The sequence below is a fragment of the Mycobacterium sp. ML4 genome (genome assembly GCF_054515735.1).
Map to the genome: position 1 here is coordinate 114125 of NZ_JBTNSY010000009.1, position 57671 is coordinate 171795.

The 57671-nt window shown below is 66.6% G+C and carries 51 protein-coding genes and 4 pseudogenes (2 of these 55 running past the window's edge); 33 read left to right on the top strand and 22 right to left on the bottom strand.

Features of this window, described 5'->3' with window-relative positions:
* The 4 genes in view from fmt to ribD are tightly spaced (at most 4 nt apart) and all read left to right on the top strand, a layout consistent with a single transcriptional unit that may run on beyond the window.
* Positions 1–116, top strand: partial view of a methionyl-tRNA formyltransferase gene (gene fmt, locus ACX9NE_RS12305; RefSeq protein ID WP_459363458.1) — the 3' end only. Its footprint begins 817 nt before the window's first position; only the last 116 of its 933 coding nucleotides appear in the window; the start codon falls outside the window, past its left edge; its stop codon occupies positions 114–116.
* Positions 113–1528, top strand: coding sequence for an RsmB/NOP family class I SAM-dependent RNA methyltransferase (locus ACX9NE_RS12310; RefSeq protein WP_459363459.1), 1416 nt, complete (start codon positions 113–115; stop codon positions 1526–1528). The genes fmt and ACX9NE_RS12310 overlap by 4 nt, the downstream gene beginning before the upstream one ends.
* Positions 1529–1532: 4 nt before the next feature.
* Positions 1533–2234 carry a ribulose-phosphate 3-epimerase gene (gene rpe, locus ACX9NE_RS12315; RefSeq protein WP_459363515.1) on the top strand — a complete coding sequence of 234 codons (702 nt, stop codon included), beginning with the start codon at positions 1533–1535 and terminating at the stop codon, positions 2232–2234.
* The gene (gene ribD, locus ACX9NE_RS12320; RefSeq protein ID WP_459363460.1) at positions 2231–3262 is read left to right on the top strand and encodes a bifunctional diaminohydroxyphosphoribosylaminopyrimidine deaminase/5-amino-6-(5-phosphoribosylamino)uracil reductase RibD; all 1032 of its coding nucleotides are present in this window, start codon (positions 2231–2233) and stop codon (positions 3260–3262) included. The genes rpe and ribD overlap by 4 nt, the downstream gene beginning before the upstream one ends.
* Here ribD and ACX9NE_RS12325 read toward each other — a convergent pair.
* Together ACX9NE_RS12325 and ACX9NE_RS12330 are read right to left on the bottom strand one after the other, a co-directional pair.
* A complete protein-coding gene (locus ACX9NE_RS12325) occupies positions 3243–4874 on the bottom strand; it encodes an MFS transporter (RefSeq protein ID WP_459363516.1) in 1632 nt (543 codons plus the stop codon). The genes ribD and ACX9NE_RS12325 overlap by 20 nt on opposite strands.
* 5 nt (positions 4875–4879) lie before the next feature.
* The gene (locus ACX9NE_RS12330) at positions 4880–5599 is read right to left on the bottom strand and encodes an LppX_LprAFG lipoprotein (RefSeq protein WP_459363461.1); all 720 of its coding nucleotides are present in this window, start codon (positions 5597–5599) and stop codon (positions 4880–4882) included.
* 75 nt (positions 5600–5674) lie between these two features.
* On the opposite strand from ACX9NE_RS12330, the gene ACX9NE_RS12335 reads away from it, so the two are divergent.
* The 5 genes from ACX9NE_RS12335 to ACX9NE_RS12355 all read left to right on the top strand — a co-directional run bounded on the left by ACX9NE_RS12335 (position 5675) and on the right by ACX9NE_RS12355 (position 9548).
* Positions 5675–6277 carry a riboflavin synthase gene (locus ACX9NE_RS12335; protein ID WP_459363462.1) on the top strand — a complete coding sequence of 201 codons (603 nt, stop codon included), beginning with the start codon at positions 5675–5677 and terminating at the stop codon, positions 6275–6277.
* 223 nt (positions 6278–6500) lie between these two features.
* Complete coding sequence (locus ACX9NE_RS12340) at positions 6501–7778, top strand: bifunctional 3,4-dihydroxy-2-butanone-4-phosphate synthase/GTP cyclohydrolase II (protein ID WP_459363463.1); 1278 nt, start codon at positions 6501–6503, stop codon at positions 7776–7778.
* A 164-nt stretch (positions 7779–7942) separates the two neighbouring features.
* Positions 7943–8425, top strand: coding sequence for a 6,7-dimethyl-8-ribityllumazine synthase (ribH, locus tag ACX9NE_RS12345; protein ID WP_459363464.1), 483 nt, complete (start codon positions 7943–7945; stop codon positions 8423–8425).
* Complete coding sequence (locus tag ACX9NE_RS12350; RefSeq protein ID WP_459363465.1) at positions 8422–8892, top strand: PH domain-containing protein; 471 nt, start codon at positions 8422–8424, stop codon at positions 8890–8892. Before ribH ends, ACX9NE_RS12350 begins: the two co-directional genes overlap by 4 nt.
* A 191-nt stretch (positions 8893–9083) precedes the next feature.
* Positions 9084–9548, top strand: coding sequence for a hypothetical protein (locus ACX9NE_RS12355; RefSeq protein ID WP_459363466.1), 465 nt, complete (start codon positions 9084–9086; stop codon positions 9546–9548).
* A 238-nt stretch (positions 9549–9786) separates the two neighbouring features.
* Here ACX9NE_RS12355 and ACX9NE_RS12360 read toward each other — a convergent pair whose 3' ends face one another.
* Positions 9787–10104 carry a hypothetical protein gene (locus ACX9NE_RS12360; protein ID WP_459363467.1) on the bottom strand — a complete coding sequence of 106 codons (318 nt, stop codon included), beginning with the start codon at positions 10102–10104 and terminating at the stop codon, positions 9787–9789.
* 79 nt (positions 10105–10183) lie between these two features.
* Between ACX9NE_RS12360 and uvrC the strand changes: the two genes are divergently transcribed.
* From uvrC to ACX9NE_RS12390, 6 genes are all read left to right on the top strand, one after another.
* Positions 10184–12127 carry an excinuclease ABC subunit UvrC gene (gene uvrC / locus ACX9NE_RS12365; protein WP_459363468.1) on the top strand — a complete coding sequence of 648 codons (1944 nt, stop codon included), beginning with the start codon at positions 10184–10186 and terminating at the stop codon, positions 12125–12127.
* Positions 12124–13008, top strand: coding sequence for an RNase adapter RapZ (gene rapZ, locus ACX9NE_RS12370; protein ID WP_459363469.1), 885 nt, complete (start codon positions 12124–12126; stop codon positions 13006–13008). The genes uvrC and rapZ overlap by 4 nt, the downstream gene beginning before the upstream one ends.
* The gene (locus ACX9NE_RS12375; RefSeq protein WP_459363470.1) at positions 13005–14033 is read left to right on the top strand and encodes a YvcK family protein; all 1029 of its coding nucleotides are present in this window, start codon (positions 13005–13007) and stop codon (positions 14031–14033) included. The genes rapZ and ACX9NE_RS12375 overlap by 4 nt, the downstream gene beginning before the upstream one ends.
* Positions 14030–15007 carry a DNA-binding protein WhiA gene (whiA, locus tag ACX9NE_RS12380; protein WP_459363471.1) on the top strand — a complete coding sequence of 326 codons (978 nt, stop codon included), beginning with the start codon at positions 14030–14032 and terminating at the stop codon, positions 15005–15007. Before ACX9NE_RS12375 ends, whiA begins: the two co-directional genes overlap by 4 nt.
* Before the next feature lie 120 nt (positions 15008–15127).
* The gene (locus ACX9NE_RS12385) at positions 15128–16510 is read left to right on the top strand and encodes a WS/DGAT/MGAT family O-acyltransferase (protein ID WP_459363472.1); all 1383 of its coding nucleotides are present in this window, start codon (positions 15128–15130) and stop codon (positions 16508–16510) included.
* Between the two features lie 44 nt (positions 16511–16554).
* Positions 16555–16992: a VOC family protein gene (locus ACX9NE_RS12390; RefSeq protein ID WP_459363473.1), complete on the top strand. Its 438-nt coding sequence runs from the start codon at positions 16555–16557 to the stop codon at positions 16990–16992.
* Positions 16993–17033: 41 nt separating this feature from the next.
* On the opposite strand, the gene ACX9NE_RS12395 is transcribed toward ACX9NE_RS12390, so the two are convergent.
* The 3 genes from ACX9NE_RS12395 to ACX9NE_RS12405 are packed head-to-tail and all read right to left on the bottom strand — an operon-like array spanning position 17034 to position 20683.
* Entirely contained in the window at positions 17034–18305 is a 1272-nt protein-coding gene (locus tag ACX9NE_RS12395) for an alpha/beta hydrolase (RefSeq protein WP_459363474.1), read from the bottom strand.
* A complete protein-coding gene (gene fadD12, locus ACX9NE_RS12400) occupies positions 18302–19924 on the bottom strand; it encodes an acyl-CoA ligase FadD12 (RefSeq protein ID WP_459363475.1) in 1623 nt (540 codons plus the stop codon). The genes ACX9NE_RS12395 and fadD12 overlap by 4 nt, the downstream gene beginning before the upstream one ends.
* 3 nt (positions 19925–19927) lie before the next feature.
* Complete coding sequence (locus tag ACX9NE_RS12405; RefSeq protein ID WP_459363517.1) at positions 19928–20683, bottom strand: lysophospholipid acyltransferase family protein; 756 nt, start codon at positions 20681–20683, stop codon at positions 19928–19930.
* Between the two features lie 223 nt (positions 20684–20906).
* Here ACX9NE_RS12405 and ACX9NE_RS12410 point away from each other — a divergent pair, with 223 nt between their 5' ends.
* The 5 genes and pseudogenes from ACX9NE_RS12410 (at position 20907) to ACX9NE_RS12430 (ending at position 24517) form a co-directional block, all read left to right on the top strand.
* The gene (locus tag ACX9NE_RS12410) at positions 20907–22169 is read left to right on the top strand and encodes a PucR family transcriptional regulator (protein WP_459363476.1); all 1263 of its coding nucleotides are present in this window, start codon (positions 20907–20909) and stop codon (positions 22167–22169) included.
* Between the two features lie 90 nt (positions 22170–22259).
* Positions 22260–22520: a hypothetical protein gene (locus ACX9NE_RS12415; RefSeq protein ID WP_459363477.1), complete on the top strand. Its 261-nt coding sequence runs from the start codon at positions 22260–22262 to the stop codon at positions 22518–22520.
* A 270-nt stretch (positions 22521–22790) separates the two neighbouring features.
* Positions 22791–22973: pseudogene (locus tag ACX9NE_RS12420) on the top strand (DUF3556 domain-containing protein); the annotation flags it as partial.
* 9 nt (positions 22974–22982) lie between these two features.
* Positions 22983–23102: pseudogene (locus tag ACX9NE_RS12425) on the top strand (hypothetical protein); the annotation flags it as partial.
* The gene (locus tag ACX9NE_RS12430) at positions 23099–24517 is read left to right on the top strand and encodes a phytoene desaturase family protein (RefSeq protein ID WP_459363478.1); all 1419 of its coding nucleotides are present in this window, start codon (positions 23099–23101) and stop codon (positions 24515–24517) included. The pseudogene ACX9NE_RS12425 and the gene ACX9NE_RS12430, both read left to right, overlap by 4 nt.
* Before the next feature lie 6 nt (positions 24518–24523).
* Here the strand turns inward: ACX9NE_RS12430 and ACX9NE_RS12435 are convergent.
* Positions 24524–24904, bottom strand: a pseudogene (locus ACX9NE_RS12435) (beta-xylosidase); the annotation flags it as partial.
* A 765-nt stretch (positions 24905–25669) separates the two neighbouring features.
* Here ACX9NE_RS12435 and gap point away from each other — a divergent pair.
* The 3 genes from gap to tpiA are packed head-to-tail and all read left to right on the top strand — an operon-like array spanning position 25670 to position 28712.
* Entirely contained in the window at positions 25670–26689 is a 1020-nt protein-coding gene (gene gap / locus ACX9NE_RS12440) for a type I glyceraldehyde-3-phosphate dehydrogenase (protein WP_459363479.1), read from the top strand.
* Positions 26690–26691: 2 nt separating this feature from the next.
* Positions 26692–27930 (top strand): phosphoglycerate kinase, encoded by a 1239-nt coding sequence (locus ACX9NE_RS12445; RefSeq protein WP_459363480.1) that lies wholly within the window; start codon positions 26692–26694, stop codon positions 27928–27930.
* Positions 27927–28712 carry a triose-phosphate isomerase gene (gene tpiA, locus ACX9NE_RS12450; RefSeq protein ID WP_459363481.1) on the top strand — a complete coding sequence of 262 codons (786 nt, stop codon included), beginning with the start codon at positions 27927–27929 and terminating at the stop codon, positions 28710–28712. Before ACX9NE_RS12445 ends, tpiA begins: the two co-directional genes overlap by 4 nt.
* Positions 28713–28913: 201 nt before the next feature.
* On the opposite strand, the gene ACX9NE_RS12455 is transcribed toward tpiA, so the two are convergent.
* On the bottom strand, positions 28914–30845 hold the full coding sequence (locus ACX9NE_RS12455; RefSeq protein ID WP_459363519.1) for a PPE domain-containing protein: 1932 nt from the start codon (positions 30843–30845) through the stop codon (positions 28914–28916).
* Positions 30846–31248: 403 nt separating this feature from the next.
* Between ACX9NE_RS12455 and ACX9NE_RS12460 the strand changes: the two genes are divergently transcribed.
* The 5 genes from ACX9NE_RS12460 to ACX9NE_RS12480 all read left to right on the top strand — a co-directional run bounded on the left by ACX9NE_RS12460 (position 31249) and on the right by ACX9NE_RS12480 (position 35519).
* Positions 31249–31908 carry a helix-turn-helix domain-containing protein gene (locus ACX9NE_RS12460; protein WP_459363482.1) on the top strand — a complete coding sequence of 220 codons (660 nt, stop codon included), beginning with the start codon at positions 31249–31251 and terminating at the stop codon, positions 31906–31908.
* Between the two features lie 45 nt (positions 31909–31953).
* Complete coding sequence (locus ACX9NE_RS12465) at positions 31954–32418, top strand: transposase (protein ID WP_459363483.1); 465 nt, start codon at positions 31954–31956, stop codon at positions 32416–32418.
* Entirely contained in the window at positions 32402–32659 is a 258-nt protein-coding gene (locus ACX9NE_RS12470) for a hypothetical protein (protein WP_459363520.1), read from the top strand. The genes ACX9NE_RS12465 and ACX9NE_RS12470 overlap by 17 nt, the downstream gene beginning before the upstream one ends.
* 98 nt (positions 32660–32757) lie before the next feature.
* Positions 32758–33165 (top strand): PE family protein, encoded by a 408-nt coding sequence (locus ACX9NE_RS12475; protein ID WP_459363521.1) that lies wholly within the window; start codon positions 32758–32760, stop codon positions 33163–33165.
* A complete protein-coding gene (locus ACX9NE_RS12480) occupies positions 33150–35519 on the top strand; it encodes a PE family protein (protein WP_459363484.1) in 2370 nt (789 codons plus the stop codon). The genes ACX9NE_RS12475 and ACX9NE_RS12480 overlap by 16 nt, the downstream gene beginning before the upstream one ends.
* Positions 35520–35678: 159 nt before the next feature.
* Here ACX9NE_RS12480 and secG read toward each other — a convergent pair whose 3' ends face one another.
* Positions 35679–35912, bottom strand: a complete 234-nt coding sequence (secG, locus tag ACX9NE_RS12485) for a preprotein translocase subunit SecG (RefSeq protein WP_459363485.1) — start codon at positions 35910–35912, stop codon at positions 35679–35681.
* Between the two features lie 65 nt (positions 35913–35977).
* Here secG and ppc point away from each other — a divergent pair, with 65 nt between their 5' ends.
* Both ppc and ACX9NE_RS12495 read left to right on the top strand, forming a co-directional pair.
* On the top strand, positions 35978–38785 hold the full coding sequence (gene ppc / locus ACX9NE_RS12490; protein ID WP_459363486.1) for a phosphoenolpyruvate carboxylase: 2808 nt from the start codon (positions 35978–35980) through the stop codon (positions 38783–38785).
* A 30-nt stretch (positions 38786–38815) separates the two neighbouring features.
* The gene (locus ACX9NE_RS12495; RefSeq protein ID WP_459363487.1) at positions 38816–39622 is read left to right on the top strand and encodes a DUF1206 domain-containing protein; all 807 of its coding nucleotides are present in this window, start codon (positions 38816–38818) and stop codon (positions 39620–39622) included.
* A 228-nt stretch (positions 39623–39850) separates the two neighbouring features.
* Here ACX9NE_RS12495 and ACX9NE_RS12500 read toward each other — a convergent pair whose 3' ends face one another.
* From ACX9NE_RS12500 to tkt, 6 genes are all read right to left on the bottom strand, one after another.
* Positions 39851–40252: an ATPase gene (locus ACX9NE_RS12500; protein ID WP_459363488.1), complete on the bottom strand. Its 402-nt coding sequence runs from the start codon at positions 40250–40252 to the stop codon at positions 39851–39853.
* Positions 40253–40303: 51 nt separating this feature from the next.
* Positions 40304–41041: a 6-phosphogluconolactonase gene (gene pgl, locus ACX9NE_RS12505; RefSeq protein WP_459363489.1), complete on the bottom strand. Its 738-nt coding sequence runs from the start codon at positions 41039–41041 to the stop codon at positions 40304–40306.
* Positions 41038–41949 carry a glucose-6-phosphate dehydrogenase assembly protein OpcA gene (opcA, locus tag ACX9NE_RS12510; RefSeq protein WP_459363490.1) on the bottom strand — a complete coding sequence of 304 codons (912 nt, stop codon included), beginning with the start codon at positions 41947–41949 and terminating at the stop codon, positions 41038–41040. Before opcA ends, pgl begins: the two co-directional genes overlap by 4 nt.
* Before the next feature lie 155 nt (positions 41950–42104).
* Positions 42105–43652 (bottom strand): glucose-6-phosphate dehydrogenase, encoded by a 1548-nt coding sequence (gene zwf, locus ACX9NE_RS12515; protein ID WP_459363491.1) that lies wholly within the window; start codon positions 43650–43652, stop codon positions 42105–42107.
* Positions 43649–44767, bottom strand: a complete 1119-nt coding sequence (tal, locus tag ACX9NE_RS12520) for a transaldolase (RefSeq protein ID WP_459363492.1) — start codon at positions 44765–44767, stop codon at positions 43649–43651. The genes zwf and tal overlap by 4 nt, the downstream gene beginning before the upstream one ends.
* A 14-nt stretch (positions 44768–44781) precedes the next feature.
* A complete protein-coding gene (tkt, locus tag ACX9NE_RS12525; RefSeq protein ID WP_459363493.1) occupies positions 44782–46875 on the bottom strand; it encodes a transketolase in 2094 nt (697 codons plus the stop codon).
* Positions 46876–47143: 268 nt separating this feature from the next.
* Here tkt and ACX9NE_RS12530 point away from each other — a divergent pair, with 268 nt between their 5' ends.
* Positions 47144–48079, top strand: coding sequence for a heme o synthase (locus ACX9NE_RS12530; RefSeq protein WP_459363494.1), 936 nt, complete (start codon positions 47144–47146; stop codon positions 48077–48079).
* Between the two features lie 132 nt (positions 48080–48211).
* Here the strand turns inward: ACX9NE_RS12530 and ACX9NE_RS12535 are convergent, their stop codons facing one another.
* Positions 48212–49816: a PE family protein gene (locus ACX9NE_RS12535; RefSeq protein ID WP_459363495.1), complete on the bottom strand. Its 1605-nt coding sequence runs from the start codon at positions 49814–49816 to the stop codon at positions 48212–48214.
* Between the two features lie 234 nt (positions 49817–50050).
* Positions 50051–51028 carry a quinone oxidoreductase family protein gene (locus tag ACX9NE_RS12540; RefSeq protein WP_459363496.1) on the bottom strand — a complete coding sequence of 326 codons (978 nt, stop codon included), beginning with the start codon at positions 51026–51028 and terminating at the stop codon, positions 50051–50053.
* A gap of 19 nt (positions 51029–51047) precedes the next feature.
* Between ACX9NE_RS12540 and ACX9NE_RS12545 the strand changes: the two genes are divergently transcribed.
* Positions 51048–51863, top strand: coding sequence for an ATP-grasp domain-containing protein (locus ACX9NE_RS12545; RefSeq protein ID WP_459363497.1), 816 nt, complete (start codon positions 51048–51050; stop codon positions 51861–51863).
* Here the strand turns inward: ACX9NE_RS12545 and ACX9NE_RS12550 are convergent.
* From ACX9NE_RS12550 to mptB, 5 genes and pseudogenes are all read right to left on the bottom strand, one after another.
* Complete coding sequence (locus tag ACX9NE_RS12550; protein ID WP_459363522.1) at positions 51813–52748, bottom strand: COX15/CtaA family protein; 936 nt, start codon at positions 52746–52748, stop codon at positions 51813–51815. The two genes, ACX9NE_RS12545 and ACX9NE_RS12550, sit on opposite strands and share 51 nt — an antisense overlap.
* A gap of 98 nt (positions 52749–52846) precedes the next feature.
* A pseudogene (locus ACX9NE_RS12555) lies at positions 52847–53716 on the bottom strand (endonuclease domain-containing protein).
* 133 nt (positions 53717–53849) lie between these two features.
* The gene (locus ACX9NE_RS12560; protein WP_459363523.1) at positions 53850–54560 is read right to left on the bottom strand and encodes an ABC transporter permease; all 711 of its coding nucleotides are present in this window, start codon (positions 54558–54560) and stop codon (positions 53850–53852) included.
* Between the two features lie 59 nt (positions 54561–54619).
* Entirely contained in the window at positions 54620–55561 is a 942-nt protein-coding gene (locus ACX9NE_RS12565) for an ABC transporter ATP-binding protein (protein WP_459363498.1), read from the bottom strand.
* Complete coding sequence (gene mptB / locus ACX9NE_RS12570) at positions 55558–57249, bottom strand: polyprenol phosphomannose-dependent alpha 1,6 mannosyltransferase MptB (RefSeq protein WP_459363499.1); 1692 nt, start codon at positions 57247–57249, stop codon at positions 55558–55560. The genes ACX9NE_RS12565 and mptB overlap by 4 nt, the downstream gene beginning before the upstream one ends.
* Between mptB and ACX9NE_RS12575 the strand changes: the two genes are divergently transcribed.
* Positions 57243–57671 carry the 5' portion of a helix-turn-helix transcriptional regulator gene (locus ACX9NE_RS12575; protein ID WP_459363524.1) on the top strand. 423 nt of this gene lie beyond the right edge of the window, so only the first 429 of its 852 coding nucleotides appear in the window; it begins with the start codon at positions 57243–57245; its stop codon lies beyond the right edge, outside the window. The two genes, mptB and ACX9NE_RS12575, sit on opposite strands and share 7 nt — an antisense overlap.

Consider the following 57671-nt stretch of genomic DNA (forward strand, 5'->3'; position numbering starts at 1 on the left):
GCACGGCTTCACAACCAGTGCGCCTCGGCCAGATACAGCCCCCAGGCAAGAAGCCGATGAACGCCGCCGACTGGGCGCGCGGCGCCCGGCTCGATCCTGGGACGCTGGCTTCGTGACCCAGGACCGTCCCTACCGCAAACGTCCCGACCGCACATCCCGCAAGCCGCAGAACCGGCCGCGCCGCAAGCCTCTGGACCCGGCACGGCGTGCCGCTTTCGACGCGCTGCGGGCGGTCAGCCAGCGCGACGCTTACGCGAACCTGGTACTGCCGGCGCTGCTGCACGAACGCGGCATCACCGGGCGCGATGCGGCGTTCGCCACCGAGTTGACCTATGGAACATGTCGCAGCCGCGGACTGCTGGACACCGTCATCGGTGCCGCCGCGGGCCGCGCGCCGGACACGATCGACCCGGTGCTGCTTGATCTGCTTCGGCTGGGCGCCTATCAGTTGCTGCGCACCCGGGTGGATGCGCACGCCGCGGTATCCACCACGGTCGACCAGGCCGGAATCGAATTCGACTCGGCGCGAGCAGGATTCGTCAACGGTGTGTTGCGCACCATTGCTGGTCGCGACGAGCAATCCTGGGTAGAGGAGTTGGCGCCGCGCAATGATCCGGTCGGGTACGCGGCGTTCGTGCACGCCCACCCGCGCTGGATCGCCCAGGCCTTCGCCGACGCACTGGGAGCATCGGCCGGCGAGCTGGACGCGGTGCTGGCCAGCGACGACGAACGGCCCCAGGTGCATCTGGCGGCCCGGCCAGGTGTGCTGACGGCCGCCGTGCTCGCCGAGGCGGTACACGGCACGCTCGGGCGGCACTCGCCGTACGCGGTGTACCTGCCTGGCGGCGACCCCGGACGACTGGATGCGGTACGCGAGGGGCGTGCGCTGGTGCAGGACGAGGGCAGCCAGTTGGTGGCCCGGGCGCTGACGCTGGCTCCGGTCGACGGCGACACGGGGCGTTGGCTGGACCTCTGCGCCGGCCCCGGTGGCAAGACCGCGCTGCTGGGCGCCCTCGGCGCACCATCGGGTGCGCGGGTGACCGCGGTGGAAGTGTCGCAGCACCGGGCGGGCCTGGTTGAGGAGAACACCCGCGGGTTGCCCGTCGAGGTGCTGCGGGCGGACGGTCGGGCGACCGGGCTGGAACCGGGTTTCGACCGCGTTCTGGTGGATGTGCCCTGCACCGGGCTGGGCGCGCTGCGCCGCCGGCCCGAGGCGCGCTGGCGGCGGCAGCCGTCCGACGTGCCCGCGCTGGCCCGGCTGCAGCGCGAACTGCTGGCGGCAGCGATCTCGCTGACCCGGCCCGGCGGAGTGGTGCTGTACGCGACCTGTTCGCCGCACCTCGCCGAAACGATGGGGGTGGTCGCCGACGCGCTACGCCGCCATCCGGTTGAGGCGCTGGACACCCGGCCGCTGTTCCAGCCGGTGCACGAGGGCTTAGGTGACGGGCCCTACGTGCAGCTGTGGCCGCACCGGCACGGCACCGACGCGATGTTCGCGGCTGCCCTGCGCCGTCTGCCGGAGGATTAGTAGTCTGTCGCACATGCCTGGTACGGGGGGTCCGCTGATAGCGCCGTCGATCCTGGCGGCCGACTTCGCCCGTCTCGCGGACGAAGCGGCCGCCGTGCACGGCGCCGACTGGCTGCACGTCGACGTGATGGACGGGCACTTCGTGCCGAATCTGACGATCGGTCTGCCGGTGGTGGAGAGTTTGCTGGCAGCTACCAGCATCCCGATGGACTGCCATCTGATGATCGAGGATCCCGACCGCTGGGCGCCGCCGTACGCCGAGGCCGGCGCTTACAACGTCACCTTCCACGCCGAGGCCACCGATAACCCGGTCGGCGTGGCCCGCGATATCCGCGCCGCCGGGGCCCGGGCCGGAATCAGCGTCAAGCCCGGTACCCAGCTGGAGCCGTACCTGGAAATCCTGCCGCAGTTCGACACCCTGCTGATCATGTCCGTCGAACCCGGCTTCGGTGGTCAGAGCTTCATCCCGGAGGTGCTGAGTAAGGTGCGTACGGTCCGTAAGCTGATCGATGCGGGGGAGTTGACCATCCTGGTCGAGATCGACGGCGGCATCAACGAGGAGACCATCGAGCAGGCCGCCGAGGCCGGTGTCGATTGCTTCGTCGCCGGATCCTCGGTCTACGGCGCGCAGGATCCGGCCGCCGCGGTCGAAGCGCTGCGCCGGCAGGCGGCTGCGGCGTCACACCACCGGGTGCGTAACGCGTGACCGGCCCGAACGTCCCTGAACAGGTCAAGAGTATCGAGGAGGCCATGCGTCTCGCGATCGAGCATTCCTATCAGGTAAAGGGCACCACCTATCCGAACCCGCCGGTCGGCGCTGTGATCGTGGACCAGGAGGGCCGGGTGGTCGGGGTGGGCGCCACGCAGCCAGCGGGCGGCGACCATGCCGAGGTCATCGCGTTGCGCCGGGCCGGCGGCCTGGCCGCGGGCGGTATCGCGGTGATCACGATGGAGCCGTGCAATCACTACGGAAAAACACCGCCGTGCGTGAACGCACTCATCGAGGCCAGGGTGGGGACGGTGATCTTTGCGATCAACGACCCCAACGGGATCGCCGGCGGCGGCGCCGGCCGGCTCACGGCCGCGGGATTGCAGGTGCGGTCGGGCATCATGGCCGACCAGGTGGCTGCCGGTCCGTTGCGGGAGTGGCTGCACAAGCAGCGCACCGGCTTTCCGCATGTGACCTGGAAGTACGCGACCAGCATCGACGGACGCAGCGCCGCCGCCGACGGATCCAGTCAGTGGATCTCCAGCGAAGCCGCTCGCGCCGACCTGCATCGTCGTCGCGCCATCGCGGACGCGATCGTGGTCGGCACCGGCACCGTCCTCGCCGACGATCCGGTGCTGACGGCACGTCTGCCGGACGGTTCGCTCGCCGCGCAGCAGCCGCTGCGCGTGGTGGTGGGCAAACGCGATATTCCGCCGGAGGCCAAAGTGCTCAACGACGATTCGCGCACCATGGTGATTCGCACTCATGAACCCGTCGAGGTGCTGCGGGCGCTGGCCGACCGCACCGACGTGTTGTTGGAAGGCGGCCCCACCCTGGCGGGCGCTTTCCTGCGGGCCGGGGCGATCAACCGCATCCTGGCCTACGTCGCACCGATCCTGCTGGGAGGACCGGTGACAGCCGTCGACGACGTCGGGGTGTCGAGCATCGCGCACGCGTTGCGCTGGCAATTCGATGCCGTCGAGCAGGTCGGACCGGACCTTTTGCTCAGCCTGGTGGCTCGCTGACAGGTTGCGGAACGGGCAGGGGTTCGGTGGCCGGCCGCTCCGCGACTGCCTGCTCATCGGCGTGCTCGTTGCGGCCACCGATCAACAATCCGAGCAGCGCGCCCACCACGCAGATCACCACGGTGACCTTGAAGATGTCGCCGTACATCAGGGCGAATGCCTGCAAGTACTGGTGTCCCTGAATGGTGACGCGTTCCAGCGTGCTGGCATCGGGCGGGATGGACGCGGTGAGGCCCGCCAGGATCTGGTTGAACCGATAGAGCCCCCATGCGCTCAGCGCCGCCACTCCGATCAACATGCCGGTCATGCGGGCGACCACCACCGCGGCCGAGGCGATGCCGTGCTGGGCCGCGGGCACCACCCGCAGCGCCGCCGAGGACAACGGGCCGATCACCAGACCGAGCCCTATCCCCGCGATCAGCAGATCCGTGTGCACCGCGGGCAGCGTGAACAAACCGAAGATGTCATGCCTGCGCTCGAGCAGGTCGCCGCGCCAGTACGAAATCAGCCAGTACCCGCCGCCTGCGATCAGCATCCCGACGAAAGCCACTACCCGGTCGCCGGCGCGCGTGGCGATCCACCCACCTAGCACCGCACCGACGGGCAGGGCGATCAAGAACCACAACAGCAGGCCGGCTGCACGGTTCTGGTCCATCTGCAGCACACCCTGACCGAACAACTCGACATTCACCAGCGTCACCATCAGCGCGGCGCCGGCGCACACCGAGGTGCCCAGAGCCGAGAGGAACGGACGAAAATGCACACCCGCCGGTTCGATGAGCCGGGTGCGCGCGAAACGCTCCCAGGTGAAGAACGCCGCCGCCGCAACCACCGCCGCGATCACCAGGGGCAACCCATAACTCGGCAGTACCTGCTTGCCGTCGGGGTTGGGGTTATACAACCCGATGACCGCCAGACCCAACGCGAGTGCCAGCAGCAGTCCGCCGGTGATGTCGATCTTCTCCGGTGCGGCACTGCGATCGTGTGACGGCAGGCTGAAGTGGATCATCACCATGGCGATCAGGGTGAGCGGGACATTGATCCAGAACACGTGTCGCCAGTCGTGGAACAACCACACGATGAAGATGCCGTACAACGGACCCAGCACGCTGCCCAATTCTTGCGCGGCACCGATGCCGCCCAGGACGCCGGCGCGGTTGCGCTGCGACCACAGATCGGCACCCAACGCCAGCGTGACCGGCAGCAGAGCGCCGCTGGCGATGCCCTGAATGGTGCGGCCGGCTATCAGCACATGGAAGGCCCTGTTCGGATCCGGCGACAGCAGAATGTAGTCACCGGCTTCGATGGTCCAGTTACCGATCTGCACCGACAGCGCGGTCACCACCGAGCCGATGATGAACATGAGCAGACTCGCCTGTAACACAAACTTGCGACCGAAGCGGTCGGATGCCCGGCCCAGCAGCGGCATCGCGGCGATATAGCCCAGCAGGTACATGGTCACGATCCAGGTGATCCGCTGCAGCTGGTTCACCGGGATGCCGACACTGCTCATGATGTCGCGCATGATCGTGACCACGACGTAGGTGTCGAGAGCACCGAGCAGCACCGCGAGGCTGCCCGCACTGATTGCGATTCGGCGTCCTTCCTGCATGGCCATCAGCTCAGCGCGGGCTTGGTGACCTGGACCTGCTGGCCCCAGTTGGACAGGGTCATCTGCACCGAGTTGCCGGTGCCGCGCTCCAATTTGGCCTGCGCAAGCTGGTGATCACCGCTTTCCTGAATCCAAATAGTCGCGGGCACCGGGTCGGACGCGCTGAACGGTGGCGCGATTGCGTTCACCGCCTGGGCGCTGACCTTTCCGCTGATCCGGATGGTGCTCTGGCCGTTGATGTTGTCGCGTCCTTCAGCCTTGGCGTCGGTGAAGTTGGCCAGCACGTTCGCCAGGCCTTTGTCCGTGCTCAGGATCTGCGAAGGGTCGTAAACGTCCGACGCCTTGCCGAAATCGCTCCACTTGTTCGGGGTGAGCGTGGCGTACAGGATGCCGTCGACCACCACGAAGTCCGCATCGATGTCCGAGCCGGCGAACGTCAGCTTGACGTTGCCTTTGGCGGCAGTGGGTTCGGTGTTGAGGTCGCCGGTCAGGGTCTTGACGGAGAAGCCCGGGATCTTGCCGGTCACCGTCAGCACGATGTGTGCGCTCTTGACGTTCTTGGTGGCTTCGGTCGCCTGGGTCACCAACGTCTGGGTGGCTTTTGCGTCCGGAAGTGGGCCGCCGCTGTCCTTCTTTTTGATCGAGCACCCTGCGATGAGCGTGATCGCGACGCTCAACGCAGCGAGGACAGCCAAAAGTCGGCGGGTTTTTTGCATACCCTGCATCGTAGAGGGTGCCCATGACCGGCCTTGGTGACCCGGCGGGTGCATCGACACGCAAGTACTCATTAACCTGGTGCGATGTTCACCGGAATTGTCGAGGAACTCGGAGAGGTCACCGGCCGGGATGCGCTGGCCGACGCCGCACGGCTGATCATCCGGGGTCCGACGGTCACTTCCGACGCCGGCCATGGGGACTCGATCGCCGTCAACGGCGTATGCCTGACGGTAGTGGACATCCTGGCGGACGGTCAGTTCAGCGCCGATGTGATGGCCGAGACGCTGGACCGATCCAACCTGGGTGACCTCAGGCCCGGCAGCCGGGTGAATCTGGAGCGCGCCGCGGCGCTCAACAGCCGCCTGGGCGGGCACATCGTGCAGGGCCACGTCGACGGCACCGGGGTGATCGTTTCCCGCACCCCATCGGAGCATTGGGAAGTGGTGCGGGTAGAGATGCCCGCCGCGGTGGCGCGCTACGTGGTCGAGAAGGGCTCGATCACCGTGGACGGGATTTCGCTGACTGTTTCCGGCTTAGGCGACGGACCCAGCGCCTGGTTCGAGGTCTCGCTGATCCCTACCACCCGGGAGCTCACCACGCTGGGTTCCGCGCCGGTCGGCACCCAGGTGAATCTTGAAGTGGACGTGATCGCCAAGTACGTGGAGCGGCTGCTCCAGGCGCGCTAGGGCATTGGGGCACGGCGCCGTTACGGCGGAACTCATCTCTGCCGCCGATCCAACCGGCGGTCCCTGTGAATCGTCTGTGACAACGATGCCAGTGTGCCCACAATTTCCACGCACCCCCCTGGGCGGGGGTTTGCCATGCGATCCTTCCGCTCAGCAAATACAGGCATAACGAGACCCCCGCGGTAGTTCATACTGGGATCAACTTCTAGCGAGTGAGGAACCGATGACGAGGTTGGATTCCGTCGAACGGGCGGTCGCCGACATTGCGGAGGGCAAGGCCGTCGTTGTCATCGATGACGAAGACCGCGAGAACGAAGGCGACCTGATATTCGCCGCCGAGAAGGCGACCCCCGAGCTGGTCGCCTTCATGGTGCGCTACACCTCCGGTTATCTGTGTGTCCCGCTGGACGGCGAGATCTGCGACCGGTTGGGCCTGCTGCCGATGTATGCGGTGAACCAGGACAAGCACGGCACCGCCTACACCGTCACCGTTGATGCCAGAATCGGAGTCGGAACCGGTATCTCGGCCTCAGACCGGGCAACCACGATGCGGCTGCTGGCGGAGCCGAAAAGCGTCGCCGCGGATTTCACCCGCCCCGGCCACGTTGTTCCGTTGCGCGCCAAGGACGGCGGAGTTTTGCGGCGGCCCGGGCATACCGAGGCCGCGGTCGACCTAGCGCGAATGGCCGGGTTGCAACCGGCAGGGGCGATCTGTGAGATCGTCAGCCAAAAAGACGAGGGCTCTATGGCCCAGACCGACGAGTTGCGGGTATTCGCCGACGAACACGGGCTCGCGATGATCACTATCGCGGACTTGATCGAGTGGCGCCGCAAGCACGAGAAGCACATCGAACGCATCGCCGAGGCCCGGATCCCCACCCGGCACGGGGAGTTCCGCGCGATCGGATACTCCAGCATCTATGAGGACGTCGAACACGTCGCGCTGGTCCGCGGCGACATCGCCGGTCCCGGCGGTGAAGGCGACGATGTGCTGGTGCGGGTGCACTCGGAGTGTCTGACCGGTGACGTGTTCGGGTCGCGTCGCTGCGACTGCGGGCCTCAGCTGGACGCCGCGATGGCGATGGTGGCCCGCGAGGGACGCGGGGTGGTGCTGTACATGCGCGGACACGAGGGTCGGGGCATCGGGTTGATGCACAAATTGCAGGCCTATCAGCTTCAGGACGCCGGTGAAGACACCGTGGACGCCAACCTCAAACTCGGATTGCCAGCTGATGCAAGGGATTACGGCATCGGTGCGCAGATTCTCGTTGACCTCGGTGTGCGCTCGATGCGGTTGCTGACCAACAATCCGGCTAAACGTGTCGGCCTGGACGGGTATGGATTGCACATCATCGAACGGGTGCCGTTGCCGGTGCGCGCAAACGCGGAGAACATTCGCTACCTGATGACCAAGCGCGACAAAATGGGCCATGACCTGGCCGGTCTGGACGACTTCCACGAATCCGTACACCTGCCAGGCGAATTCGGTGGCGCCTTGTGAGCGGTGGCGCCGGTGACGATGCAGTGCGCAGCACTGAGAAGGAGCGGCGCAAATGAGCGGTGGCGCCGGTGACGACGCAGTGCGCAGCACTGAGAAGGAGCGGCGCAAATGAGCGGTGGCGCCGGTGACGATGCAGTGCGCAGGGCTGAGAGGGAGCGGCGCAAATGAGCGGTGGCGCCGGTGTACCGGACATCCCGGTGGTGGACGCGTCCGGGGTGCGACTGGCTATCGTCGCCAGCACCTGGCACGACAAGATCTGCGACGCCCTGCTGGCCGGGGCCCGCAAGGTGGCAACCGCCTCCGGGATCGACGAGCCGACGGTGGTGCGCGTGCTGGGCGCGATCGAGATCCCGGTCATCGCGCAGGAACTGGCCCGCAACCACGACGCCGTCGTCGCACTCGGTGTGGTAATCCGCGGGGAGACACCGCATTTCGACTATGTCTGTGACGCGGTGACCCAGGGCCTGACCCGAGTCTCGTTGGACGCGTCCACCCCGGTGGCCAACGGGGTGCTGACCACCAACACCGAGGCGCAGGCGCTGGACCGCGCCGGCCTTCCGTCGTCTGCCGAGGACAAGGGCGCGCAGGCGGCCGCGGCGGCCCTGACCACCGCGCTGACCTTGCGCGACCTCCGTGCTCAATCGTGACCGCGGGACCTGAGCGCGACGAGTGGGACCTGGTGTGCCGTCCGCACCTGACTCCGTTATTCGCTTACGTCGCAGCATTTCTGATCTTGGCAGCCCATATCGCCGTCGGGCTGGTGCTGAAAACGGGGTCTACCGGCGTGGTATTCCAGACTGCCGATCAGGTGGCGATGGTGGTGCTGGGCGTGATCCTGGCGGGTCTGGCGCTGTTGTTCACCCGACCGCGGCTGCGCGTGGGTGCCGCCGGGCTTTCGGTACGAAATCTATTGGGCGATAAATTAATAGCGTGGTCCGACGTGGTGGGTGTGTCCTTTCCGCTGGGCAGCCGTTGGGCCCGGGTTGACCTGCCCGACGACGAGTACGTTCCGGTGATGGCGATTCAGGCCGTAGACAAGGAACGCGCGGTAAAGGCCATGGACGACGTGCGTCGCCAGCTCGCCGCCTATCGGCCGGATCTGCGCGCCCGCTGATGGCAGGCGGTGGGCGAACCTGGTTGGTGGTCATGTTCTGTCTCACTGCGATGCTCTCGGCGGGCTGCACCTGGTCGGTCGACGGGCACGCAGTGCGAGCGAGAGGCCAATCAGCTCACTCGGCTTCAGCGCGCGAACTACTGCTACGCGATGGGGATGACCCCCCGTGGGGGCCGGCGCGCGCGGCTCCGTTGGGCGACGACTACTTCACCAGCGTCCGGCCGAAGGAATGCGCTGCGGCAATGCTCTTCCGGGGATCGCCGCTGCGGCCCTCAGATGCCGCGGACTATGTCGAGTCGGCCTACACTTTCGGCAATCAGGCCATGTATGCCGAATCGGTCAGCGTGTACGACTACCAACTGCGCCCCTACGGTGTGGCCTGGAAGGCGTTCAGCGACGTCTCCGACTGCCGGGGCGATGCGGTCGGTGAAAGCCCGCGCGGGGATTTCGAGCCCATGCATGTCACCGAGTTCGATGCGCCGCGCGACAACGTGATGACCTGGAGCATGGGTCGTTTGGACTGGACCTGCAGTTACGGCGTGGCCGCCCTGCGGAAGGTGGTCCTGATGATCGCGGCGTGCAACGCCGCGCCCGACTTCCCTATGGCGGAGTGGGCTGCAAGACGCAAGGCAGAGGTGGACACCCGCACGGCCTAGCGATTGCCACCATCGGCCGAGACATTCAGCCGAAAAGTTGCCGCACTACTTTCACCTGGAAGGTGCATTCCGCTGGAAGCTAGAGTCCTGAGTGGATCTGATTATTATGCAGCGCAGGCGCTTTCGGTAATTCGACACCTTGTCTGCGGTCAGTCGAGCGGGTGTTGCTCGGACTGACGCATGAATGAGCTGGCGATCGCAGTTCACCATCATGTCAAATGCGAATCGACGGAGGTGATCAGCCCTGCGTCCCGTTCTTTCCGTGCGCTCCATTGGGACCGTCCGGTCCATTACCGGTGCTTCTCTGGGCGCCAGCACCCCCTGCCCCGCCTTTTCCGCCGCTGCCGCCGTCACCCCCATACCCGCCGCCGGCAGCATATGCGCCGCTACCGGGATGCCCGCCGGCCCCGCCGTCACCACCATCGCCACCTTGACCGCCGGCACCGCCCATGCCGCCGGATACCGGATCCATTGCTACCGGCGTGGCCGAACCACCCGCCTGCGCCGCCGGCACCACCGGCCGCGCCCGTCCCGCCGCCACCGCCGGCACCGCCACTGTCGGACCGCCGAACCGCCCGGCGCAACAGATCTGCGGCCTTTCGAAGTCGTCTTCCGCCGACCATTAGCCTGGACACGTGCCAGATCCCGCCACCTACCGTCCCGCGCCCGGGTCCATCCCGGTCGAGCCGGGCGTTTACCGGTTCCGGGATGCCCATGGCCGGGTCATCTACGTCGGCAAGGCCAAGAGCCTGCGCAGCCGGCTCACGTCGTACTTCGCGGATGTGGCCGGGCTGCACCCGCGGACCCGGCAGATGGTGAGCACCGCTGCCAAGGTCGAGTGGACGGTGGTCAACACCGAGGTCGAGGCACTTCAGCTGGAATACAACTGGATCAAGGAATTCGATCCGCGCTTCAACGTCCGCTACCGCGACGACAAGTCTTACCCAGTGCTGGCCGTAACTCTCAACGAGGAGTTTCCCCGGCTGATGGTTTACCGCGGACCCCGTCGCAAAGGGGTGCGGTATTTCGGACCGTACTCTCACGCCTGGGCCATCCGCGAGACGCTGGACCTGCTCACCCGGGTGTTCCCCGCCCGCACCTGCTCCAACGGAGTATTCAAACGGCACAGCCAGATCGACCGCCCGTGCCTGCTGGGCTACATCGACAAGTGCTCGGCGCCGTGCGTGGGCCGGGTCAGTGCCGAGCAGCACCGGCAGATCGTGCTGGACTTCTGCGACTTCCTGTCCGGCAAGACCGAACGCTTCGCGCGCGAGTTGGAACAACGTATGCACGCGGCTTCGGCCGAGCTGGACTTCGAACGGGCGGCCCGGTTGCGGGATGACCTGGGCGCGCTGCGGCGGGCGATGGAGAAGCAGGCGGTGGTGTTCGGGGACGGCACCGATGCCGACGTGGTCGCCTTCGCCGATGACGATCTCGAGGCGGCCGTACAGGTCTTCCACGTCCGCGGCGGACGGGTCCGGGGCCAGCGGGGCTGGATCGTCGAAAAGTCCGGCGACCCAGGTGATTCCGGTGCCGAGCAGCTGGTCGAACAATTCCTGACGCAGTTCTACGGCGAGCAGGCCGAACTAGGCGGAGCTGCAGACGAATCCGCCAACCCCGTTCCGCGTGAGGTGCTGGTGCCCTGTCTGCCGTCCAACCACGACGAGTTGGCGAGCTGGCTGTCCGGCCTGCGGGGCGCCAGGGTGACGCTGCGGGTGCCACGCCGCGGCGACAAGCGAGCGCTCGCCGAAACGGTGGAGCGCAATGCGAAAGAGGCGCTGCAACAGCACAAGCTGAAGCGGGCCGGTGACCTCAACGCCAGATCGGCTGCGCTGCAGAACATTCAGGACGCACTCGGGCTGTCCGACGCCCCACTGCGCATCGAGTGCGTCGACATCAGCCATGTGCAGGGCACCGACGTCGTCGGCTCGCTGGTCGTCTTCGAGGACGGCCTGCCGCGCAAGTCGGACTACCGCCATTTCGGCATCCGCGAGGCCGCGGGGGAGGGCCGCTCCGACGACGTGGCGTCCATCGCCGAAGTGACCCGGCGCCGTTTCCTGCGCCACCTCAGCGACCAGAGCGATCCGAATGTGCTTTCCCCTGAGGGCAAGTCGCGCCGGTTCGCCTACCCGCCCAACCTGTACGTCGTCGACGGCGGAGCGCCGCAGGTCAACGCTGCGAGCGCGGTGCTGGAAGAACTCGGCATCACCGACGTTGCCGTGATCGGTCTGGCCAAGCGTTTGGAAGAGATCTGGGTACCGGCCGAACCCGACCCGATCATCATGCCGCGCAACAGCGAGGGGCTGTACCTGTTGCAGCGGGTGCGCGACGAGGCGCACCGCTTTGCCATCGCCTACCATCGCAGCAAGCGATCCAAGCGAATGACGGCGTCGGCGCTGGACTCCGTGCCTGGACTGGGCGAACACCGGCGCAAGGCGCTGGTCACCCACTTCGGATCGATAGCCCGCCTCAAGGAGGCCACCGTCGACCAGATCACCGCCGTCCCGGGCATCGGCGTCGCCACCGCCACCGCCGTCCTCGAGGCGCTGCGCCCCGACGCGACGGGAGTTCGAGAATGACCAACAGCGACACCGCGGCCGGCATCGATGTCGTTCTGGTGACCGGATTGTCGGGCGCCGGACGGGGCACGGCCGCCAAGGTGCTCGAGGATCTGGGCTGGTACGTGGCGGACAATCTGCCGCCCCAATTAATCACCCGCATGGTCGATTTCGGGCTGGCCGCCGGATCGCGCATCACCCAGCTCGCGGTGGTCATGGACGTACGCTCGCGCGGTTTCACCGGCGATCTGGACGAGGTGCGCAACGAGCTGGCCACCCGCAACATCACCCCGCGCGTGGTGTTCATGGAGGCATCCGACGACATGCTGGTGCGCCGCTATGAGAACAACCGCCGCAGCCACCCGCTGCAGGGGGAGCAGACCCTGGCCGAGGGCATCGCCGCCGAGCGTCGGATGCTGGCCCCGGTGCGTGCTACCGCGGACCTGATCATCGACACGTCGACGCTGTCGGTGCGGAGCTTGCGGGAGAGCATCGAGCGTGCCTTCGGCGGCAACGGCGGTGCCACCACCAGCGTCACCGTCGAGTCCTTCGGCTTCAAGTACGGTCTGCCGATGGACGCCGACATGGTGATGGACGTCCGATTCCTGCCCAACCCGCATTGGGTGGACGAGTTGCGCCCGCTGACCGGACAACACGATCCGGTGCGCGATTACGTCCTGAGCCAGCCCGGCGCGGCCGAGTTCCTCCAGACCTACCATCGGTTGCTGTCGCTGGTGGTCGATGGCTACCGGCGGGAGGGAAAGCGCTATATGACGGTCGCCATCGGATGCACCGGCGGCAAGCACCGCAGCGTAGCGATCGCGGAAGCCCTGATGGGCCTGCTGCGCTCGGATCCGCAGCTCACCGTAAGGGCATTGCACCGGGATCTGGGCCGCGAATGACCGACAACATCGTCGCGCTGGGCGGCGGGCATGGCCTGTATGCAACGTTATCGGCAGCGCGCCGGCTCACCCCCCACGTGACCGCCATTGTGACGGTGGCCGACGACGGCGGATCCTCCGGCCGGTTGCGCAGCGAACTGGACGTCGTCCCGCCCGGTGATCTCCGAATGGCGCTGGCCGCACTGGCATCCGACAGTCCGCACGGCCGGCTGTGGGCGACCATCCTGCAACACCGGTTCGGCGGCAGTGGCGCACTCGCCGGGCACCCGATCGGCAACCTGCTCCTGGCTGGGTTGTCCGAGGTACTGGCAGACCCGGTCGCGGCCCTCGACGAAATCGGGCGGATCCTCGGCGTCAAGGGCCGGGTACTCCCCATGTGCCCGATCGCGCTGCAGATCGAGTCCGACGTGTCCGGCCTCGAATCCGACCCGCGCATGTTCCGGGTGATCCGGGGTCAGGTTGCGATCGCATCGACACCGGGCAAGGTACGCCGGGTCCGCCTGCTGCCGACCGACCCACCCGCCACCCGGCAGGCCATCGATGCCATCATGGCTGCCGAATTAGTGGTGCTGGGACCCGGGTCGTGGTTCACCAGCGTGATTCCGCACGTCCTGGTGCCAGGGCTGCTCAAGGCGTTGCAGGCCACCACCGCCCGCAAGGCGCTGGTGCTCAACCTTGTCGCCGAGCCGGGCGAGACCGCGGGCTTCTCGGTAGAGCGTCACCTGCACGTTCTCGCCCAGCACGCGCCAGGGTTCACCGTGGACGACGTCATCATCGATGCCGATCGGGTGCCCAGCGAACGTGAACGAGAGCATCTGCGGCGCACCGCCACCCTGCTGCAGGCCGAGGTCCACTTCGCCGACGTGGCCCGACCTGGTACACCTTTACATGACCCCGGCAAGTTGGCGGCGGTCCTGGACGGGGTGCGGGTGCGAGACAGGGATCCGGCGGCGCCTGCGGTGAAGGCCACTGAAGAGGTACCGATCGACGGTGTAGGACCGAGGGGTGACGACGCGTGGCGATGACGACCGAAGTAAAGGACGAGCTGAGCCGTCTGGTAGTCAAGTCGGTCAGCGCGCGGCGCGCCGAGGTCACGTCCCTGTTGCGGTTCGCTGGCGGGTTGCACATCGTCGCCGGCCGGGTGGTCGTCGAGGCCGAGGTGGATCTGGGCAGCATCGCGCGCCGGCTGCGCAAGGACATCTTCGACTTGTACGGCTACAACGCAGTCGTGCATGTGTTGTCGGCGAGCGGAATTCGCAAGAACACCCGCTACGTGCTGCGGGTGGCCAACGACGGTGAAGCGCTGGCCCGTCAGACTGGACTGCTCGACATGCGCGGACGCCCGGTGCGCGGGCTACCGGCCCAGGTGGTCGGCGGCAGCATCGGCGACGCCGAAGCAGCCTGGCGGGGAGCGTTTCTGGCGCACGGGTCGTTGACCGAACCCGGCCGCTCATCGGCCTTGGAGGTGAGCTGCCCCGGGCCGGAGGCGGCGCTGGCCCTGGTCGGTGCCGCACGTCGACTCGGAGTCAGCGCGAAAGCCCGCGAGGTGCGCGGCGCGGACCGGGTGGTGGTGCGCGACGGCGAGGCGATCGGTGCGTTGCTCACCCGGATGGGTGCCCAGGACACCCGCCTGGTCTGGGAGGAACGCCGGCTGCGTCGCGAGGTTCGCGCCACGGCAAACCGGCTGGCGAATTTCGACGATGCCAACCTGCGGCGCTCGGCACGCGCCGCGGTGGCCGCGGCCGCGCGGGTGGAACGCGCGCTGGAGATACTCGGTGACACGGTGCCCGACCACCTGGCGACGGCCGGTAGGTTGCGGGTCGAACACCGCCAGGCCTCGCTGGAAGAACTCGGCCGGCTCGCCGATCCGCCGATGACGAAAGATGCTGTGGCAGGCCGCATTCGACGCTTGCTGTCGATGGCCGACCGCAAGGCGAAAGTAGACGGAATTCCCGATACCGAATCCGCGGTGACTCCCGACCTCCTCGAAGACGCCTAGTTGGGCGAGCAGACGCAAAGTCGCACAAAACCGGTTGTTTTGGTGCGAGTTTGCGTCTGCTCGCCCCAGGGACGAGAGAAAGATTGGCTTCGACGGGCGGCCGCGGGCTACCGTCGTGGGATGAAACGGCTCTCGAGTGTTGACGCGGCCTTCTGGTCTGCCGAAACCGCTGGCTGGCATATGCACGTCGGTGCGCTGGCGATCTGTGATCCCAGCAATGCACCCGACTACAGCTTCCAGCGACTGCGTGAACTTCTCATCGAGCGTCTGCCGGAGATCCCGCAGCTGCGGTGGCGGGTGACCGGCGCTCCACTCGGGCTGGACCGGCCGTGGTTCGTCGAGGATGAAGAACTCGACATCGATTTTCACATCCGCAGGATCGGGGTGCCGGCACCCGGCGGCCGGCGCGAGCTCGAGGAGCTCGTCGGCCGACTGATGTCTTACAAGTTGGACCGCTCCCGGCCGCTGTGGGAATTGTGGGTCATCGAGGGCGTCGAAGGCGGCCGCATCGCGACGCTGACCAAGATGCACCACGCCATCGTCGACGGCGTCTCGGGTGCAGGGCTGGGTGAAATCCTGTTGGACGTCACGCCCGAACCGCGTGCGGCGCAGAAGGAAACGGTCGGATTCGTCGGTTTCACCATCCCTGGCCTGGAGCGGCGTGCACTCGGCGCTCTGATCAACCTCACCGTCATGACGCCGTTCCGCATCGCCCGGTTGCTCGAGCAGACCGTGCGTCAGCAGATCGCGGCGCTGGGCGTGGGTGCCCGGCCGCCCCGGTATTTCGACGCCCCCAAGACCCGCTTCAACGCACCGGTGTCGCCGCATCGGCGCATCAGCGGCTGCCGCGTCGAGCTGGAACGGGTCAAGGCCGTCAAAGACGCCTTTGGCGTCAAACTCAACGATGTCGTGCTGGCACTGGTGGCCGGCGCGGCCCGCGAATACCTGCAAAAACGTGACGAGCTGCCCTACAAGCCGCTGATCGCGCAGATTCCGGTCTCCACCCGCACCGAGGAGAACAAGTCCGACGTGGGCAACCAGATCAGCTCGATGACGGTGTCGCTGGCCACCGATATCGATGACCCGGCCGAGCGGCTCAAGGCCATTCACGAGAGCACGCAGAACGCCAAGGAAATGGCCAAAGCGCTTTCAGCGCACCAGATTATGGGCCTCACCGAGACCACGCCGCCCGGGCTGCTGCAGCTGGCCGCCCGCGCCTATACCGCCACCGGCCTGTCCCGCAACCTGGCCCCGATCAACCTGGTGGTGTCCAACGTGCCCGGCCCGCCCATCCCGCTCTACATGGCCGGCGCCAAGCTGGATTCGCTGGTCCCGCTGGGGCCGCCGGTGATGGACGTCGCGCTCAACATCACCTGCTTCTCCTACCAGCAGCACCTCGACTTCGGATTCGTGACGACACCGGAAGTGGCCAACGACATCGACGAGATGGCCGATTCCATCGAGCCGGCCCTCGCCGAACTGGAAAGCGCCGCCGGCCTATAGGACCGACGCCACCGGTCAAACGTGGTCTGTCGTAGCGTGCAGGCATGGCCATCAGACTTGAGAACGTCGGCATCGCCGTTCGCGACCTCGAAGCAACGATCTCCTTCTTCACCGACCTCGGTCTCACGGTCATCGGCCGTGACACGGTCCAAGGTGAGTGGACTGACACCGCTGTCGGCCTTGATGGCAATCATGCCAACATCGCGATGCTCCAGACGCCGGACGGGCGCGGTCGTCTCGAACTCTTCGAGTACATCCACCCACCGGCCATCGAGTCGAAGCCCACACGTCCCAACGAGATCGGTATGCATCGCGTCGCCTTCTCCGTCGACGACATTCACCAAGCCCTGCGGATAGCAGCGAGGCACGGATGCTTTCCGCTACGCGGCGTGGCGACCTACGAGGACACCTACAAGCTCACGTACCTGCGGGGTCCCAGCGGCATCATCGTGATGCTGGCCGAGAAGCTGAAGAATAACTGACGTCGCGCATCGGCTCCGATCGGCGGTGTCGCGTACCGGCCCTAGCCGGGGTTGGAGTAATTCGTCACGTACACCCAAGACAGGAAACGGGCGACCGCTTCAGCGGCCTTGTCGGCCCGTGGCGACCCAAAGATGTCGAACGCATGCTGGGCATTGGGCAGTTCGGCATACACGACCGGCGACTTGGACACCGACCGCAGCTCGTCGACGAACTCCCGAGCCTCGGCCACCGGGATGAGGGAGTCGTCAGTGCCGTGGAGCACGAAGAACGGCGGCGCGTCCACGTGCACGTAGCGCAGCGGCGAGGCCTCTTCGTAAATCTCCCGGTGCGTGTCGAGTTTGTGCTTGACGACCAGTCTTTCGAGGACCTGCACGAACTGCGCCCGCCCCGGCTCCTCGGTGGAGTACCAGTCGTAACGGCCGTAGAACGGTACGGCCGCCATCACTGACGTGTCGGCGTCTTCGAAGCCAGGCTGAAATTTGGGGTCGTTGGGAGTCAGGGCCGCCAACGCCGAGAGGTGACCACCGGCCGAACCGCCGCTGATCGCAACGAAATTCGGGTCGCCACCGTACGTCGAGATGTTTTCCTTGATCCATGCCAGCGCGCGCTTGACGTCGACGATGTGCGCGGGCCAGGTGTGCCAGGGCGAAACCCGGTAGTTCATCGACACGCACACCCAGCCTCGCGCCACCAGGTGGCTCATCAGCGGATACGCCTGGGGACGGCGCCACCCGATCATCCACGCGCCACCCGGAATCTGAAGCAGCACCGGGGCTTTGCCATCGAGGGGTAGGTCTTTGCGTCGCCAGATGTCGGCCAGGTTGGCACGGCCGTGCGGTCCGTAGGACACGATGTTTTGTTTGTCGACAAAGCGGCGGCGGGCCACCGTGGTACGCAGCGGCAGATTGCGCCGCCCGCGGCGGGTCGGCTCCTCTGGCAGTGCTTTGAGTTCCTCGGCGTAGTCGGGCCCGAGCTGCTCGGTCAGTCCGGCTTCCAGAACCGGGCCGGGCGTGGTGATGCCGCGATAGCGGATGATAACGAGGATCGCCCAGGATGCCGCCGTCAGCGCCAGCGCCAGTTTGCCTTTCGGTCCGGCGAAGTCACCGCGGCGCCCGCGGCGCACGGCATCCAGCGCGGACGCTGCCGCGTACAGGCCGGGTACCTCCGAGGTGGGCCAGCCGAACCAGAACACCGTGGGGGAGGCGTAGGGATTGCGGGTGATCGGGTGTAATCCGTTGGTGGCGTTGATGAGTTCCACCGCCGCGCGGGTCAGCGGCCGGGGACGGCGCAGTCGCTCGAGCAGCCGGCTCATGAGCGGCTCACCATGGACTTGAGGTCGTTACGCAGGATCTTGCCGGTGCTGCCACGGGGGAGCTCATCCAAAATCGTGATCTCGCGCGGAACCTTGTAATTGGCCAGGTTGTCCCGCACGTGCTGCTTGAGTGCCTCCTCGGTGGCCGAGGCACCCGGTTCGAGCACCACAAATGCCGACAAGCGCTGGCCGTACTGCTGGTCATCCACGCCGAGTACGGCAGCTTCGGCCACATCCTCATGTGCTGCCAAGACCTTCTCCACCTCGATCGGGTAGATATTCTCCCCACCCGAGACGATCATCTCGTCGTCACGGCCCACCACGAACAGCCGACCGTTCTCGTCGAGGTAGCCGACGTCGCCTGAGGACATGTAGCCGGCGTGAAAGTTTTTGGTCTTGCCCGATGTGTAACCGTCGAACTGACTGCCGTTGTGCACGTAGATGGTGCCGACCTCGCCGGTGGGGACTTCCTTGAAGTCTGCATCCAGGATCCGGATTCGGGTGCCCTCCGCCGGCCTGCCCGCGGTGTCCGGCGCCGCCCGCAGGTCCGCCGGAGTGGCGGTGGCGATCATGCCGGCCTCGGTGGCGTTGTAGTTGTTGTAGATCACGTCGCCGAACTGGTCCATGAACGCGATGACGACGTCGGGGCGCATTCGCAAACCGGAAGCAGCGGCGAATCGTAACGACTTGCAGCTGTAGCGGTTCCGGACTTCGGCGGGCAACTCCATGATGCGGTCGAACATCACCGGCACCACTGCAAGGCCGGTCGCCCGATAGCGGTCGATGAGGGCCAGCGTCGCCTCCGGATCGAACTTGCGCCGAGTCACCACCGTGCAGGCCAGCGAGGAGGCCAGCACCAGCTGAGAGAAACCCCACGCGTGGAACATCGGCGCAACGATCACGATCGGCTCCTCCGCCCGCCACGGCGTACGGTCCAGCACTCCCTTGAGCGTCATGATCCCGCCGCTACCGCCGGAATGCTTGGCGCCCTTGGGTGTTCCGGTGGTTCCTGAGGTGAGCAGGATCAGCTTGCCGCTAGCGCCGGTGCGCACAGGTCGCTGCCCGGCGTGGGCTGCAATGAGTTTTTCGGCGGTCAGTTCGTGCGGTCGGTCGGCCCACGCCACGATGCGGGCGGCATGCGGTGCGTCAGCCAAAGCCCGGTCCACCGTGGCCGTGAACTCTTCGTCGTACACGATCGCGTCGACACCCTCGCGGCTGACAACCTCGGCCAGCGCCGGTCCGGCGAAGGAGGTGTTGAGCAGCAGGACATCGGCGCCAACCCGGTTCGAGGCCAACAGCGCATCGATGAAACCGCGGTGATTGCGGCACATGATGCCTACCACTCTGGGTGACCCGCCCGGAAGGTCCCGCAACGCGGCGGCGAACGCGTGGCCGCGTTCGTCGAGTTGCCGCCAGGTCAGGGTGCCGAGCTCATCGACCAGGCCCGGCTGGTTCGGACAGCGTTGCGCGGCACCGGCGAAACCTGAGGTGAAGCCGATCCCTTCGCGGCGCATGGCGGCGGCGATCCGCAGATACCGGTCCGGGCGCATCGGCGCAATCATCCCTGCGCGCCGCAGGGTCGCGACCAGGGCGCGGATGTCGTCCAGACGAGTCGACATGACTCAGCCCACAATCGGGAAGCGACGCTTGGCGGCGAGCTCGTTGAGCCCCTTCTGCATTACCGACCGCACGTATTCGTCGACTTCGTCGATATCGGGGTCGTCACCGAATCGTGCTGCGATATCGATAGGTTTCAGCATCTGCATCACAATCTTGGCCGGCAGCGGCAGGTTGGGCGGGATGGCCGCGCTGAACCCGAACGGGAATCCGAAGGAGAGCGGCAGGATGTCGCTGCGGAGCAACTTCTTGATTCCCAGATTTCTGGCCAGCCAGGTACCGCGAGTCAGGTACAGCTGAGTCTCCTGGCCCCCGATCCCGACCATGGGCACGATGGGAACCCCCGCCTCGATCGCGGTGCGGACATAGCCCTTGCGGCCGTTGAAGTCGATGACGTTCTCCGCCGACGTCGGCCGGTACGCGTCGTAGTCACCACCCGGGAAGACGACCACCACACCTCCCGACCGCAGCGCCTTGGCGGCGTTCTCCCGATTTGCCCGGATATAGCCTGTTTTGCGGAAGAGGTCGGCGGTCGGACCCATGAACAGGATGTCGTGGCTCAGCGTCAGCACCGGCCGGTCGTAGCCGAACTTGTCGTAGAAGTCGGTGCTGAAAATCGGGACATCCATCGGAAACTGGCCGCCGGAATGGTTGGCAACCACGAGTGCTCCGCCGGGCGGGAACCCGTCGAGACCGTGCACTTCCGACCGGAAGTAAGTCTTTAGAACCGGGCGCATGATGCTGATCATTCGCCGGGTCATTCCCGGGTCGAACTTCCCGATATCGTCGCCCCGATCCGGGTCGTCGTTCACGTGGTTCACTGAGGCTCCCTTGCCGTCGAGTCCCTCGATCGTAGCGAGCGCGTCGGCGGCTACGCGGGGGCATCAGGGCCGAAACCGTCCCGCGGCGACCCGCGAAGGTGCACAGTGTGCAGTGGCCCGATGGGGCGTTCGTGGTTCACGCTGCTGCAGAAGGGACGGCACGGTGGCCGAGGCGGGTGGTGTGTCGGATGGGGGTTGCGTTTCGCTGATCGCCCGACAGATGGAGTCGATTCAGGACACGTTCACCGCTGAGCTGTTCGACATGATGAGGGGCGAGATTCAGGGTCTGCAGCACGATCCGCGGATGATGGACATGTGGCGTGCCAGCCTGATCGAGAATTTCGTCGCCGCGGTGCACTACCTGGAGCGCGAAGCGCCGACGGCACTGCTCGAGGCGCCCGGCGCCGCGCTGGCCTACGCGCGGGCGTCCGCGCAGCGGGATATCCCGTTGGCGCCGTTGGTCCGAGCGCATCGCTTGGGGCATGCCCGCTTCCTCGAAGTGGCGATGCAGTTCGTGTCGATGCTGGAGCCACAGCAACAGGTGCCGACGATCACCGCCCTGGTGAACCGCTCGTCGCGTGTCGTCGATCTGGTGGCTGACCAACTCATTCTCGCCTACGAAGAGGAGCACGATCGCTGGCTGAGCCGGCGCAGCGGTTTGCAGCAGCACTGGGTCAGCGAGTTGCTGGCCGGCACTCCGGTAGATGTGCAACGCGCCGAGAAGGTACTGCGTTATGGGCTCGACGGTCGGCACGTGGCTGCCGTGGTGTGGGTGGATGCCGCAGCACCTATCGACGAGGTGGTGGCGCGCTTTGACGAGGTGCGCTGCCTGATGGCTGCCGAACTGGACACCAGCGGCCGATCGCTGCTGGTGCCGACGGACGAGCGCGAGGCCCGGCTGTGGTTTTCGGTCGCTCGCGATCGTGAGTTGTCCAGCGTGCGTGCCGCTTTCGACGCGGCGGAGATCGCCGCCCGAGTGGCCTGCGGCCGGTCGTGTGACGGGTTGCGCGGGTTTCGCGCATCGATGAAGCAGGCCGAGTTGGTGAAGACGGTGGTACTGGCCGGTGCGGACCGGCACGGGGCCCCCGTCGTCTTCTACGACGATGTCGCCCCGGTGGCGTTGATGGCCGGCGACGTGGACGAGTTGCGTCGGTTCGTCACTGATGTGTTGGGCGATCTTGCCAATGCCGGCGACCGCAACGAATGGCTGCGGGAGACGCTGCGCGAGTTCCTGGTGCGCAACCGTAGCTTCGTAGCCACGGCAGAAGCAATGATATTGCACCGCAACACTATTCAATATCGCGTCGGACAGGCCATGGAACTGTGCGGGCAGAACTTTGTCGACCCCGACTCGGTGTTCAAAGTGCAAACCGCGTTGGAGGTCTGCCGGTGGATGGCACCGGCTGTGCTGCGCGCACAAAAGTAACGGCCAACTTCGGTTTCGGCGCATAGCGGTGGGGCGCCCTCGACGCGTTAGCGTTTGCCCACGTCAAGCGCAGAACCGAAGGAGGCGCACATGGACCCGCCCGGCGCTTCCCGCAGCCAGTCTGATTGTGTGCTGCGCCTGATCACCCAGATCTGCAAGCGGACCAAGCTTCAGATTGACATCTACCAGCGTGCGATCGCGGTCGCCGAGGCCGAGGGCCGCCCCGAGCGGGTACGTGGCCTGCCACAGTTCCTTGGGATGCAGCGTCAGGATCGAAGACTCCTGCAACAGCTGATTGAGCGGCTAGAGGATCCGCGAGTTCCACAGCGGCCCAGTGTGTGCGGTCACTGATCGCCCACGGCCGCCGGGGGCGTCGGCGGGCAAGCCATCCGTGCGTAGTGAGGGGTCGCGCGGATGGCGTTCCCGCCGGCTCCTACCCGGCCGCCCGCCCGCACCCGACCCGGAGTACGGGTCAATCTTTCCTCGCCACAGTAGATTCCGCGGCGACAGCACGAGTTTCCGGCCCTTGAGCGGCAGGTCTGCATGTCGGCCGCGGTCTGCCGATACATTGGACAGGCCACAGATGTTATTTCAAGGGTTCTTTCCTGGAATGAGGCCGCTATGGGATTCATCTCACCGGAACTTCCCGACGTCGATCACGACACCTGGCCGAAGCTGCCCCGGGCGTACGCGGGATATCTGCTCTACCTGATCAAGATCGGACTGTACGTCGCCGCGCCGGCGGCGATCATTTCTCTGACGCCGGGCCTGGGCGGGTTGAGCCACATCGGCGAATGGTGGACGCCAAGCGCTCTCCTCGAATCCGGTCACGTTGACGTCAGCGACACGCTGACCCGCCAACCGTGGCCTGAGCCGGGCGACGAATTTCCGGTCCACGTCACGACGGAGCCGGTACTGCGCGGGACTTCATGACGACCGCGGTTGTCGTCGGCGCGGGGCCCAACGGTCTGGCCGCGGCGATCCACCTCGCCCGGCAGGGTATCGACGTGCAGGTCCTGGAAGCCCGGGACACCATCGGCGGGGGAGTGCGGTCGGGCGAATTGACGCTGCCCGGCGTCCTCCACGACCACTGCTCGGCGTTTCACCCGCTGGGGGTGGGATCACCGTTCTGGCAGGAGATCGACCTGCTCGGCTACGGGTTGACCTGGAAGTGGCCGGAGGCCGACTGCGCTCACCCACTCGATGACGGTTCCGCCGGAGTGCTCTATCAGTCGGTCGCGAAGACCGTCAAGGCATTGGGGGCCGACCGCTGGCGCTGGCGGGCGGCCGTAGGCGGACTCGCCAAGGGCTTTGACGACCTCGCCGAGGATCTCCTGCGCCCGGTCATCCACCTACCGCGGCATCCGTTGCGGCTCGCATCGTTCGGTCCGCGCGCGTTGCTGCCCGCCACCGCGGTGGCCGGCTATTTCCGCACCGAGCAGGCCCGAGCCCTCTACGGTGGCGCGGCTGCGCACGCCTACACCCGGTTGGACCGGCCGCTGACCGCTTCGCTCGGGTTGATGATCCTGGCCAGCGGGCATCGTTACGGCTGGCCCGTCGCCGAAGGCGGGTCCGGCGCGATCACCCGGGCCCTGGACGCGGCGCTGGAGGCCGCGGGGGGACGGGTCGCCACCGGGGTCAAGGTCACCCGCCGCCGCGACATCCCGAACGCCGACATCGTCATGCTCGACCTGAACCCCGCCCAGGTGCTCCAGATCTACGGGGATGCGATGCCCACCCGCATCAGACGGTCCTACCGCCGTTATCGTCAGGGATCCTCGGCGTTCAAAGTGGACTTCGCTGTCGAAGGCGATATTCCGTGGACGAATCCGGACTGCGGCCGGGCCGGTACGGTGCATCTCGGCGGCAGCTTCGATGAGGTCGCCGACACGGAACGGCAACGTGCACAAGGAAAGATGGTGCAACGGCCGTTCGTACTGCTCGGGCAACAGTACCTGGCCGACCCGTCACGGTCGGCGGGCAACGTCAACCCGATCTACGCCTACGCACACGTGCCGTTCGGTTACACCGGCGATGCGACCGCGGCGGTCATCGACCAGATCGAGCGGTTCGCTCCGGGATTTCGTGATCGCATCGTTGCCACGGTGAGCACCGGGACCGCTGAGCTGGAGGCCCGCAACCCCAGCCAGATCGGCGGCGACATCATCGGTGGTGCCAATGACAGACTGCAGATCCTGTTCCGGCCGCGCATCGCCGTGGATCCTTATCGCATCGGCGTGCCGGGTGTTTACCTGTGTTCGCAGTCCGCGCCGCCGGGGGCCGGGATCCATGGGTTGTGCGGATATCACGCCGCCGAGTCGGCATTGCGCTGGTTGCGCGCAACCTGACCGCCGTCAGCCCGCGCCCCCAGCCGGCCCGGGCTGAAGGGGCTGACCGGGCGCGGGTCCCCCGGCGGGCGCCGGTCCGGTCGGCTCGCCTTTCCCGGTCCCGGACATCGTGGTGATCGGCGCGCCTACCGGCGCTCCGGCGGGCACGGGCGCGCCGACGGGGACGGGTCCGGCGATAGGTACGGGTGCGCCGACAGGCACAGGCGCGCCAATAGGCACGGGCGCTCCGATGGGCACCGGGGCGCCGATGGGCACCGGTGCGCCGATCGGGACGGGTGCGCCGATCGGGACGGGTGCGCCGATGGGCACCGGTGCGCCGATCGGGACTGGGGCCCCGATCGGGACTGGGGCGCCGATCGGGACCGGGGCCCCGATCGGGACTGGGGCCCCGATCGGGACTGGGGCGCCGATCGGGACCGGGGCGCCTACCGGAACCGGAGCAGCGATCGGCCCGGGAACCACCACCGGGGCAACCGCCGCGGCACCGACCGGTCCGGGCACTACAACGGGGGCACCAACGCCCGACATGCCCGTGATCGGAGCGCTGGCCGGACCGCCGCACGCTTCGGCGGGCGCGACTCCACTGGCGGGCGCAGGTCCGCCACCGGCGGCCGGCGCTCCACCCGCCGGGCCGCCTCCGGCCGGCGCACCACCGGCACCTGCGGCTGCGCCGCCGTACGCGCAGCACGCCGGCGCTCCGGCGGCTCCGGCCGCACCTGTGGCTGCGCCAGCTGTTCCTGACATTCCCTGGATGCACGCGTTGCCGCCCGTCTTCAGGGGCACGGCCGCTGCAGTCGGACTCAGCGACAATGCGGCCCCGCACACCGCCGCGGCGGCAGCAATTACCTTGAGGTTGAATCGATCGAAGATCGTCATCAACGTCAACTCCTTTTGTTCGCGCTCCAGCACAATCACAATCGTCTGGTCGTCTCTTGGCGACCGGCTCGATTGTTAGACGCCGATCCAAGACGCGAACCGCGCCGCACCGTGCCGTATCCAAATGGTGACGTTCAGGAAGGCTTAGTCGTTCCCAAGACTTTGCGATCGGTGAATGAAGAGGTCGTCACCGGTCAGCCCGCGCCGTGGTTTCTGCACTGATCTAGGCTGATGACGAGCGCTTATCAGCGAACACAAGGAAAAGAGGAGAGACACGTGACGGTCCGAGTTGGCATCAACGGCTTTGGTCGAATCGGACGCAACTTCTACCGGGCGCTGTTGGCTCAGCAGGAGCAGGGCGGCGCCGACATCGACGTCGTCGCGGTCAATGACATCACGGATAACCACACCCTTGCTCATCTGTTGAAATTCGACTCGATTCTGGGGCGGCTGCCCTATGACGTGAGCTTGGAGGGTGAGGACACCATCGTGGTGGGCCCGGCCAAGATCAGGGCGCTGGCCGTGCGGGAGGGTCCCGCCGCGCTGCCCTGGGGTGATCTGGGGGTGGATGTGGTGGTCGAATCCACCGGCCTGTTCACCAACGCCGCCAAGGCCAAGGGCCACCTGGATGCCGGGGCCAAGAAGGTGATCATCTCCGCCCCGGCCACTGATGAGGACATCACCATCGTGTTGGGAGTCAACGACGACAAGTACGACGGCAGCCAGAACATCATTTCCAACGCCTCGTGCACGACGAACTGCCTGGCGCCGCTGGCCAAGGTGCTCGATGACGAGTTCGGCATCGTGCGCGGTTTGATGACCACTATCCACGCCTACACTCAGGACCAGAACCTCCAGGACGGCCCGCATAAGGACCTGCGCCGGGCCCGGGCCGCGGCACTGAACATCGTGCCTACCTCCACCGGCGCAGCCAAGGCCATCGGACTGGTGATGCCCCAGCTCAAAGGCAAACTTGACGGCTACGCGCTGCGGGTACCCATCCCGACAGGCTCGGCCACCGACCTGACCGTCGAGCTGTCCAAGTCGGGCAGTGCCCAAGAAATCAACGCCGCTTTCAAAGCCGCCGCCGAAGGCAAGTTGAAGGGCATCTTGAAGTACTACGACGAGCCGATCGTGTCCAGCGACATCGTGACCGACCCGCACAGCTCGATCTTCGACTCCGGGCTGACCAAAGTCATCGACAGCCAAGCCAAAGTCGTCTCCTGGTACGACAACGAATGGGGCTACTCCAACCGCCTGATCGACCTCGTCAAACTCGTCGGGAAGTCGCTCTGATCGTGGGCGTTCCAACACTCAAAGACCTTCTTGGCGAAGGGGTTTCGGGCCGCGGTGTGCTGGTGCGTTCGGACCTGAACGTGCCACTCGACGATGACGGCAACATCACCGACGCCGGGCGGATCACCGCGTCGGTGCCGACGCTGAAGGCACTGCTCGACGCCGGCGCCAAGGTGGTGGTCACCGCTCACCTCGGCCGCCCGAAGGATGGTCCCGACCCGAAGTACTCGTTGGCGCCGGTGGCTGCGGCACTGGGTGAGCAACTCGGCCGGCACGTGCAATTGGCCGGCGATGTCGTCGGCACCGATGCGCTGGCCCGCGCCGAGGGACTCACCGACGGCGACATCCTGCTGCTGGAGAACATCCGCTTCGACAAGCGTGAGACCAGCAAGGACGACGACGAGCGGCACGCCCTGGCCAAGCAGCTCGCCGAATTGGTCTGGCCCGGAGGAGCGTTCGTCTCCGACGGGTTCGGCGTGGTGCACCGCAAACAAGCCTCGGTGTACGACGTCGCCACCCTGTTGCCGCACTATGCGGGCACGCTGGTCGCCGACGAGATCAAGGTGCTGCAGCAGTTGACCAGCTCCACCGAGCGGCCCTACGCGGTGGTGCTGGGCGGATCGAAGGTCTCGGACAAACTCGGTGTGATCGAGTCGCTGGCCACCAAGGCCGACAGCATCGTGATCGGTGGCGGCATGTGCTTCACCTTCCTTGCCGCACAGGGCTACTCGGTGGGCAAGTCGCTGCTCGAAGAAGAAATGGTCGAGACCTGCCGCAACCTGCTGGACACCTATCACGACGTGTTGCGGCTGCCGGTGGACATCGTGGTGACCGAAAAGTTCGAGGCCGACTCGCCGCCAGAAACCGTGGCCGCCAACGAGATCCCCGACGACCTGATGGGCCTGGACATCGGCCCGGGGTCGGTCAAGCGGTTCGGCACGTTGTTGTCCAACGCCAAGACGGTGTTCTGGAACGGGCCGATGGGGGTGTTCGAATTCGCGATGTACGCCGAGGGCACCCGGGGCGTTGCCGAAGCGATCGTCAAGGCGACCGGCAAGGGCGCGTTCAGCGTCGTCGGCGGCGGCGATTCCGCTGCCGCGGTGCGGGCCCTGAAGATTCCGGAAGACGCGTTCTCCCACATCTCCACCGGCGGCGGAGCGTCGCTGGAATACCTTGAGGGCAAAGTACTTCCGGGCATCGAGGTGCTCGGCGAGCCCCAGCCGACCGGAGGTGACTTGTGACCCGCAAGCCGTTGATCGCCGGCAACTGGAAGATGAACCTCAATCACTTCGAGGCGATCGCCCTGGTGCAGAAAATCGCATTCTCGCTGCCGGACAAATACTTCGACAAGGTCGACGTCACGGTCATCCCGCCGTTCACCGACCTGCGCAGCGTGCAAACCCTGGTCGACGGCGACAAACTGCGCCTGACCTACGGGGCGCAGGACTTGTCGCAGCACGACTCCGGTGCCTACACCGGCGATATCAGCGGGGCGTTCCTGGCGAAGCTGGGGTGCAGCTTCGTCGTTGTCGGGCACTCCGAGCGCCGCACCTACCACAACGAGGACGACGCGCTGGTAGCCGCTAAAGCCGCGGCCGCGCTCAAACACGAGCTCACCCCGATCGTGTGCATCGGCGAGCACCTCGAGGTGCGCGAGGCCGGAAACCACGTGCGGCACAACGTCGAACAGCTGCGCGGGTCGCTCGCGGGGCTCTCGGCCGAGCAGATCGAGAAGGTCGTCATCGCCTACGAACCGGTTTGGGCGATCGGCACCGGTCGGGTGGCCAGCTCGGCCGACGCTCAGGAGGTCTGCGCGGCGATCCGCAATGAGCTGGCCGCGCTGGCCTCCCCGCAGATCGCCCAGAGCGTCCGGGTTCTCTATGGCGGATCAGTGAACGCCAAGAACGTCGGCGATCTGGTCGCTCAGCACGACATCGACGGCGGTCTGGTCGGTGGTGCGTCGCTGGACGGGGAGCAGTTCGCCACGCTGGCGGCGATTGCGGCCGGGGGCCCACTGCCTTAGAAGGCATACCTGGCAGTCGGAAGGGTGGCCGGCAGTCGCATGCACCTCAAGCAACAAGCCTTAGACGTTCTCCCAGAACGTCGAGTTAACGAGCTGGTGGGTTCACGATCCTGTTGCAGTAACGCGCTCGTGCCGACCGGTGTCGACAGAACCCGGGCCCATTCGTCCGTGGCCGGGTTGGTGCAGGTGCCAGGGCCGGGCCTACTGGCCGAAGAAGCCCGACTGCTGCGTGCCCCTGTTGAAGGCGCCTGAGCTGTTGCCGCCGCTGTTGTTGAGGCCCGACGTGAAGCCGGCGCCGGAGTTTCCGAATCCCGAGATCAACCCCACGTCGCTCGAGTTGAAGAAGCCTGACACCAGTGCACCCGTCCCCGAGTTGAGGAATCCCACTTTGAAGCCGCCCGTGCCGCCGCTGCCGCCGGAATTCATCACTCCGACGTGTGCGTTGGCGCCCGAGTTCAAGAACCCACTATCGAAGCTGCCTTTGTTCCCGTAGCCCGTGCTGAAGTCTCCGTGGTTGCTGCTGCCGGAGTTCTGAATGCCTGCGTTGAAGAAGCCTGAGTTCCCCGTGCCCGTATTGCCGAAGCCCGAGCTGGCGGCGGTCTGGTTGACCATGCTGCCGAATCCGGTGTTCAAGTTGCCGGAGTTGAATCCGCCGGTATTCGTGTCTCCCGAATTGCCGAAACCAGTGTTCACGTTGCCCGCGTTGAAGAAGCCGGTGTTGGTGTTACCGGCGTTGAAGCTGCCCGTCACTCGATCTCCAGCGTTGAAGGAGCCCGTGTCAAACGACCCTGAGTTGAAGTTGCCTGCGTTGGCGAGGCCGGCGTTCCCGAAACCTAGATTGTTGCTGCCCGAATTGCCGAATCCAGTGTTTGTCCCATTAAACAGCGCGACACCGTCCCCGGAGTTCCACATCCCGGTGTTGAGCGCACCCGAGTTGCCGATACCCGTATTCAGAACTCCGGAGTTGAAGGCGCCGGTCGCGAAATTTCCAGAATTGGCTATGCCCCAGCTGCCATCGCCGGAGTTGAAAAAACCAACATTACTATTCCCGGAGTTAAATAAGCCGATGTTGTTGCTGCCGGTATTCAGCGCGCCGAACCCGACTTGGTTGTTGCCGGTGAGACCAAAGCCGATGTTGCCGGTGCCAGAATTTCCGAATCCAATATTATGACTGCCCTTGTTGCCGGCCCCCCAGTTGTTGCTACCGGTGTTACCGAAGCCAACGTTGCGGTCGCCGCTATTTCCCGAACCGTGATTGAAGTTCCCGGTGTTCCCGTTGCCGACGTTTCCGTCACCGAAGTTTCCACTACCAAGGTTGCCTCTGCCGCCGTCGGTGAGTGCTGAACCAGAATTCCCAAAACCGATGTTGTTACTGCCGAAATTTCCGGCGCCGACGTTTTGGGTGCCGCTGTTCCCACCACCCACGTTTCCGGCGCCATTATTTCCCCCGCCCAGGTTGCCACTGCCTTTGTTCCCTCCACCGACATTGCTGTCCCCGAGGTTGCCGCTGCCAAAGTTTCTGCTGCCGGTATTTCCGCTACCGATATTGGTGTCACCAGTATTCCCGTTACCCAAGTTTCCCGTGCCCTTGTTTCCGGTGCCCACATTGACATTTTTCAGCAGGAACTCCAGTGGTGATAATTGTGTGGCCGCAGCAGAAGCTGCCGAATGGTATCCCGCCATCGCTGCTACGTCTTGTGCCCACATCTCTTCATAGGCGAACTCAGCAGCCGCGATCGCCGGCGCATTCTGCCCAAACAGATTTGTTAACACCAGTCGAACGAGTGCGCCGCGGTTAGCCGAAACCGCTGCCGGGTGAATCATGCCCGCCTGTGCGGACTCAAAGGCACTGATTACGGCACGTGTTTGCGCCGACGCTTCGGCAGCCTTCACCGCAGCCGCATTCAACCACGAAGCGTAGGGTGCTGCCGTTGCCGACATAGCCACGGACGCCGGCCCCTGCCACGCCTGGCCTGAGATGTCAGCGGTAACAGAAGCAAAAGAACGGGCCGCTGTCGCGAGTTCGTCAGCCAGTCCAGCCCATGCCGCCGATGCTTCCAGCATAGGCACCGGGCCCGCGCCGGTGAAGATGAGGGCCGAGTTGATCTCTGGGCCGAAAACCAAATAATTCACCTGCGGTACAGCCTTTCGTAATATTGCGCGCTCGCAGCGGACGTGCGTGTGCTGACTGCGCGACGAATGTCGACTCCGAAACCATAAAGCGGCACCCGTTCCTCGCGCATACTTTGTCAGACAATTGGTGCCACGGGGTTTCATCGACAACCTTGCACCCATGCCTGCCCGGGGAAGGCGGTTATCCTCGAGGGCCTGGTGGGCGAGCACGACTTCGGGACACGTTTCAGGGCTCTTCAATTTTAAACGGGCAGTTGTGATTTCGCTCTCATGGGCGTGTCGTTGCATGTGGAGGCCCCCGGCCTTCCGAAGTCTGAAAGTTGCGAAGCAATCAGGCGGAGGAAGGAAACCGAGGGCCGTGTCAGACGGTACGACATTGTTGTTTGGGCTGCCAGGTGTACGGGTGGAGCGTGTCGAGCGCCTCGATGATGGGACCCGGGTGGTGCACGTGGTCACCGCCGACGAAGCCGCGGCTGCGTGCCCGGAATGCGGGGTGGTGTCCAGCTCGGTCAAGGAGTATCCGACGACCTCGCCGAAAGACGTTCCCTATGGTCAGGACGACATTGTGGTGCGGTGGCACAAGACCCGCTGGCGCTGCCGGGAGGACTACTGCGAGAAGTCCTCCTTTACCGAGGCCATCGAACAGCTACCGGCGCGGGCCCGCGCTACGGCGCGGTTGCGCACCGCGATCGGGGAGGCGATTGGTGATGCCGGCCGGTCGGTGGCCGAGGTTGCCGGCGCCCATCGGGTGTCGTGGCCGACCGCGCACCGCGCGTTTGTCGACCACGCCGAAGCCCAGCTGGCCGAACCCGAACCAGTGCGGGTGCTCGGTATCGACGAGACACGGCGCGGCAAGCCCCGCTGGGGACGCTGCGACATCACCGGCAGGTGGGTACGCATCGATCCGTGGGACACCGGGTTCGTCGACCTGTCCGGCGATCAGGGCCTGCTGGGCCAACGCGAGGGCCGCACCAGCTCCGCGGTGATCGACTGGCTCTCTGAGCGCAGTGAGCAGTTCCGTGAGCAGATCGAGTTTGTGGCGATCGACCCGGCGGCGGTCTAAGCCAAGGCGATTCGCACGCCAGGCTTGTTGCCGAACGCTGCGATTGTGGTCGACCAATTCCATCTGGTGAAGCTTGCCAACGATGCACTGACCAAGGTGCGCCGTCGGGTCCCCCGGGATCTGCGCGATCGTCGCGGCCGCAAAATCGACCCGGAATGGGCCAACCGCCGCCGGCTGCTGCAGGCACGAGAACGCCTGTCGGGCAAGAACTTCGCCAAAATGTGGAACGCCATCACCGATGAGGACCCCAGCGGGCAGATTATGTCGGTGTGGATCGCCAAGGAGGAACTGCGCACCCTGCTGTCGACCGTACGCTCCGGTGGCGACCCGCACCTGACCCGGCATCGGCTGCACCGGTTCCTGGCGTGGTGCATCGACTCACAGATTCCCGAGCTGCTGGCCCTGGCCGGCACCGTGGACACCTGGTGGCCCGAGATCAACGCCTTCCATCACCACCGGCATCACCAACGCCAGAACCGAGGGCTACAACCGACTGGTCAAGCAGGTTAAACGCGCCGCATGCGGGTTCCGCAACCCCGCCAACTCGGCTCGCCGGATACGCTTCCACTGCACCCGCAAAACAGCGGGCCGCAACCCGGACTTGCAGCTGATTGCCCGGTCAAAATCGAAGAGCCCGTTTCAGACAGTCGTTCTAGAATGCGAATCAGGCTGCGATCTCGGCGCGGCCAACAGGACAGTACTGACTGAATCCCCTGCCCGAAGCAATCAATTAAAGTGTTCTTCGAATTAGATTTGGAGCGAAAGTCTGTTGCGTATTGCGTCCGAGTTGTACAGTTGGTCTCCATTCTGGCCTCTTGATAGCGGAGGCGGCTCGTGTCGTTTGTTTGTGTGGCGCCGGATGTCGTAGCGGCGGCGGCGCGGGATTTGGCGCGGATCAGGCCTGTGATAGGCGCGGCCTATGCGGCGGGGCAGTCGACGTCGGTAATAGTGGCGGCGGCCGGTGCTGAGGTACCAGCGGCGATTTCGGCGCTGTCCGTGTCCAATAGGCGGCGATATCAGCAGCCGGTTGCGCAAGCGGCGGCGTTTCGTGTGCAGTCTGTGGCGGGGTTATCGGCAGTGTCGGCGGCGCATAGGGCACGCCCAGCCGCTCTCGCGGAGGGCGCGGAAGTAGCGGCTCCAATGGATGAGCCCGGGTTACCTCTCGGCCGAGCCGGGGCAACACGGCCTTCTGTCGTCGCAAAGAAGAACCTAATCCGAATTCAAAGTGATGGGACCTACACATGTCGTCTTTCGTAATCGCTTCACCCCAAGCGTTGATAGTCAGCGCTTCCGACTTGGCGGAGATCCATTCCGTGGTGCGGGGGGCCAACGCGGCGGCATCAGCGGCGACGACGTTGGTAAGCGCCGCGGCTGCGGATGAGGTGTCGGCCGCGCTCGCGGCGTTGTTCGGCGCCTACGGTCGGGAGTATCAAGCGCTCAGTGAACAAGCAACGCTGTTTCATGAGCGATTCGTAGAAACGTTGAGTTCGACCGCGGCGATGTATGCCGGTGCCGAGTCGGCTGCTGCGACGCCGTTGCAGGCAGTGCTGGATGCGATCAACACACCCACGACGCTGTTGTTCGGGCGTCCGCTGATCGGCAATGGTGCCGATGGCGCGCCGGGTACCGGGCAGGCCGGTGGGGCCGGTGGCATCTTGGTGGGCAACGGGGGTAACGGCGGGTCGGGGGCGCCGGGGCAGGCCGGTGGCGCTGGTGGCGACGCCGGGCTATTCGGCAATGGGGGCACTGGCGGGGCCGGCGGAGCAGGCGCCGCTGGTCTGGTTGGCGGGACCGGCGGGCGAGGCGGCGCCGGCGGATTCCTAGGGGGTTCTGGCGGGACCGGCGGCGTGGGCGGTGCTGGCGGAACCGGCACCGCGGCGTTAGCCGGTGGGACGGGCGGGGCCGGGGGGGCCGGGGGTCTCAACCGGGCGCTGGCGTTCTACAGCGGTGGTGCGGGAGGGGCCGGAGGGGCGGGCGGTCTCGGGGGCACCGGCAGCGCGGCGGGCGGGGCGGGCCTCAGCGGTGGGAGCGGCACCGCCGGCGGGGCTGGCGGAGCCGGGGGTGTCGGCGGTGGCAGCATCGGGTTCTTCGGCGGTGGGGGAGTGGGCGGAGTGGGTGGGGCCGGTGGTGCTGGCGGCCTGGGTGCCGATGGCGGTGCTGGGTCGAGCGTTCTTCCGGGCGGCGGATTGGGCGGTCATGGTGGGTTGGGCGGTAACGCCGGCGCCGGTGGGGCCGGCGGATTCGGCGGGACCTTCGGGTCCGACGGTACGGCAGGCGCCACCGGCAACGGCGGCAGCGGAGGCGCCGGCGGACGAGGCGGTGCAGGCTATGACCCGTCCTCTGATCCATCGGCAATTCCCGGCACCTCCGGGGGCGCCGGCGGCCAGGGCGGCAACGGTGGGGCGGGTGGAAACTCCGGTACCGGCGGCACCGCCGGCAGTGGCGGGAAGGCCGGGAGTGGCGGTGACGGCGGTGATGGGGCAAACGGCGCAGCCGGTACCAGCGCCTCCCCCACCGGCGGCAACGGCGGGGCAGGTGGGTCCGGCGGCAACGCGGGGACCGCAGGGGCGGCGGGTATCGGCGGCAACCCGGGTAGCGCAGGTGGGGCCGACGATGGCGGTAGCGGGGGCGCAGGTGGACAAGGTGGTGCGGGTTATAACGCGGCCGCGGCGGCGCCCGGAACGCCCGGCGGTTCGGGAGGCGCCGGAGGAGCCGGCGGCGCCGGCGGCTTCGCGAGCGGCGCGGGCGCGAGCGGCGGCAGCGGTGGCGACGGGGGGGCCGGCGGCGCGGGAGGCGTCGGCGCCATCGGCAGTGGCGGGAATCTGAGCGCGGGCGGCCCCGGTGGCAACGGTGGTCGAGGTGGAGTCGGAGGCAGCGGCGGCGGTGCCCCCTCTGGCGGGATCAACGGTGGCGGCGGCCAAGGCGGCGCCGGCGGTACCGGGGGTAACGGCGGATCCAACCAAGCACCAATTCTCGGCGCGGTCATCGGCGGCGGTGGCGGCGGCGGTGGTGCCGGCGGAACGGGGGGCAGTGCTGGCGCCGGCGCCGGGGTCGCTGGCGTCGGCGGCCAGGGTGGTCAAGGCGGCGCCGGCGGGCAGGGCGGATCAGCCGGGAGTTCGTTCGCTACCGGTAACGGCGGCAGCGGTGGTGGCGGTGGCGGCGGCGACGCCGCTCAACTAGGCGCTGGCGGCAAAGGCGGTGGTGGCGGCGGTGGTGGCGGCGGAGGCGTCGCTGTATCAACGGTCGGCGCTCAAGCGTTTGGCGGTGGTGGTGGCGGCGGCGGAGGGTCCGGCAGCTCGGCAACTCCCAACGCCGGCGGTGGCGGCACCGGCGGCACCGGAAGCGGAGGAGTCGGCGGGAGCGGCGGGGCAGGTGGCCCCTTGTCCACCGGCGTCGGCGGAGGCGGCGGTGGCGGTGGTAGCGATGTCGGCAACGGCGGTAACGGCAACAACGGTGACGCGGGCGGGACAGGCGGGACCAGCACCGGCAGCAGCTCTGCTGTGGGTGGCAACGGCGGCGCCGCCGGCGGTGGTGGTGGCGGTGGCGGCGGATCTCCGATCATCACCCCGACCGGGAGCGGCATTGGCAGCCCCGGACAAAGCGCGCTGTGACGCTGTGCTCCACATCTGGTCAGCCGTCATTTAACCGGTTTCCAATCTGCAGAGCGACACCGAAGTCCCCACTGGCAGTGAAGCCGGTGGTGAAGGTGACGCCGGTCAACCGGCCGTGGCCCACACCGGCGTTTCACAGAGTGGCCGGTTAAAGGCTAGTCAGCGGTATTTGATCAGCAACGCCATGCCGACGACCGAGACCAGCCAGATCCCGACGATGAACAGCGTCAATCGGTCGAGGTTCTTCTCCACCACCGTCGACCCGGACAGGCTCGACTGCACACCGCCGCCGAACAGCGTCGACAGACCGCCACCCTTGGCGCGGTGCAACAGCACCAGCAACACCACCAGCACGCTGGTGACCACCAGGGTGATCTGCAGGGCCAATTCCATAACGGGCAGCCTACCGAACTGCCGATGACAAGCGCCGACCGCGTCAGTCACCGATACTGGGACGCATGGTTGAGGTAACCGATACCGCCCTGGATCCGATCGGCGACGTCCATCGCACCAAGCTGGGGCGCGAGGCGACCGAACCGATGCGCGCCGACATCCGGATGCTTGGCGCCATTCTGGGCGACACCGTTCGCGAGCAGAACGGGGAAGAGGTTTTCGATCTCGTCGAACGGGCGCGGGTGGAGTCGTTTCGGGTCCGGCGCTCGGAGATCGACCGCGCCGAGGTGTCCCGGATGTTCGACGGCATCGACATCCACCAGGCGATACCGGTCATCCGGGCATTCACTCACTTCGCGCTGCTGGCCAACGTGGCCGAGGACATCCATCGCGAGCGTCGCCGCAACATTCACGTCGCTGCCGGCGAGCCACCGCAGGACAGCAGCCTCGCCGCGACCTACGCCAAGCTCGACCGGGCCGACCTGGATTCGGCGACCGTCGCCGAAGCCCTGAAGGGTGCGCTGGTTGCTCCGGTGATCACCGCACACCCCACCGAGACCAGGCGGCGCACCGTCTTTTTGACCCAGCACCGGATCACCGAGCTGATGCGGCTGCATGCCGAGGGGCACACCCAGACCGACGACGGCCGCAGCATCGAGCTCGAATTGCGTCGACAAATCCTGACCCTGTGGCAAACCGCGATTATCCGGCTCTCTCGTCTGCAGATCAGCGACGAGATCGCCGCGGGCCTGCGCTACTACCCCGCCTCGTTCTTCGAGGTGCTGCCGAAGGTCAACGCCGAAGTCCGGGAGGCGCTGCGCGCCCGCTGGCCCGACGCCGACCTGCTGTCCGGGCCGATGCTACAGCCGGGGTCCTGGATCGGCGGTGACCGGGACGGAAACCCCAACGTCACCGCCGACGTGGTACGGCTGGGCACCGGCAGTGCGGCCTACACCGCACTGGCCCACTATCTGGCCGAACTCGATCAGTTGGAGCAGGAGCTGTCGATGTCGTCCCGGCTGCTCACGGTCACCCCTGAGCTTGCCCAACTCGCCGAAGGGTGCCAGGACCAGGCACGCGACGACGAGCCCTACCGACGCGCTTTGCGGGTCATCCGGTCCCGGCTGAGCGCGACAGCCGCCGAGATCCTCGACGAGCAACCACGGCACCTGCTCGACCTCGGCCTGCCCGCGTATATCACTCCCGGCGAGTTGCACGCGGACTTGGACACCATCGACGCTTCGCTGCGCACCCACGGCAGCTCGGTATTGGCCGACGATCGGCTGGCGTTGCTGCGAGAAAGCGTGCACGTCTTCGGTTTTCACCTCTCCGCCCTGGACTTGCGGCAGAACTCCGACGTGCACGAGGAGGTCGTTGCCGAGCTGCTGGCCTGGTCGGGTGTGCACCCCGACTACGCCTCGCTACCCGAAGACGAACGGGTCGACTTGCTGGTGAGCGAGCTCGGCACCCGCCGGCCGCTCGTGCGCGCCGGGGCGGAACTGTCCGAACTTGCGCGAAAGGAACTCGACATCATCGGGGCGGCCACCTACGCCGTCCAAACCTATGGCCCCGCAGCGGTTCCCAACTACGTGATCTCCATGTGTCGGTCGGTGTCGGACATGCTGGAGGCGGCGATCCTCATGAAAGAGGCCGGGCTGTTGGACCTGTCGGGCGACGAGCCCTATTGTCCGGTCGGGATCTCGCCGCTGTTCGAGACCATCGACGACCTGCACAACGGAGCGGCGATCCTGCAGGCACTGCTGGAGCTTCCGCTTTACCGGGCCATGGTCGCCGCCCGCGAAGACATGCAGGAAGTGATGCTGGGCTATTCCGATTCGAACAAGGACGGCGGATACATGGCCGCCAACTGGGCGGTCTACCGTGCGGAGCTAGCCTTGGTCGAAGCCGCACGCAACGGCGGAATCCGGTTGCGGCTTTTCCACGGTCGCGGCGGCACGGTGGGCCGCGGCGGCGGTCCCAGCTACCAGGCCATCCTGGCCCAGCCACCGGGGGCGGTCAACGGATCGCTGCGACTCACCGAGCAGGGTGAGGTGATCGCCGCCAAGTACGCCGAACCGCAGACCGCCCGGCGAAACCTGGAGAGCCTGCTGGCCGCGACCCTGGAGTCCACGCTCCTCGACGTCGAAGGCCTCGGTGGCGCGGCCGAACCGGCCTACGCGGTAATGGAGGAGATAGCGAGACTGGCGCAACGTTCGTACGCCGAATTAGTGCATGAGACGCCGGGTTTCGTCGAATACTTCATGGCATCAACTCCGGTCAGCGAGATCGGATCGCTCAACATCGGCAGCCGTCCCACCTCGCGCAAACCCACCTCGTCGATTTCGGACCTGCGGGCCATCCCCTGGGTGCTGGCGTGGAGCCAGTCGCGGGTGATGCTGCCGGGCTGGTACGGCACAGGTATGGCTTTTGAACAATGGATCGCGGCCGGGCCGGAAAGCGAAGAGGACCGGCTCGCGGTGCTGCACGAGCTATACCAGCGCTGGCCCTTCTTCCGCAGCGTGCTGTCCAACATGGCCCAGGTGATGGCCAAGAGCGATCTCGGGCTGGCCGCCCGCTACTCCGAGCTGGTCGACGATGAAGCCCTGCGCAGCAGGGTCTTTGACAAGATCATCGCCGAGCATCGCCGCACCATCGCGATGTACAAACGCATCACCGGCCAAGACGACCTGCTCGCCGACAACCCTGCGCTGGCGCGTTCGGTATTCAACCGATTCCCGTACTTGGAGCCGTTGAACCACCTGCAGGTGGAACTGCTGCGCCGCTACCGCTCCGGGGAGAACGACGAGCTGATGCAGCGCGGGATCCTCCTGACGATGAACGGTCTGGCCAGCGCGTTACGTAACAGCGGATAACGGGCAATCCCTTCAGGCGAAGGGAGCCCCATGTCTGAAACATCGGCCACCGCGGTAGAGGTCGCGCAGAACGGCGTGTTCGAAAAGTTCGCCCGCGCCGGGTTTGTCGTGAGCGGAATACTGCACTTGATCATCGGCTACCTCGCGATCCGGATCGCCCTGGGTGACGGCGGAACCGCAGACCAATCCGGGGCCCTGGCGACGTTGGCGGCCCGTCCCGGCGGGCCGTTCGCCCTGTGGATCGCCGCGGTTGCCCTGTTGACGCTGGGGTTGTGGCGGCTCATCGAGACGGTTCTCGGGCGCGCGACCGATCGCGGCGACGACGACGCACCAAGAGGCGCCACCCAGCGGGCCAAAGCCTTCGGAGTCGCGGTCGTCTACCTCGGATTCGCCTATTCGGCTTTCGGATTCGCCCGTGGCACAGGCAGATCCGCGGGCGAGCAAAGCTCGACGATGAGCGCCCGGCTGATGCAGAGCAGCGTGGGCACCGCTGTCCTCATCGCCTGCGGAGTGGGCGTCTTTGCGGTGGGCGGGTACCACGTCTACAAAGGGGCCAGCCGCAATTTCGTCGACGACCTGAACGGCAGGTCGGGCAAGCTGGTGCGGCGACTGGGCGTGGCGGGCTACGTCGGCAAGGGTCTGGTCATCGCCACCGCCGGTGTGCTGGTGGTCGTTGCCGCATCGCGCTCCGAGCCGAACAAGGCCACCGGTCTCGATGGAGCTTTGAAGACTCTCGGCGCTCAGCCGTATGGAGCGGTGTTGCTGATCGCCGCCGGCGCGGGAATTATCACCTATGGCCTGTACAGCTTTGTGCTGGCCCGATCAACCAAGATGTGAGTGGGCATTCTGACAGGGCATGTTTCCTCGGCCCGCGCCGCTGCGCCGATCTGAGCGCCGGCAGGGGATGACTCCGGCCCGGGGTCATCTTGTACTCGCGCAGCAAATGCGTTGTCGCCGCCAGCGAAAATGGCTGCGCCGCAAAGGAAGCCGCGTGACCGAACGCCGTCACCACCATCGGCATCCCGGTCCCATTAGCCTGGGGCGGGGCTTGTGCCCTTCAGGGCATCAGTGCACACCCCGATTTCGAAGTCTGTCCAGCACGCCGCGCATCACGTGTTCGGTCGCGTTGAGCGGCATCATCATCGTCTCGCCCAAACTCACGATGTTGTCCATCCGCTCGAGAATCGCCTCGACCGGCTGCAGCACCACGAGCAGTCGCTTGGCGAGATCGTCGAGGCCCGTCAACGTGCCGTCCAAGTGGTCCAGCCCGCGTTCCATGCGCTCGACTGTGGCATTGAGAGCGGTCAGCGACTTGTTCAGTTCGACTAGGGAAGTGCCGAGGCCGTCAAGGACGTCCTCCACCTGCTCGACCGTCTTGTCAGCATTCAATGCCGCTTGCGTGAGCGTCTTCATTCTTTGCCGAGCCGGTGTTGGACGGCCGCCGCTTCTGTCTGCCATGACGGCCATTATTACCCGGCGGACATCAAGGAAGACACCCCTCTATCCAGCTGCCGAATGTCAACGTGACAGTTGGCCCGCGGCTTCCTTATCGAGCAGCCATCGAGTCATCTCGCGCCCGACGGCACCGGCGGCCGGAAGAGACACTGGGTCGGCACCGTCCACCGCGGCCGCCACCGCGTCGGCCTTGCCCGCCCCCGATACCAGCAACCACACCTCACGAGACCGTTGAATGGCTGGCAACGTCAACGTGATTCGCTGCGGCGGCGGCTTCGGAGAGTCGTCCACCGCGACCACCAGGCGGCGGTTCTCGCGCACCGCGGCGGTATCGGGGAACAGCGAGTTGACGTGACCCTCTGGCCCCATCCCCAGCAGGTGCACGTCGAAACTCGGCGCCGGCTCACCGGGTGCGGCGTTGGCGGCCAGGATCTGCTCGTACGCCAGGGCCGCAGCCTCGATGTCGTGGCCGAATTCGCCGTCACTGGCCGCCATCGGGTGCACCTGATTGCCGGGGATGGCGATGTGATCGAGCAGCGCTTCGCGGGTCTGTTTCTCGTTGCGCTCCTCGTCTTCTTCGGGAACGTATCGCTCATCACCCCAGAAGAGGTGGACGCCGGACCAGTCGATCGGCTGGGACGCAAGCTCGCGCAGTAGCGCGATGCCGTTGCCGCCGCCGGTCAACACGATCAGTGCCCGGCCCCGCGCGGTCATGGCGGCGCCGATGGTATCGACCAGTCGCCCGGCCGCGGCCACCGCCAGTTCTTCGCTCGTGGAAAAGACCTCGATGTCGGTGCTCATTGATACTGCACTTTCTTGATGCCTTCGAGCGCGGCGTGGTAAATCTCGTCCGGATCGAGCCGGCGCAGGTCTTCGGCCAGGCATTCACCGGTTACCCTGCGCGCCAACGGGACCAGCGCATCGGGTTTGGCGGTGCGGCTCAACGTCGCGGTGGTGCCGTCCTGGGGCCGGCTGAGCACGATGGTCTCGCTTTTGCGCACCAGCTCCACGTTGAGGTCGCCGACCTCCCGGCGCACCGGGCCGTCGATGCGGCTGGCCAGCCAGCCGGCCAGCACGTCGAGCGCGGGCTCTGTCTCCAGGCCCGAAATCCGCGCTGATTCGATGGGCTCGTGCGGCGGCAGGTCGACCGCCGAGGTCAGCAACGCCCGCCAGTAGGTGATACGGCTCCAGGCCAGATCGGTGTCGCCGGCGGTGTAACCGGGCAAGCGGCTCTTGATCGCGGCCAACGGGTCGACGGCGTTGGTCGCATCGGTGATCCGGCGAATTGCCAACTTACCCAAAGGATCCTGGGCGGGAACCGCCGGGGCGTTGTCGGGCCACCAGGCCACCACCGGGATGTCGGGCAGCAGAAAGGGGATGACGACACTGGCGGCATGCCCGGACAGCGGGCCGGACAGGCGCAGCACCACCACCTCACCGGCGCCCGCGTCGCCGCCGACCCGGATCTGCGCGTCCAGCCGGGGTTCGTCCGCGTAGGCATTGCCCCGCATCGTCACGATGATGCGGCTCGGATGTTCGTGGCTGGCATCGTTGGCCGCCTGGATGGAATCCTCCCCAACGGCGTCGCTGTCGGGCGCGATGATCAGCGTCAGGACCCGGCCCATGGTGACCACGCCGGCCATTTCGCGCATCTCGTCGAGCTTTTTGTTGACCGCCGTGGTGGTGGTGTCAGGCAGTTCGACAATCACTGGCGCCGCTCCTCAGCATCGCTGCGTTCTGCATCGTCGCCGGCGGGCATCATTGGCGCCGCTCCTCAGCATCACTGCGTTCTGCATTGTCGCCGGCGGGCATCATTGGCGCCGCTCCTCAGCATCACTGCGTTCTGCATCGTCGCCGGCGGGGATCACGGCCGCCGCCATTCCCGGCCGGTGCGGCGCAGCATCTCGAACGCCGATTCCGGCCCCCAGGTACCCGCTTCATACGGATCGGGTTTTCCATGTGCCGCCCAGCTGTCCAGTGCGGGATCGATTATCTCCCAAGCCAATTCGACCTCTTCGTTTACCGGGAACAGTGATGGCTCGCCGAGTAGCACGTCAAGGACCAGCCGCTCGTAGGCTTCGGGAGATTCCTCGGCGAATGCCGACCCGTAGGAGAAGTCCATGTTGACGTCGCGGACTTCCATCGCAGTGCCGGGCACTTTCGACCCGAACCGCAACGTGATGCCCTCGTCGGGCTGCACCCGGATGACCATAGCGTTGGTACCGAGCTCGTCGGTCATCGTCGCGTCGAACGGCAGGTGCGGCGCCCGTTTGAAGACCAGCGCGATCTCGGTCACCCTGCGGCCCAACCGCTTTCCGGTCCGGAGATAGAAGGGCACCCCGGCCCAGCGACGGGTGTCGACCTCGAGGGTGATCGCGGCGAACGTCTCGGTCGTGGAGTCCTTGGCGAACCCCTCCTCGTCGAGCAGGCCGACCACTTTCTCACCGCCCTGCCAGCCCGCGGCGTACTGGCCGCGGCTGGTGGTCTCGTCGAGCGGCTGCGCGAGCTGCGTCGCCGATAGCACCTTGATCTTCTCCGTTTGCAACGACTTCGGGGTAAAGCTGACCGGCTCTTCCATCGCCGTCAGCGCCAACAGTTGCATCAGGTGGTTCTGGATCACATCACGCGCCGCGCCGATGCCGTCGTAATAGCCGGCTCGCCCACCAAGACCGATGTCTTCGGCCATGGTGATCTGGACGTGATCGACGTAATGCGCGTTCCAGATCGGATCGAACAACTGGTTGGCGAAGCGCAGCGCCAGGATGTTCTGCACCGTCTCCTTGCCCAGGTAGTGGTCGATGCGAAAGACCGACTCCTCCGGAAAGACGGAGTTGACCGTCTTGTTGAGATCCTGGGCGCTCTTCAGGTCATGGCCGAACGGCTTTTCGATTACCACCCGGCTCCACCGATTGCCCTGCGGCCGAGCCAATCCGGACTTCTCCAGCTGTTCGCAGACCACCGGGAAGGACTTGGGTGGAATGGCCAGGTAGAACGCGTGGTTTCCGCCGGTACCACGTTCGGCATCCAGCTTCTCCAGCGTTTCGGCGAGCCGGTTGAACGCGTCGTCATCGTCGAAAGCACCTGGGACGAACCGAAATCCTTCGGCCAACCGGTCCCAGTTTTCCTGGCGGAACGGAGTCCGGCAGTGTTCCTTGACGGCGTCGTGCACCACCTCGCCGAAATCCTCTGTGTCCCAGTCCCGGCGCGCGAATCCCACCAGCGAGAACGTCGGGGGCAGCAGCCCGCGGTTGGCCAGATCGTAGATGGCGGGCATCACCTTCTTGCGGGCCAGGTCGCCGGTGACCCCGAAGATGACCATCCCGCATGGGCCGGCGATTCTGGGCAGCCGTTTATCGCGTTTGTCTCGTAGCGGGTTCTGCCACGCCGTGGCGCCGGCTGAACTCAAACTCATTTGTCGGCGGAGTCGAGCTGCGCCTGTGTCTCCTCGAGCAACTCGATCCAGGATTCCTCGAATTTCTCGACGCCCTCGTTCTCCAGCACCAAGAAGACGTCGGTCAGATCGATCCCGATCGCGTCGAGCTTGTCGAACACACCCTGGGCCTCCGCGGCCGTGCCGGTGATGGTGTCGCCGTGAATCGTGCCGTGGTCCGCGACCGCTTCGAGGGTCTTCTCCGGCATGGTGTTCACCGTGTTGGCGGCCACCAGCTCGGTGACATACAAGGTGTCGGAGTAGTCCGGGTTCTTGACGCCGGTGGATGCCCACAGCGGCCGCTGAACCCGCGCCCCGTCCGCCTGCAGCGCCGCGAAGCGCTCGCCGCCCTCGAAGACCTCCTGGTAGGCCGCGTAGGCCAGGCGGGCGTTGGCAACGGCGGCCTGGCCCAGCAGAGCGCGGGCCTCATCGGAGTCGAGCTTCTCCAGCCGCTTGTCGATCTCGGTATCCACCCGCGAGACGAAAAACGAAGCCACGGAATGGATCTTGGACAGGTCGTGGCCGGCTTGCTTGGCCTTCTCTAGGCCCTCCAGGTAGGCATCCATCACCGCGCGGTAGCGTTCGACGGAGAAGATCAGCGTGACGTTGACCGAGATACCTTCGGCCAGTGTCGCCGCGATGGCGGGGATGCCCTCTTCGGTGGCCGGAATCTTGATGAGCAGATTGGGCCGGTCGACGATCTTCCACAGCTCGACCGCCTGCTGGGTGGTCTTGTCGGTGTCGTGGGCCAGGCGTGGGTCGACCTCGATCGACACCCGGCCGTCGACTCCGTCGGAGGATTCCCACTGCGGCCGCAGCACATCACAGGCGTTGCGGACGTCGTCGGTGGTGACGGTACGGATGGTGGCGTCCACGTCAGCGCCCCGCTCGGCCAGTTCGGCGATCTGGTCGTTGTAGGTGTCGCTGTCGGCCAGTGCCTTCTGGAAGATGGACGGGTTGGTGGTCACACCGACCACGCTCCTGGTATCGATCAGTTCCTGGAGGTTGCCGGACTTGATCCGGTCGCGGGACAAATCGTCGAGCCAGACGGATACGCCTGCCGCGCTGAGCGCAGCGAGGTTGGAATTCTGGGTCATGCGATCACCTTTTCTTAGTTGTCGAGTGCTTCTTCCGCGGCGGCTGCGACGGCTTCAGCGGTGAAGCCGTATTCACGGAACAGCGTCTTATAGTCGGCGGACTCCCCGTAGTGCTCGATCGACACGATCTTTCCGGTGTCGCCGACCAGCTTGTGCCACGACTGTGCGACTCCGGCCTCGACGGCGACCCGCGCCGAAACCGTCGGCGGCAGCACGCTGTCGCGGTAGTCGTGCGACTGCGACTCGAACCACTCCACACACGGCATGGACACCACGCGCGCGAGAATGTCCCGCTCCGCCAGCAATTTCCGCGCCTCGACGGCCAGCTGTACCTCCGAGCCGGTGGCGATCAGCACCACGTCCGGCTCCTCATCGCCCTCGGTGCCGCCGAGCACGTAGCCGCCGCGTGCCACACCCTCCATGTTGGTGCCCTCGAGCACCGGGACGTTCTGGCGGGTCAGGATCAATCCCACGGGTCCGCTGCCGTCGCCGCGGGCCAGCACCGTGCGCCAGGCGAAGGCCGTCTCGTTCGCGTCCGCGGGACGTACCACCGACAGGTTCGGGATGGCCCGCAACGCCGACAGGTGCTCGATCGGCTGATGCGTCGGACCGTCCTCGCCCAGGCCGACCGAATCGTGCGTCCACACGTAAATGGTGTCGATGTCCATCAGCGACGCCAGCCGCACCGCCGGACGCATGTAGTCGGAGAACTGCAGGAACGTGCCGCCGTAGGCGCGAGTGGGGCCGTGCAGCACGATCCCGGACAGAATGGCGCCCATCGCGTGCTCGCGAACCCCGAAATGCAGTGTCCGGCCGTACCAGTGCGCGGTGTAGTCCTTGGTCGAGATCGACGGCGGACCAAAGGAATCGGCGCCCTTGATCGTGGTGTTGTTGCTTCCGGCCAGGTCAGCCGAACCACCCCACAGTTCGGGCAGCTTCGGCCCTACGGCGTTTAGCACATCATTGGACGCTTTTCGGGTGGCGACCGCGTCGTCGCTCGGCTCCCAGTGCGGCAGGTCGGCGTCCCAGCCCTCGGGCATCTTCTGGGCGGTCAGCCGATCCAGCAGCACCCTGCGTTCGGGTTCCCGCTCCGCCCATGCGTCGAACTCGGTCTGCCATTTCTGGTGCGCTTCCTTGCCCCGATCCACCAGCTTGCGCGTGTGAGCGATGACCTCGTCGCGGACCTCGAAGGTCCTGTCCGGGTCGAAGCCGAGGATCTTCTTGGTGGCCGCCACTTCCTCGTCGCCCAGCGCGGCGCCGTGGGCCTTGCCGGTGTTCATCAGATTGGGTGCCGGGAAGCCGATGATGGTGCGCAGCGAGATGAACGACGGCCGGCCGGTTTCAGCCTTGGCGTTGGCGATCGCCTCTTCGATTCCGACGACGTTCTCGCCGCCTTCCACCTCCTGGACATGCCACCCGTAGGCGCGGTAACGCGCCGCAGTGTCTTCGCACAGGGCGATGTTGGTGTCGTCCTCGATGGAGATCTGGTTGTGGTCGTAGAACACGATCAGATTGCCCAGCTGCTGCACCCCGGCCAGTGACGACGCTTCCGAAGTGACGCCCTCTTCGATGTCTCCGTCAGAGGCGATCACGTAAATGTAGTGGTCGAATGGGCTGGTGCCCGGTTCTGCGTCCGGATCGAACAGGCCGCGCTCATAACGCGACGCCATCGCCATGCCGACGGCCGAGGCCAACCCCTGGCCCAGCGGCCCCGTGGTGATCTCCACACCATCGGTGTGCCGGAACTCCGGGTGCCCGGGAGTCTTGGACTTCCAGGTGCGCAGCGACTCGATGTCGGAGAGTTCGAGTCCGAATCCACCCAGGTAGAGCTGCAGGTAGAGGGTCAGGCTGCTGTGGCCGGCCGACAAGACGAAGCGGTCGCGTCCCAGCCAGTGCACGTCGCTGGGGTCATGACGCATCGCCCGTTGGAACAGCGTGTACGCCAGTGGCGCGAGACTCATCGCCGTGCCGGGGTGGCCGTTGCCCACTTTCTGAACGGCGTCGGCGGCCAGAACTCGGACCGTGTCGACCGCAGCCGAATCGATCTCGGTCCAGTCGTCGGGGTGGCGCGGTTGCGTGAGCGCGGAGATCTCTTCAAGTGTGGTCATTCAGTCCTCAGTCCTGGGGTCATCAAACTGATCAATCCCACCCTAGTGCGGGATTGCTGGCACTTGCAGGCCCAGATTGCGTGTACCCGCGCAAGCCTGTGTGAAAATATCCTGTCGCGGATTACTGGTTCGCGTCAGCGCCGGGTTGGTCGGATGCGGTCGAGACTCCGGGTAAATCGACCCTCCGGGCGCTTGGCCGTGCATGCGCGGTCTACCATCATGCGTAGTAGAAGCTGCGCGCGGCTGCGATTTCCCGAGGAGTTAATGCGTGAGCGTTCGCGGCCGCCCAGACATCGAGGCGCCGGGCCGGACTTCAAGCCGGATCACCGGTACCTTCATGGCATATCTGGCGTTGACCAAGCCGCGGGTGATCGAGCTGCTGCTCGTCACCGCCATTCCAGCAATGCTCCTCGCGCACCGCGGGTCGGTTAACCCGCTGCTCATCCTCAATACGCTGGTCGGTGGCATGATGGCCGCCGGGGGCGCCAACACGCTCAACTGTGTGGCCGACGCGGACATCGACAAAGTGATGAAACGGACCGCGCGGCGACCGCTGGCGCGGGCCGCCGTGCCCACCCGCAACGCCCTGATCTTCGGGCTGGCGCTGAGCGTCGCGTCGTTCTGCTGGCTGTGGTGGACCACCAACCTGCTGTCGGGTCTGTTGGCGGTCGCCACCATCGCCTTCTATGTCTTCGTCTACACACTGCTGCTCAAACGGCGCACTCCGCAGAATGTGGTGTGGGGCGGCGCGGCGGGCTGCATGCCGGTGATGATCGGATGGTCGGCCGTCACCGGCACCATCGGTTGGCCGGCGCTGGCGATGTTCGCGATTATCTTCTTCTGGACTCCGCCGCACACCTGGGCCCTGGCGATGCGGTACAAAGAGGACTACAAAGTCGCCGGTGTGCCTATGCTGCCCGCGGTGGCCACCGAGCGTCAGGTCACCAAGCAGATCGTGATCTACACCTGGCTTACGGTGCTGGCGACTTTCGTGCTGGCACTGGCGGCCGGATGGCTGTACGCCGCGGTGGCCGTGGTGGCCGGCGTGTGGTTCCTGACGATGGCCCACCAGCTGTGTGCGGGTGTACGCGCGGGTCAACCGGTGAAACCGCTGCGGCTTTTCCTGCAGTCGAACAACTATCTGGCGCTGGTGTTCTGTGCGCTGGCGGTGGATTCGGCGATCGCGCTGCCCACGCTGTTTTGAGCGGGCCGAAGCGCCCGCCTCAGCGCTGGATGTGAGTTTCACGGCACGACTCCGCCGTGGGTGCGTCGTGGTTGCCACTCGGTCGGGTCGCTGCCACGGGACCGAAGGCATCAGGGCGCATGAGCGGTGGCTCTAGGACAAACCGGAGAGTCCATTCTGGCCGATCAACAGCCCACCGGATCCGCCCGCGCCGACAGTGCCGACGACCACCCCGGTTCCCGCGTTGCCGCCGTTGCCGCCGTTGCCGATCAGCCGAGCGTCGCCGCCCTTCCCTCCGTTGCCGCCGGACGCACTCGGCCCCGTGGCCGTAGACGCCCCGCCGGCCCCGCCGTCGCCACCGACACCGACGAGCCCGGCCTTGCCGCCGGCCCCGCCATTTCCGCCGATGGCGTTCGTGCCGAAGTGGGCCGCGCCGCCCGCGCCGCCGGCCCCGCCAATGCCGAAGAGGATGCCGGCATCACCGCCGCCTCCGCCGCCTCCAGCGTTCGCTTGGTCGCCTATTCCGCCGGTTCCGCCGACCCCACCAAAACCGAACAGGAGACCGGCACGCCCGCCGGCGCCACCGGCACCGCCCTGGCCGAAGAGAAGGCCAGGGTTGCTACCCGCCCCGCCACTTCCACCGGCTCCCCCGGCTCCGACCAGAATGCCTGCGCTGCCGCCAGCTCCGCCGGCTCCACCGGTGGCCGAGCTGCTTCCGCCGCTACCGCCGGCGCCGCCAGCGCCGAATAGCGTGCCACCGGCCCCACCGGCCCCGCCGTCCCCGCCCAACGAGTCGCCGAATTCGGCGGCGCCGCCGGCACCACCGTTGCCGATCAGCCCGGCGTGACCGCCGGCGCCCCCAGCGCCACCGGTACCACTGATGCCGCTGCGCCCCCCGCCGCCGCCACCACCGCCGGAGCCAATCAGACCGCCGTTGCCGCCGTCCCCGCCTGCACCGCCAGTGCTGAACGGCCCGCTGGAGCCGCCGAGCCCGCCGGCTCCGCCGTCGCCGAACAACATCCCGCCGTTGCCACCGTGGCCGCCGATTCCGCCGCTGTTCTGTCCAGGACCTCCGTTGCCGCCGGCGCCGCCGATACCGATCAGCCCTCCCATGCCGCCGGCTCCGCCGGCGCCGCCGCCGACCGGACCTGTCCCACCGTTGCCGCCAGCGCCGCCGCTCCCGAACAGGACGCCATTGCCTCCGGCGCCTCCGGCGCCTCCGATTCCGCCTGATAGGTCTCCTCCGGCGCCGCCAGCGCCTCCGGTGCCCAACAGACCGGCAACCCCGCCGCGACCACCCGGCAATCCCGGCGCTCCGGACCCGCCAGCCCCTCCGTTACCGATCAGGATCCCGCCGGGTCCGCCGTCCATGCCCGAACCGGGGGCGCCGTTCGAGCCATTGCCGATCAGCGGGCGCCCGAACAGCTCGTTGGTGCCGCGGTTCAGCGCATCGAGTACGAGCTGCAGCGGCGAAACATTCGCCGCTTCGGCACCGGCATAGGCCGCGGCGCTCGCGGCCAAAGCTCCGACGAACTGGTCGTGGACCGCCGCCGCAGATGTGCTCAGCAGCTGATATGCCTGACCGTGCTTGCTAAATTGCACGGCGATGGCCGCTGAGATCTCATCCGCGCCGGCCGCAAGTATCGTCTGCGTCGAAAGCGCCGCGGCTGAGTTGGCCGCACTGACTGTCGAGCCGATACTTGTCAGATCGGCTGCCGCCGCCGTAAATATGTTGGGCGCGGCGATCGTGTATGACATCCAGGCTCCATTCGCTCGCCGTGTCGCCCCGGCCGGGCGTTGTCTGGTCATTATCGACCAATGGCGGGGCCGAATCTTAATACGCAGCCGAAACCCGGGCGGGCTATTTTCGCCGTTTTGTACGCGATTCCGCGCTGGGGCACCCGTGGCCATTCGTTGTGCTTTCGGTGCGCTCGGCAGAAAGCGGATGCCCGATGCCAAATGAGATTTGAGACCGTGGGTCAGCCGCGACCCTCAGGGCAGTAGCACGACCGAACCGCTGGTCTTGCGGCCTTCCAGGTCGGTGTGTGCGCGCCTGGCTTCGGCCAGTGGATATCTGCCGCCGACTTCGATGCGGACGGCTCCACTGCCGATCACGTCGAACAGATCTGCGGCTCGCCGGCTGAACTCCTCACCGGTGCGCAGGAAATGGGCCAGCGACGGCCGGATCAGATACACCGATCCTGCGTAGTTGAGCCGCTGCGGGTCGAACGGCGGAACTGGTCCGCTGGCCGCGCCGAACAGCGCGAGTGTGCCGCGCACGGCCAGACTGGCGAGGCTGGCATCGAACGTGCTGGCGCCCACGCCGTCGTACACCGCAGCCACGCCGGCGCCGCCGGTGAGATCGCGAATCTGCTGCCCGAACTGGTCGGCGTCGTTGGGGTAGGGGAGTACCTCGGCGGCGCCGGCATCGCGGGACAGCCGCTCCTTCTCCGGTGTCGACACCGTCGTGATCACCCGCGCGCCCAAGTGCGTGGCCCACTGCGTCAGGATCAGCCCCACACCTCCGGCGCCGGCGTGCACCAGGACGCTGTCCCCGCGCTGTACCGGATACACCGACGTCAACAGGTACTGCGCGGTCAGTCCTTTCAGCAGGGCCGACGCGGCAACGTCCGAGCTGATACCGTCGGGCACCTTCGCGGTCAAAAATACTGGTGCAGTGCAGAATTCGGCGTAGGAGCCGTTCACCGAGGCGCTCACGACCCGGTCGCCGACGCTGATCCTGCCCTGGGCGTCTGCAGCTACGGCGGCCACCGTTCCGCACACCTCGCTGCCCGGGACGAACGGGAGCGGCCGAGGGTATTGACCGGAGCGGAAGTAGGTGTCGATGAAGTTGACGCCGATGGCCTCGGAGCGGATCAGCAGCTCGCCCGCGCCGGGTTCGGGTCGCGGGAGGTCTTTATAGCTCAGGACTTCGGGGCCGCCGGTTTCGCTGACTTCGATCGCATGCATGCCGATATCATGCCCGGGCATGAAGTTAGCCCGACCGGACACCTTCCATCCGCGCATCGTGCTGGCCGGCGGTCCGCGGCGAGCTTCGGGCGACGACGCCGGATTGGTGGCCGCATTGCGCACCCGCGGCCTCCATGCCCGGTGGTTGCCGTGGGACGACCCGGAAGTCGGCGACGCTCACCTGGTGATACTGCGCGATGCCGGGCCCTGGGCCGCACGGCTGGACGAGTTCCTGGAATGGACCACAAGCGTGCAGAACCTGCTGAACCCACCGCAGGTCATAGCGTGGAACGCCGACCGCCGCTATCTGGACCAGCTGGCGCAGCGGGGCGTACCGACGGTGCCGGGTCAGCGTTGGCGGCCGGGCGAACCCATTCGGCTGCCGTCTGACGCCCAGGTGTACGTCGGAGCCGTCGTCGGATCGGGGACGCGGCGTTTCACCGACCGGTTGGACGCCGAGGCATACATCGCCGGGGCCGGGCGCAGCGTATACGTGCAGTCCGATCCGGCGCCGGAAACCGTGCTCGTCTTCATCGGCGGCACACCCTCGCACGCATTCACAATGCAGGACGGCGGCCTTCATCGGGGCGAGGCCGATTTCGAGCTCTGGCATGTGGGGGCAGCCGCACTGGCAGCTGCCCCAGGTCGGCTGCTGTACGCGCGGGCACACCTTTGCGGATCGCGGCTACTGGAATTACAGCTGGTGGACCCTTCCCTGGGGTGGCTGCGTCTGGAAGCCGAAACCCGTGGCCTGGCCCAGCGCGAGTTTGCGCTGGCCGTCGAGTCAGCCCTGGAGCGCCTGGGACTTGGCCCGTTCTCGCATCGACGCCCATAGCGCAGCCGTGGCGGCGGTGCATGCCGCCGCACCGGCGACATGGAGGGCGACCAGCGCTGCAGGAACGCCGGTGTAGTACTGGGCGGTGCCGACACCGGCTTGAGCGACGACGAGGGCGATGAGCACGCCCAGCCGCTGCATCACCGCGCGGCCGGCGTGTATCGCCCACAACCCGAAGCACAGCCCGATCAACAGAGACAGGTAGGAAACGAGGAGCGACGAATGCATGTGCACCAGCGTGTTGATCTCGACTTTGAGTCGCGGCACCGTCCGGCTTGGACTCTTGTCGCCGGCGTGCGGTCCGGCGGCAGTGACCAACGTGCCGGTGACCAGCACCGCGGCCAGATTCAGCGCGCTCAGCGCGGTCAGCATCCGCAACGGCCGGGCGATCCGTTGCCGTACCTGACCGTCGTCGGGCTCGCCGACTTTGACGAATAGCAGCACCGACAACCACACCATCGTCATCGAGGCCAGCAGGTGAATCGCCACCGTCCACCACAACAGCCCGGTGCGCACCGTGATGCCGCCGATGACGGCTTGCGCCACGGTCGAGGCAGGCATCAGCCAGGCATAGAACAAGACCTCGCGGCGTCGCCGCGCCCGGGTGACCGCCAACACGGCCACAGCCGCGGTGATGACCACCGCGAAGGTGATCATCCGGTTGCCGAACTCGACGGCCTGATGGATGCGGGGTACTTCCGAGACCGCTACCGGGGTGAAGCTGCCCGGAAAGCACTGCGGCCAGGTGGGGCAACCCAATCCCGACGCGGTGACCCGGACGATGGCGCCGGTGACCGCGATGCCGCCCTGAGTGAGGACGACAAGAGCTGCAATGATCCGCTGGACGCGCAGGCTGGGGTTCGGCAGCAGGTCCACCAACCGCATCAACGCTCGTCCGACGGTCACCGCCCGATCGTAACGACGACTACGGCACGTAGTAGAAGCGGGTTTGTGCGTGGGCTGCGGCCGCGTCCAGGTTGAAACTAGGCACACCCGCGACGGCGTGTCGCGTGCCCTGTGGCAGTGTCGCGGCAGCCGCGCCGCTGCAATGCCGCCATGACGCGCTCCACGACGAGGTCAGGCCGATCTTCGGCGATCATCCGGATCACGATCTAACCCAACTCCTCGAGCTCCTTGGACCGACGGATATCGCGTACGTACTGGCGGCGGTTGGTGCGGTGTTGGTCACCGTCGTACTCGACGGCGACCTTGAATCGCTCCCATCCCATGTCCAGCAGTGCCACCGTCCGGTACCCGACGACCACCGGAATCTGCGTTTCCGGAGTGGGTAGGCCGGCGTCGAGCAGCAGCATCCGAAGCCAGCTTTCCTTCGGCGATGCGGAGCCAGGATCGACCCGGGGCAACACCGTCCTAACTTGGCGCACGCCGCGAGCGCCGGCGTAACGGGCGGCCAACTTCTGCACTGCCTCGGCGGAAAACGGCTTCGCCCGCATCAACGCGTCGAGTCGAGCCATCGCCTCCCCGACAGCTAACTGGCGCGCCAGGTTGAAGGCCGTCCGGGCAGGTGTGGTGACCGGCAGACCGGCGACCCGGGTGACCTCGTCGGTGCCGATGCGGAGATTGCGGGTAATGACGCCGGCCGGCGGTCGAGCGTTGCGCCAGATCAACTCGATGGGCTCGTCCTCGTCGATCCAGTCCGAGCCGTGCAACGCCGCGGCGGCGAGCCCGGCCAGCGTCGCGCGTCGGCCCGACCACAGCCATGCCGCTTCTGCCCGGAGTCGCAGCGAAAGTTCCGTGCGCCGCGGCAGGTAGATGTTCGGGTAGATCGCATGGAATTTGGTTCTGAGCTGAGAGCGGCTGATTTTGGCGTGCTGGAGCGATTCGCTGCCGATGAAGAGTTTCGGTCACGGCAGGTTGGACGTTGGTGAACGCCGTCAGGGTTTCGCCAGATTGAATCTAGGCACACCCGCGACGGCGTGTTGTGTGCGTGGCGTCAATGTCGTGCGCGGCGACACCCGAAGAAGCTCAAACAAACCGGAACCAGCGGCGCGCGGCCACCGCTCCGAAACCACCCCACACCGCTAGCACGCCCAGGCCGAACCAGTCCACGGACAAACTCATCGCCTGCGACAGCGACTCCGTCAGCGCTCCGGAGGGCGTCAGCCGGGCTGCCCACTTGACCCCCGTCGGGATCATGCCCGTCTCCAGAGTCAGCGCACCGAACCCGGCGAACGCGAACCACAGCAGGTTGGCCAGCGCCAGCACGATCTCGGCCCGCAGGGTCCCGCCGAGCAGCAGACCGAGTGCCGCGAACCCTGCCGTCCCCAGCGCGATCACTGCGCCGCCCAGCGCCAACGCCGCCAACGGCGGCCGCCAGCCCAGCGCAAAACCGATGGCGCCCAACACAATCGACTGCAGGAAGACGGTGAATACCACTGCCAGCGCCTTGCCGGCGATGATTCCCCACACCGGCAGCGGTGTTGCGCCGAGCCGCTTCAACGCCCCGTAGCGTCGATCGAAAGCCACCGCGATCGCCTGGCCGGTGAACGCGGTGGAGATCACCGCCAGCGCCATGATGGCGGGCGTGAACACCGCGGCGCGGTGCTCCCCGAAGGATCCGAAAGGCAGCAGGGTGAGCCCGACCAGCAGCGTGATCGGTATGAACATGGTCAACAGCAGCTGCTCGCCGTTGCGCAGCAGCAGCTTGGCCTCCAGGCTGAACTGCGCCGCCAACATCCGCGGCACTGCGCTGGGACGCGGGTCCGGCGTGAAGGTGCCCGCGGGGAAAGCCTCACTCACGATCGCAACCTCCGGCCGGTCAGATCGAGGAAGACGTCCTCGAGGCTGCGTTGCTCGACGCGCAGATCGGTGGCCAGCACGTCGATCTGGGCACACCACGCGGTGACCGTGGCCAACACCTGCGGGCCCACAGCGCCTTCCACCAGATACTCCCCGGGTGACACCTCGCTGGCCCGGTAGCCCTCGGGCAACGCTGCGGTCAGCAGCGAAAGGTCAAGGCGCGGTGGGGCACTGAACCGCAGCTGGTCTTTGGCGCCGCTGCGCATCAACTCCGCGGGTGTGCCCGCCGCGACGGTTGTCCCCTGGTCGATGATGACCAGCCGGTCGGCCAGTTCCTCGGCCTCCTTGAGCTGATGGGTGGTCAGCACCACCGTGACGCCGTCGCGGCGCAGCGCGTCGATCAGCTCCCACACCAGCAAGCGGGCGTGAGCGTCCATTCCGGCGGTCGGCTCGTCGAGGAAAACCAGTTCGGGGCGCCCCACCAGCGCACATGCCAGGGCGAGCCGTTGCTGCTGGCCGCCGGAGAGCCGCCGGTACGTCGTGCGCGCGGCCTCGGTCAAGCCGAGCGTTTCCAGCAGCCAACGGGGGTCCAGGGGATCGGCGGCGTAGGACGCCACCAGGTTCAGCATCTCGCCGGCGCGGGCCGCCGGGTAGCCGCCACCGCCCTGCAACATCACGCCGATGCGGGGTCGCAAGCGCGCGTTCTCGGCGATCGGGTCGAGCCCCAGCACCTCGATGCTGCCGGTATCCGGGCGGATGAAGCCCTCGCACATCTCGACGGTGGTGGTCTTTCCGGCGCCGTTGGGACCCAACAGCGCAAATACCTCGGCGGTATGCACCTCGAGATCGAGACTCGACACGGCCTTCACGGATCCGTACTGCTTGCATACCCCGCGCAGTCGTACCGCGATGTCGCGGTGCTGGGGGACTGAGCTCACGTGGAATCAGCGTAGGCGTCGGGTACCGCTTCGGGGGACGGGGTGGCGGTTGCAGTGACCGGTGTCACGACCATCTCCGGCGCCGGATCCTCTTCCGGCAGGGGTTGCCACGGCAGTCGGTGGTAGGTCAGCGCGATGAGGACGACGACGATGAAGGCACTGGCCAGGGTGGCGTCGACAATCTGGAACAGCGCGAAGCGGTCGCCGTTGGCGGTCGGGCCGAAGATGCCGACGATGAGGGTGACGATGATCGCCGCGGCCCGGAACTTGGTCCGGGTCGCCCAGGCGGCCAGCGGGATGATGGCCCACAGCAAATACCAGGGCTGTACGACGGGGAAGAGCAGCACCGTGAGGCCCAGCGCGACGCCCAGGCCGCCGATCGGGTGCAGCCGGCCACGGAACACGGCGATCAACAGCCAGCAGACCATCACCATGATGATCAGCACACCGATGGCACGCGTCAGGGCCAACACTGCCGTGGTGTGGTCGCCGAGACCGAGCAGAATGCCCACTTGCCCGGTGCCTAGCGCCAGCAGGGTCGGCGGCGACATCCAGCTGCGCACCACATTGGCGGTGCCCAGGGTGAAGATCCAGCCGAATCCGAGCCCGCTGGCCCAGCCGACGATGCCCATGACCGCCAACGACAGCGCCGCCATCGCCGTCCCGGACAGCACGAACGCCTTGATCGTGCCGCCGCAGCGGTAGGCCAGCGCCATCGTGACGAAACCCAGCGCAAGCAATGACGGCAGCTTGACCTGCGACGAAAGCACGATGAGGATTGCGCCGGCCAGCAGCAGCCCCAGTGGTTGCCAGTCCGGGCCGATCCGCCACGATGCAGGCTTCAGCGGGCGGTCCGAATTGATGCCGCGAAGGGCGAATTCGACGCCGGTCAGCATCAGCCCGAGCATCAGCGCCTCATTGTGGATACCCGCGACCAAGTGCATGAACAGCAGCGGATTCGCCGCGCCCAGCCACAACGCACTGACCTCGGCCACCCCACACCGCCGTGCCAGGCGCGGGGTGGCCCACACGATCAGCGCCACACCGAACAGCACCACCAGTCGGTGGCACAACACCGCGGCGACGATGTTTTCTCCGGTGAGTGCCGAGATGCCACGTCCGATCCACAGGAACAGCGGCCCGTAGGGCGCCGGGGTCTCCCGCCACAGACTGGGCACCGACAGCGTGAAAACATGACCCAGGCCCAGGCCGGAGGCCGGCCCCACCCGATACGGGTCGAGTCCCTCCAGGGAGATCTGGCTCTGCGCCAGGTAGGAATAGACATCTTTGCTGTACATCGGCGGTGCGATCAGCAGGGGTAACATCCACAGCATCAGCGTGCGATCCAGTTCGCCGCGCGACATCCGCCGTTTGCCGGACACGAACCGGCCGAGCATCAGCCACGCCAGCGCCATCATTACCGCGCCGGTGGTGGTCATGGTCAACGACACCGTCTGGATGCGCGACGGCAAATTGAGCAGCCGCACCCCGAAGGTCGGGTCCTGGACCACCGGCCTGGCCCCGTCGCCGAGTGCGCCGATCGCCATCAAGACGGTGCCGGTCGCGCCGAACAGCCGGGTCCGCTGCATCGCGGCGTGCTCGATGGCGTTTAGTGGTTTGCCCACCGTTGGCTCGTCGCCGTGCAGACTGGCGATCGAAGAGCTCAAGGTGTGGTGGCGGGCTGCCATCAGAGCAGACTAGCCGCACGTTCGGCTGGAATTGTTCCTCTCATCACGTAAGGGCACCCTTGCTGGACCGATCATCGGAATTGCGACACACTGGTGTTGTGAAAATCCAAACCGAGTCGCCGGCTGCCGTGCCCGCGGCCGGTGCCGTCGGCTCGGATGGCCACACCCGGCGCGCCATCGTGCGCCTGCTGCTGGAATCCGGGTCGATCACCGCGACCGAAATCGGCGAACGGCTGGGCCTGGCCCCCGCCGGTGTGCGCCGCCACCTGGATGCGCTCATCGACGCCGGTGACGCGGAGTCGGTGGCGGCGGCGTCCTGGCAGCAGGTGGGTCGCGGACGGCCCGCCAAGCGCTACCGGCTGACCTCGGCCGGGCGGGCCAAGCTCGACCACGCCTACGACGATCTGGCTTCTGCCGCCATG

Coding starts and splice junctions, on each gene's coding strand:
- ACX9NE_RS12325 (WP_459363516.1), bottom strand. CDS start 4,874: ATGCAGGAAGGACGCCGAATCGCAATCAGTGCGGGCAGCCTCGCGGTG.
- ACX9NE_RS12495 (WP_459363487.1), top strand. CDS start 38,816: ATGTCTGAAACATCGGCCACCGCGGTAGAGGTCGCGCAGAACGGCGTG.
- ppc (WP_459363486.1), top strand. CDS start 35,978: ATGGTTGAGGTAACCGATACCGCCCTGGATCCGATCGGCGACGTCCAT.
- ACX9NE_RS12540 (WP_459363496.1), bottom strand. CDS start 51,028: ATGCATGCGATCGAAGTCAGCGAAACCGGCGGCCCCGAAGTCCTGAGC.
- ACX9NE_RS12535 (WP_459363495.1), bottom strand. CDS start 49,816: ATGTCATACACGATCGCCGCGCCCAACATATTTACGGCGGCGGCAGCC.
- ACX9NE_RS12385 (WP_459363472.1), top strand. CDS start 15,128: ATGAAACGGCTCTCGAGTGTTGACGCGGCCTTCTGGTCTGCCGAAACC.
- tal (WP_459363492.1), bottom strand. CDS start 44,767: ATGACCCAGAATTCCAACCTCGCTGCGCTCAGCGCGGCAGGCGTATCC.
- ACX9NE_RS12545 (WP_459363497.1), top strand. CDS start 51,048: ATGAAGTTAGCCCGACCGGACACCTTCCATCCGCGCATCGTGCTGGCC.
- ACX9NE_RS12480 (WP_459363484.1), top strand. CDS start 33,150: ATGTCGTCTTTCGTAATCGCTTCACCCCAAGCGTTGATAGTCAGCGCT.
- ACX9NE_RS12415 (WP_459363477.1), top strand. CDS start 22,260: ATGGACCCGCCCGGCGCTTCCCGCAGCCAGTCTGATTGTGTGCTGCGC.
- ACX9NE_RS12340 (WP_459363463.1), top strand. CDS start 6,501: ATGACGAGGTTGGATTCCGTCGAACGGGCGGTCGCCGACATTGCGGAG.
- ACX9NE_RS12335 (WP_459363462.1), top strand. CDS start 5,675: ATGTTCACCGGAATTGTCGAGGAACTCGGAGAGGTCACCGGCCGGGAT.
- pgl (WP_459363489.1), bottom strand. CDS start 41,041: ATGAGCACCGACATCGAGGTCTTTTCCACGAGCGAAGAACTGGCGGTG.
- ACX9NE_RS12375 (WP_459363470.1), top strand. CDS start 13,005: ATGACCGACAACATCGTCGCGCTGGGCGGCGGGCATGGCCTGTATGCA.
- ACX9NE_RS12405 (WP_459363517.1), bottom strand. CDS start 20,683: ATGACCCGGCGAATGATCAGCATCATGCGCCCGGTTCTAAAGACTTAC.
- fadD12 (WP_459363475.1), bottom strand. CDS start 19,924: ATGTCGACTCGTCTGGACGACATCCGCGCCCTGGTCGCGACCCTGCGG.
- ACX9NE_RS12390 (WP_459363473.1), top strand. CDS start 16,555: ATGGCCATCAGACTTGAGAACGTCGGCATCGCCGTTCGCGACCTCGAA.
- rapZ (WP_459363469.1), top strand. CDS start 12,124: ATGACCAACAGCGACACCGCGGCCGGCATCGATGTCGTTCTGGTGACC.
- zwf (WP_459363491.1), bottom strand. CDS start 43,652: ATGAGTTTGAGTTCAGCCGGCGCCACGGCGTGGCAGAACCCGCTACGA.
- tkt (WP_459363493.1), bottom strand. CDS start 46,875: ATGACCACACTTGAAGAGATCTCCGCGCTCACGCAACCGCGCCACCCC.
- ACX9NE_RS12330 (WP_459363461.1), bottom strand. CDS start 5,599: ATGCAGGGTATGCAAAAAACCCGCCGACTTTTGGCTGTCCTCGCTGCG.
- ACX9NE_RS12430 (WP_459363478.1), top strand. CDS start 23,099: ATGACGACCGCGGTTGTCGTCGGCGCGGGGCCCAACGGTCTGGCCGCG.
- ACX9NE_RS12500 (WP_459363488.1), bottom strand. CDS start 40,252: ATGGCCGTCATGGCAGACAGAAGCGGCGGCCGTCCAACACCGGCTCGG.
- whiA (WP_459363471.1), top strand. CDS start 14,030: ATGACGACCGAAGTAAAGGACGAGCTGAGCCGTCTGGTAGTCAAGTCG.
- ACX9NE_RS12560 (WP_459363523.1), bottom strand. CDS start 54,560: ATGTTGGCGGCGCAGTTCAGCCTGGAGGCCAAGCTGCTGCTGCGCAAC.
- mptB (WP_459363499.1), bottom strand. CDS start 57,249: ATGGCAGCCCGCCACCACACCTTGAGCTCTTCGATCGCCAGTCTGCAC.
- ACX9NE_RS12395 (WP_459363474.1), bottom strand. CDS start 18,305: ATGAGCCGGCTGCTCGAGCGACTGCGCCGTCCCCGGCCGCTGACCCGC.
- secG (WP_459363485.1), bottom strand. CDS start 35,912: ATGGAATTGGCCCTGCAGATCACCCTGGTGGTCACCAGCGTGCTGGTG.
- ACX9NE_RS12550 (WP_459363522.1), bottom strand. CDS start 52,748: ATGCGGTTGGTGGACCTGCTGCCGAACCCCAGCCTGCGCGTCCAGCGG.
- ribH (WP_459363464.1), top strand. CDS start 7,943: ATGAGCGGTGGCGCCGGTGTACCGGACATCCCGGTGGTGGACGCGTCC.